Annotated in this window: 52 protein-coding genes, 2 pseudogenes and 1 riboswitch (1 of these 55 running past the window's edge); of the genes and pseudogenes, 29 read left to right on the forward strand and 25 right to left on the reverse strand. The window is 62.5% G+C overall.

Features of this window, described 5'->3' with window-relative positions; translation table 11 throughout:
* Both WA145_RS13910 and ligB read left to right on the forward strand, forming a co-directional pair.
* The coding region (locus WA145_RS13910; protein ID WP_422582147.1) for a methionine adenosyltransferase domain-containing protein at positions 1-361 on the forward strand (361 nt) is incomplete at its 5' end.
* A 117-nt stretch (positions 362-478) separates the two neighbouring features.
* Entirely contained in the window at positions 479-2146 is a 1668-nt protein-coding gene (gene ligB, locus WA145_RS13915; protein ID WP_422582148.1) for an NAD-dependent DNA ligase LigB, read from the forward strand.
* Between the two features lie 7 nt (positions 2147-2153).
* On the opposite strand, the gene WA145_RS13920 is transcribed toward ligB, so the two are convergent.
* From WA145_RS13920 to WA145_RS13935, 4 genes and pseudogenes are all read right to left on the reverse strand, one after another.
* Complete coding sequence (locus WA145_RS13920; protein ID WP_422582149.1) at positions 2154-2603, reverse strand: c-type cytochrome; 450 nt, start codon at positions 2601-2603, stop codon at positions 2154-2156.
* Positions 2604-2726: 123 nt separating this feature from the next.
* Positions 2727-3848, reverse strand: a complete 1122-nt coding sequence (locus WA145_RS13925) for a methyl-accepting chemotaxis protein (RefSeq protein WP_422582224.1) — start codon at positions 3846-3848, stop codon at positions 2727-2729.
* A 51-nt stretch (positions 3849-3899) separates the two neighbouring features.
* Positions 3900-4316 (reverse strand): annotated as a pseudogene (locus WA145_RS13930) (type IV pili methyl-accepting chemotaxis transducer N-terminal domain-containing protein); the annotation flags it as partial.
* Positions 4317-4487: 171 nt separating this feature from the next.
* Positions 4488-4874, reverse strand: coding sequence for an MAPEG family protein (locus tag WA145_RS13935; RefSeq protein ID WP_422582150.1), 387 nt, complete (start codon positions 4872-4874; stop codon positions 4488-4490).
* Positions 4875-5065: 191 nt separating this feature from the next.
* Positions 5066-5159: riboswitch (S-adenosyl-L-homocysteine riboswitch) on the forward strand.
* A gap of 23 nt (positions 5160-5182) precedes the next feature.
* Here WA145_RS13935 and ahcY point away from each other — a divergent pair.
* From ahcY to WA145_RS13955, 4 genes are all read left to right on the forward strand, one after another.
* On the forward strand, positions 5183-6592 hold the full coding sequence (ahcY, locus tag WA145_RS13940; protein WP_422582151.1) for an adenosylhomocysteinase: 1410 nt from the start codon (positions 5183-5185) through the stop codon (positions 6590-6592).
* Positions 6593-6786: 194 nt separating this feature from the next.
* Positions 6787-7632, forward strand: a complete 846-nt coding sequence (gene metF, locus WA145_RS13945; RefSeq protein ID WP_422582152.1) for a methylenetetrahydrofolate reductase [NAD(P)H] — start codon at positions 6787-6789, stop codon at positions 7630-7632.
* A 207-nt stretch (positions 7633-7839) separates the two neighbouring features.
* Positions 7840-9213 carry a nucleotide 5'-monophosphate nucleosidase PpnN gene (gene ppnN, locus WA145_RS13950; protein ID WP_422582153.1) on the forward strand — a complete coding sequence of 458 codons (1374 nt, stop codon included), beginning with the start codon at positions 7840-7842 and terminating at the stop codon, positions 9211-9213.
* Between the two features lie 229 nt (positions 9214-9442).
* A complete protein-coding gene (locus WA145_RS13955; protein ID WP_422582154.1) occupies positions 9443-11341 on the forward strand; it encodes a DEAD/DEAH box helicase in 1899 nt (632 codons plus the stop codon).
* Between the two features lie 256 nt (positions 11342-11597).
* On the opposite strand, the gene WA145_RS13960 is transcribed toward WA145_RS13955, so the two are convergent.
* A complete protein-coding gene (locus tag WA145_RS13960; RefSeq protein WP_422582155.1) occupies positions 11598-12176 on the reverse strand; it encodes a YceI family protein in 579 nt (192 codons plus the stop codon).
* 59 nt (positions 12177-12235) lie between these two features.
* Positions 12236-12781, reverse strand: coding sequence for a cytochrome b (locus tag WA145_RS13965; RefSeq protein WP_422582156.1), 546 nt, complete (start codon positions 12779-12781; stop codon positions 12236-12238).
* 303 nt (positions 12782-13084) lie between these two features.
* Here WA145_RS13965 and WA145_RS13970 point away from each other — a divergent pair, with 303 nt between their 5' ends.
* Positions 13085-14491, forward strand: coding sequence for an adenosylmethionine--8-amino-7-oxononanoate transaminase (locus WA145_RS13970; RefSeq protein WP_422582157.1), 1407 nt, complete (start codon positions 13085-13087; stop codon positions 14489-14491).
* Between the two features lie 83 nt (positions 14492-14574).
* Positions 14575-15294: a 16S rRNA (uracil(1498)-N(3))-methyltransferase gene (locus WA145_RS13975; protein ID WP_422582158.1), complete on the forward strand. Its 720-nt coding sequence runs from the start codon at positions 14575-14577 to the stop codon at positions 15292-15294.
* A 56-nt stretch (positions 15295-15350) separates the two neighbouring features.
* Here the strand turns inward: WA145_RS13975 and WA145_RS13980 are convergent, their stop codons facing one another.
* From WA145_RS13980 to pilG, 8 genes are all read right to left on the reverse strand, one after another.
* Positions 15351-15821, reverse strand: coding sequence for a chemotaxis protein CheW (locus WA145_RS13980; RefSeq protein WP_422582159.1), 471 nt, complete (start codon positions 15819-15821; stop codon positions 15351-15353).
* Between the two features lie 31 nt (positions 15822-15852).
* Positions 15853-16872, reverse strand: coding sequence for a chemotaxis protein CheB (locus tag WA145_RS13985; RefSeq protein WP_422582160.1), 1020 nt, complete (start codon positions 16870-16872; stop codon positions 15853-15855).
* Entirely contained in the window at positions 16865-24223 is a 7359-nt protein-coding gene (locus WA145_RS13990) for an Hpt domain-containing protein (RefSeq protein ID WP_422582161.1), read from the reverse strand. Before WA145_RS13990 ends, WA145_RS13985 begins: the two co-directional genes overlap by 8 nt.
* A 30-nt stretch (positions 24224-24253) precedes the next feature.
* Positions 24254-25111, reverse strand: coding sequence for a protein-glutamate O-methyltransferase (locus WA145_RS13995; RefSeq protein ID WP_422582225.1), 858 nt, complete (start codon positions 25109-25111; stop codon positions 24254-24256).
* 68 nt (positions 25112-25179) lie between these two features.
* Positions 25180-27225, reverse strand: a complete 2046-nt coding sequence (locus WA145_RS14000; RefSeq protein ID WP_422582162.1) for a methyl-accepting chemotaxis protein — start codon at positions 27223-27225, stop codon at positions 25180-25182.
* 84 nt (positions 27226-27309) lie between these two features.
* The gene (locus WA145_RS14005) at positions 27310-27846 is read right to left on the reverse strand and encodes a chemotaxis protein CheW (RefSeq protein WP_422582163.1); all 537 of its coding nucleotides are present in this window, start codon (positions 27844-27846) and stop codon (positions 27310-27312) included.
* Between the two features lie 45 nt (positions 27847-27891).
* Entirely contained in the window at positions 27892-28257 is a 366-nt protein-coding gene (gene pilH, locus WA145_RS14010; RefSeq protein WP_422582164.1) for a twitching motility response regulator PilH, read from the reverse strand.
* Between the two features lie 47 nt (positions 28258-28304).
* A complete protein-coding gene (gene pilG, locus WA145_RS14015; protein ID WP_160012893.1) occupies positions 28305-28712 on the reverse strand; it encodes a twitching motility response regulator PilG in 408 nt (135 codons plus the stop codon).
* A 240-nt stretch (positions 28713-28952) separates the two neighbouring features.
* On the opposite strand from pilG, the gene gshB reads away from it, so the two are divergent.
* From gshB to WA145_RS14050, 7 genes are all read left to right on the forward strand, one after another.
* Positions 28953-29915, forward strand: a complete 963-nt coding sequence (gene gshB, locus WA145_RS14020) for a glutathione synthase (protein ID WP_422582165.1) — start codon at positions 28953-28955, stop codon at positions 29913-29915.
* A gap of 56 nt (positions 29916-29971) precedes the next feature.
* Positions 29972-30868 carry a TonB family protein gene (locus WA145_RS14025; protein ID WP_422582166.1) on the forward strand — a complete coding sequence of 299 codons (897 nt, stop codon included), beginning with the start codon at positions 29972-29974 and terminating at the stop codon, positions 30866-30868.
* 72 nt (positions 30869-30940) lie between these two features.
* Positions 30941-31510 carry a YqgE/AlgH family protein gene (locus tag WA145_RS14030; RefSeq protein ID WP_422582167.1) on the forward strand — a complete coding sequence of 190 codons (570 nt, stop codon included), beginning with the start codon at positions 30941-30943 and terminating at the stop codon, positions 31508-31510.
* Complete coding sequence (ruvX, locus tag WA145_RS14035) at positions 31510-31953, forward strand: Holliday junction resolvase RuvX (protein ID WP_422582168.1); 444 nt, start codon at positions 31510-31512, stop codon at positions 31951-31953. Before WA145_RS14030 ends, ruvX begins: the two co-directional genes overlap by 1 nt.
* 31 nt (positions 31954-31984) lie before the next feature.
* Complete coding sequence (gene pyrR / locus WA145_RS14040) at positions 31985-32491, forward strand: bifunctional pyr operon transcriptional regulator/uracil phosphoribosyltransferase PyrR (RefSeq protein WP_422582169.1); 507 nt, start codon at positions 31985-31987, stop codon at positions 32489-32491.
* A 10-nt stretch (positions 32492-32501) separates the two neighbouring features.
* Positions 32502-33512 (forward strand): aspartate carbamoyltransferase catalytic subunit, encoded by a 1011-nt coding sequence (locus WA145_RS14045; RefSeq protein WP_422582170.1) that lies wholly within the window; start codon positions 32502-32504, stop codon positions 33510-33512.
* Complete coding sequence (locus WA145_RS14050) at positions 33512-34783, forward strand: dihydroorotase (RefSeq protein ID WP_422582171.1); 1272 nt, start codon at positions 33512-33514, stop codon at positions 34781-34783. The genes WA145_RS14045 and WA145_RS14050 overlap by 1 nt, the downstream gene beginning before the upstream one ends.
* A 224-nt stretch (positions 34784-35007) precedes the next feature.
* Here the strand turns inward: WA145_RS14050 and WA145_RS14055 are convergent, their stop codons facing one another.
* Positions 35008-35406 (reverse strand): NINE protein, encoded by a 399-nt coding sequence (locus WA145_RS14055; RefSeq protein WP_422582172.1) that lies wholly within the window; start codon positions 35404-35406, stop codon positions 35008-35010.
* 158 nt (positions 35407-35564) lie between these two features.
* On the opposite strand from WA145_RS14055, the gene WA145_RS14060 reads away from it, so the two are divergent.
* Together WA145_RS14060 and WA145_RS14065 are read left to right on the forward strand one after the other, a co-directional pair.
* Positions 35565-36776, forward strand: a complete 1212-nt coding sequence (locus WA145_RS14060; RefSeq protein WP_422582173.1) for a putative DNA modification/repair radical SAM protein — start codon at positions 35565-35567, stop codon at positions 36774-36776.
* Complete coding sequence (locus WA145_RS14065; protein WP_422582174.1) at positions 36776-37654, forward strand: TIGR03915 family putative DNA repair protein; 879 nt, start codon at positions 36776-36778, stop codon at positions 37652-37654. The genes WA145_RS14060 and WA145_RS14065 overlap by 1 nt, the downstream gene beginning before the upstream one ends.
* On the opposite strand, the gene WA145_RS14070 is transcribed toward WA145_RS14065, so the two are convergent.
* A complete protein-coding gene (locus WA145_RS14070; RefSeq protein WP_422582175.1) occupies positions 37620-38765 on the reverse strand; it encodes a PilT/PilU family type 4a pilus ATPase in 1146 nt (381 codons plus the stop codon). The genes WA145_RS14065 and WA145_RS14070 overlap by 35 nt on opposite strands.
* A gap of 102 nt (positions 38766-38867) precedes the next feature.
* Positions 38868-39902, reverse strand: a complete 1035-nt coding sequence (pilT, locus tag WA145_RS14075) for a type IV pilus twitching motility protein PilT (RefSeq protein ID WP_422582176.1) — start codon at positions 39900-39902, stop codon at positions 38868-38870.
* A gap of 63 nt (positions 39903-39965) precedes the next feature.
* Between pilT and WA145_RS14080 the strand changes: the two genes are divergently transcribed.
* From WA145_RS14080 to WA145_RS14130, 11 genes and pseudogenes are all read left to right on the forward strand, one after another.
* Complete coding sequence (locus tag WA145_RS14080) at positions 39966-40652, forward strand: YggS family pyridoxal phosphate-dependent enzyme (RefSeq protein ID WP_422582177.1); 687 nt, start codon at positions 39966-39968, stop codon at positions 40650-40652.
* Between the two features lie 36 nt (positions 40653-40688).
* Positions 40689-41507, forward strand: coding sequence for a pyrroline-5-carboxylate reductase (gene proC, locus WA145_RS14085; protein ID WP_422582178.1), 819 nt, complete (start codon positions 40689-40691; stop codon positions 41505-41507).
* 9 nt (positions 41508-41516) lie between these two features.
* A complete protein-coding gene (locus tag WA145_RS14090) occupies positions 41517-42107 on the forward strand; it encodes a YggT family protein (protein WP_422582179.1) in 591 nt (196 codons plus the stop codon).
* 13 nt (positions 42108-42120) lie between these two features.
* Positions 42121-42331, forward strand: a pseudogene (locus WA145_RS14095) (hypothetical protein).
* Positions 42332-42568: 237 nt separating this feature from the next.
* Positions 42569-44551 carry a dynamin family protein gene (locus tag WA145_RS14100; protein WP_422582180.1) on the forward strand — a complete coding sequence of 661 codons (1983 nt, stop codon included), beginning with the start codon at positions 42569-42571 and terminating at the stop codon, positions 44549-44551.
* A 439-nt stretch (positions 44552-44990) separates the two neighbouring features.
* The gene (metX, locus tag WA145_RS14105) at positions 44991-46130 is read left to right on the forward strand and encodes a homoserine O-succinyltransferase MetX (RefSeq protein WP_422582181.1); all 1140 of its coding nucleotides are present in this window, start codon (positions 44991-44993) and stop codon (positions 46128-46130) included.
* Between the two features lie 2 nt (positions 46131-46132).
* Positions 46133-46744 carry a methionine biosynthesis protein MetW gene (metW, locus tag WA145_RS14110; protein ID WP_422582182.1) on the forward strand — a complete coding sequence of 204 codons (612 nt, stop codon included), beginning with the start codon at positions 46133-46135 and terminating at the stop codon, positions 46742-46744.
* Between the two features lie 41 nt (positions 46745-46785).
* Positions 46786-47205 (forward strand): DUF4426 domain-containing protein, encoded by a 420-nt coding sequence (locus tag WA145_RS14115; RefSeq protein ID WP_422582183.1) that lies wholly within the window; start codon positions 46786-46788, stop codon positions 47203-47205.
* On the forward strand, positions 47202-47798 hold the full coding sequence (gene rdgB, locus WA145_RS14120) for an RdgB/HAM1 family non-canonical purine NTP pyrophosphatase (protein ID WP_422582184.1): 597 nt from the start codon (positions 47202-47204) through the stop codon (positions 47796-47798). Before WA145_RS14115 ends, rdgB begins: the two co-directional genes overlap by 4 nt.
* Complete coding sequence (gene hemW / locus WA145_RS14125) at positions 47795-48991, forward strand: radical SAM family heme chaperone HemW (protein WP_422582185.1); 1197 nt, start codon at positions 47795-47797, stop codon at positions 48989-48991. The genes rdgB and hemW overlap by 4 nt, the downstream gene beginning before the upstream one ends.
* A 30-nt stretch (positions 48992-49021) precedes the next feature.
* Complete coding sequence (locus tag WA145_RS14130) at positions 49022-49345, forward strand: DUF3392 domain-containing protein (protein WP_422582186.1); 324 nt, start codon at positions 49022-49024, stop codon at positions 49343-49345.
* A gap of 125 nt (positions 49346-49470) precedes the next feature.
* On the opposite strand, the gene WA145_RS14135 is transcribed toward WA145_RS14130, so the two are convergent.
* From WA145_RS14135 to WA145_RS14155, 5 genes are all read right to left on the reverse strand, one after another.
* Entirely contained in the window at positions 49471-50814 is a 1344-nt protein-coding gene (locus WA145_RS14135; protein WP_422582187.1) for a DUF1329 domain-containing protein, read from the reverse strand.
* Positions 50815-50997: 183 nt separating this feature from the next.
* The gene (gene trmB, locus WA145_RS14140) at positions 50998-51717 is read right to left on the reverse strand and encodes a tRNA (guanosine(46)-N7)-methyltransferase TrmB (RefSeq protein WP_422582188.1); all 720 of its coding nucleotides are present in this window, start codon (positions 51715-51717) and stop codon (positions 50998-51000) included.
* A gap of 20 nt (positions 51718-51737) precedes the next feature.
* Positions 51738-52532, reverse strand: coding sequence for a thiazole synthase (locus WA145_RS14145; RefSeq protein WP_422582189.1), 795 nt, complete (start codon positions 52530-52532; stop codon positions 51738-51740).
* A gap of 56 nt (positions 52533-52588) precedes the next feature.
* Positions 52589-52789 (reverse strand): sulfur carrier protein ThiS, encoded by a 201-nt coding sequence (gene thiS, locus WA145_RS14150; RefSeq protein WP_422582190.1) that lies wholly within the window; start codon positions 52787-52789, stop codon positions 52589-52591.
* 102 nt (positions 52790-52891) lie between these two features.
* Entirely contained in the window at positions 52892-53278 is a 387-nt protein-coding gene (locus WA145_RS14155) for a DUF423 domain-containing protein (protein WP_422582191.1), read from the reverse strand.
* Between the two features lie 67 nt (positions 53279-53345).
* Here WA145_RS14155 and mtgA point away from each other — a divergent pair, with 67 nt between their 5' ends.
* Positions 53346-54083 carry a monofunctional biosynthetic peptidoglycan transglycosylase gene (gene mtgA / locus WA145_RS14160; protein WP_422582192.1) on the forward strand — a complete coding sequence of 246 codons (738 nt, stop codon included), beginning with the start codon at positions 53346-53348 and terminating at the stop codon, positions 54081-54083.
* Positions 54084-54464: 381 nt separating this feature from the next.
* Here the strand turns inward: mtgA and WA145_RS14165 are convergent, their stop codons facing one another.
* From WA145_RS14165 to WA145_RS14175, 3 genes are all read right to left on the reverse strand, one after another.
* Positions 54465-55961 (reverse strand): CoA-acylating methylmalonate-semialdehyde dehydrogenase, encoded by a 1497-nt coding sequence (locus tag WA145_RS14165; protein ID WP_422582193.1) that lies wholly within the window; start codon positions 55959-55961, stop codon positions 54465-54467.
* Between the two features lie 62 nt (positions 55962-56023).
* Entirely contained in the window at positions 56024-57181 is a 1158-nt protein-coding gene (locus WA145_RS14170; RefSeq protein WP_422582194.1) for an iron-containing alcohol dehydrogenase, read from the reverse strand.
* A gap of 118 nt (positions 57182-57299) precedes the next feature.
* Positions 57300-57671 carry the 3' end of a BCCT family transporter gene (locus tag WA145_RS14175; protein WP_422582195.1) on the reverse strand. It continues 1272 nt past the right edge of the window, so 372 of the gene's 1644 nt are visible here — the last part of the coding sequence; its start codon lies beyond the right edge, outside the window; its stop codon occupies positions 57300-57302.

Raw genomic sequence — 57671 nt, forward strand, 5'->3', positions numbered from 1 at the left:
CTATGCCGGTCGTTATGTGGCGAAGAACATCGTCGCCGCCGGCCTCGCCGAGCGCTGCGAGATTCAGGTGTCCTACGCCATCGGCGTGGCCCAGCCGACCTCGATCTCGATCAACACCTTCGGCACCCACAAGATCGCCGAGGACAAGATCATCAAACTGGTGCGCGAGGTGTTCGACCTGCGCCCCTACGCCATCACCAAGATGCTCGACCTGCTGCACCCGATGTACCAGGAAACTGCGGCCTACGGCCACTTCGGCCGCACCCCGGTGCAGAAGACTGTCGGCGACGACAGCTTCACCACCTTCACCTGGGAAAAGACCGACAAGGTCGCCGACCTGCGCGCCGCCGCTGGCCTGTAAGCCCAAAGCAACACAGCAAGCCCCGCCACGCGCGGGGCTTTTTATTGTGCGCAACTCAGTCCGTCCGGGAAAAGTGACTAGGCTCAATGGGTCATCTGCCGAGCAAGGACGCTCACCATGAAAGCCATACTGACCTGCCTCCTGCTGTTCAGTAGCCACCTCTGGGCCGCCTGCCCCGACTGGCCCACACCTCGCGCCGAGCGCGAACTCAGCGCCCTGGCGCGGCAGCTGGCCGAGTGGGACGACGCCTACCACCGCCAGGGACAGAGCCCGATCGCCGATGAGCTGTATGACCAGGCCAGCGCCAACCTGCAGCGCTGGCGCACCTGCTTCCCCGAAGCAACAGTCACCCCAAGCGATCCGCTGAGCACCAGCAACGGTCCTCATCACCACCCAACCGCGCATACCGGGCTGCGCAAGCTGGCCGACAGCCGCGCGGCAGAGGACTGGATCGCCAGTCGCGAGGACTTGTGGGTTCAGCCCAAGGTCGATGGGGTTGCCATCAGCCTGGTTTATCGCGACGGCCAGTTGCAGCAGCTGATCAGCCGTGGCGATGGCCGCACAGGGCAGGACTGGAGCGTCCACGCTCGCCAGCTGCCGGCCATTCCCGCACAACTGCCCAGGCCGCTTAGCCTGGTGCTGCAAGGCGAGCTGTACTGGCGTCTGCCCGGGCATATCCAGCACAAGTCCGGCAGCCTGGGCGCGCGCAGCAAGGTCGCCGGATTGATGAACCGGCAAACGCTAACAACAGAGGAAGCCGCCGGCATCGGCCTGTTTGTCTGGGACTGGCCCGATGGCCCGGCACTGATGCCCCAGCGCCTGCAGCAGCTGGCAGAACTGGGGTTTGCCGACAGCCAGCAGCTCAGCCAGCCGATCCGCAGCCTGGAACAGGCCGCCCACTGGCGCGAACGCTGGTACCGCAGCGCCCTGCCCTTCGCCACCGATGGTGTGGTGCTGCGCCAAGGGCAGCGACCGGCGGCCGCGCGCTGGCAAGCCGAACCACCGCACTGGGCGGTGGCCTGGAAATACCCGGTGAGCCAGGCCTTGGCCGTGGTGCAGGCGGTGGATTTTCGCATCGGCCGCAGCGGGCGCATCACCCCGGTGCTGCGCGTACAGCCGGTAAAATTGGATGACCGGCGCATCGAATATGTCAGCACCGGCTCGCTGCAGCGCTGGCAGGCCCTGGATATCCGCCCCGGCGATCAGGTGGTGATCCGCCTGTCCGGGCTGACCATTCCTGCGCTGCACAGCGTGCTCTGGCGTACCCAGCAACGCGCCGCACTGGCGGTACCTGACCCTGCGGCCTATCACCCACTGAGCTGCTGGCGTGCCACACCGGCCTGCGCCAGCCAATTCCGCGCACGCCTGGCCTGGCTCAGCAGCAAACAGGGCCTGGCGTTAGCGGGTGTGGGCCCCGGCACCTGGGAAAAACTGCTGCACGCGCAACAACTCGACAGCCTGCTCGACTGGCTGCACCTCTCCACCGAACAACTGCAGAGCATTCCGGGCCTCGGCCCACGCAGCGCCAGGGCCCTGCAACAGAGTTTCAGCCTGGCCCGCGAGCGCCCCATGCGCGACTGGCTACGCGCCCTCGGCCTGCCCGGCAATGGCGATCTGCCGTTGGACGCCGACTGGGACAGCCTGGCGCAACGTAGCGTAGCCGACTGGCAACGCCAACCCGGCATCGGCCCGCAACGCGCAATGCAGTTACACGCGTTCTTTCAACACCCGGAAGTGCGTGCCCTGCGTAAACAACTGCGCGAGGCGCAGATAGCAGGTTTTTGAGCAATCGTCAGAAGGCGCGAAACTCTTCATGGCAGGCCTTGCAGCTGTCCTCGACACGCTGCATCGGCGCTATTAACGCCTCAGGCTTTAACGGCTGCACGGCAGTGGCGGCGACCAGCGCGGCGGTGCTCGCCTCCATCGCGCGGGCCAGCGCCTGAAAACGCGCCTGACGCTGCCAGACGTCATCCTTGGCGCGACTTTCCTCAGCGTTGTCGCGCACCTGCGGAAAGTGCTGCCAGGGCGTGCGGGTCAGTTGATCGAGCTTGTCTGCGCCCTCAATAAATGCCTGTTCCTTGAACGCCAGCCGCCCGCGCAGCATGCCGCCGAGGTCTTCACTGACCTTGAGCATCTGCTTGAAGATGGCTTGGCGCTGGCCCTGCGGCGAGTTGGGATCGACGCCGCCACAGGCGGTCAGGGTCAGGGCGAGGAGGGGCAACAGCAGGTAGCGGATTTTCATCAACGGGGATCGCGGTTGGCTCAAATGGGCCGGCAGTATCGCAGATGGACAAGGCATTACAGAACTGCAATCAGACCGCGGCCATGGCGCTGCGACGGGGAGCGCAGCGCCATGGGCCTGCCCTCAGGTCTGAAAACGGCTGAGCTGGCCGGTCAGGCGCTGCACCTCATCCTGGATCTGTGAGCTGACCTGCATCACGCTCTGCGCATCGTCATGGCTGCGTTCGGCCAGGTCCGACACTTCTGCTACCCGCTGATCGATATCATGGGCGACCTGGCTCTGCTCCTCCGCCGCCGTGGCGATCTGCGCATTCATCGCGCTGATGCTATCCACCGCGCCAACTATGGTGTCGAGTACCTGATTGGTCTCCTGAATATGTGCAAGGTTGTTGCGCACCAGCTCGGTGCTGCTCTGAATAGTGGTTACGGCCTGCTGCGCACCGGTTTGCAGGCGCTGGATAATCGCCTGGATCTCCCCGGTGGACTGCTGGGTACGACTGGCCAGGGTGCGCACCTCGTCGGCGACCACGGCAAAGCCACGCCCGGCCTCGCCGGCACGGGCTGCTTCGATGGCCGCATTGAGCGCCAGCAGGTTGGTCTGTTCGGCGATGGCGGTGATTACCTCCAGTACCTTGCCGACCCCGGCGGTTTCCTCGCGCAGGGCCACCAGGCCCTCGGCATTGCGCTCCATCTGCCCGGCCAGTTCGGCCAACAACTCGGTGCTGCGCTGCACCGCGCGCTGCCCGGCTTGGGCGCATTCATCGGCGTTGCGCGCCGACTCGGCGGCCAGGCTGGCATGACGCGCCACCTCGGCCACCGTGGCGCTCATTTCGGTCATGGCGGTGGCCACCTGATCGAGATTCTCATGCTGGCGCCGCGCGCCCTCACCCGCCGCCTGCGCCACCGTCACCGCCTGCTGGACATGGGCATGGGTATGCCCGCCCGAAGCCTTGACCTCGCCTAGCAGGGTGCGCACTGCCCCCTGCATGCGGTTGTAACCGGCAATGATGCGACCGATCTCGTTGTCACGCTGCTCGCCGTCCAGGCTACGAGTGAAATCGCCACCGCCGACGCGGGTCAGACCATGTTCCACCATGCCCAGGTTGGCCATCAGCGGACGCAGACCAAACTGCCGCCCCAGCACCACCAGCAACAGAATGCCCAGCAGGCAGCCGAAGGCCAGCCACATCAGGCTGCGCTGACGGCTCTCGACATGCGCCGCCATCAGCCCAACGGCCTTGTTCATTTCCCGCAGCAGGCTGGTCGAGGCCCCTTCCAGGGCGGCCAGGTCGACCGTCTGCGTACCGCCTGCGAGGGTTTCCAACTGGCTGCGGAAGTCCTGCCAGAGCTTGCCGACCAGGGCCATCTGCGTCTGGATCGGCGGCGACTCGATCACACTGATCTTGCGCTCGGCGCTGCCCTTGAGCAGGGCCTCGTGGGCCTGGGCGAACTGCTTGATGGTGGCCTCCAGCGCCGCCCGCTCGATGGCGCCCTCACGCAACAACAGCGCTTCCTTGGTCATCTTCTGGCTCAGCATGCGCTGGGCGCCGGCGACGTTGATGGTCTCCGGCGACACCGCCATATTCAGGTACAGCGCCACCGAGGCGACCAGCGCCAGGAGGAACATCAGTACGTAGGAAAACAGGAACTGCTGATTCAGGGTGCGCAGACCTATGGCGCACAGCATGCGATCGAAAAATAGCGTGGCTGACATGACGCATCCCTCATAAGACTAGTTACGGCGAGTCCACTACCGTCGAATCAACACTAGTCTACCCAGACCAACCCGCAAGACGCTGTGCGCCTTTAGCCGTGGGCCTCTGCGCGCAGATAAGGTGCGTCAAGGCGCCGCACATTGGGGCGCCTATGCCGGATCAATGCAGGCTTAGGTCGCAACCACAAACAGGCTGACGATCAGCGCCATGCCAGCGAACCACACCAGCGAGCGGATCGGCCCCCAGTCGGCCAGGTAGCAGAGGAAATACAGCACCCGGCTGAGCACGAAGGCAATCGCCAGCTGATCCAGCAGCCCCTGCTCGGCGCCGCCGGCCTGGTGAGCGATGATCACCGCTGCGGCAAACGCCGGGGTCACCTCGAAGCCGTTGAGCTGGGCATTGTTGGCCCGTTTGCGCCAGCCTTCCAACCCCGCGAGAAACGCACGTGGGTCACTGTTGGCGTGCGGCCCGTAACCGGCGCCGAGGAACTTGGCGCTGGTGGTAGCCAGGTAAGGCAGGACAATAGCGATCAGCACGCACCAGTAAGCAATCGTCATGGTAGCTCCAGAGGCAGGGACAGTAAGGCTCGCAGCCTGCCTCAGACACACCCCAAAGACCATGACTGAACTGGCCAGAACGCATGGCGCAACAGCCAATTAGCCCGACAGAAAGCCTTGGGCTTATGCGTCAGGCTGGCTATACTTCGCCAGCTTCACGCAACCGGCACAGCTCCGGTTGCTCCCGCCACCTGTCCGAGGGGCGCTGCAGCAAACCCTGCCGAGCAGGGATTTGTCAGGCTCGGACAGGGCGTTAACCATACGCATCAACGGCGCCCATTCGACACAAACGAATGGAGATCTCATTTATGAGCGCTGTACTAACGCCTGCCGATTTCAACGACTACAAGGTCGCCGACATTTCCCTGGCTGCCTGGGGCCGTCGCGAAACCATCATTGCCGAATCGGAAATGCCCGCCCTGATGGGCCTGCGCCGCAAATACGCCGGCGAGCAGCCGCTCAAGGGCGCGAAGATCATCGGCTGCATCCACATGACCATCCAGACCGCCGTGCTGATCGAAACCCTCACCGCATTGGGCGCCGAAGTACGCTGGTCGTCGTGCAATATCTTCTCCACCCAGGATCAGGCCGCTGCGGCCATCGCTGCCGCCGGTATCCCGGTATTCGCTTGGAAGGGCGAGACCGAAGCAGAGTACGAGTGGTGCATCGAGCAGACCATCCTCAAGGACGGTAAGCCATGGGATGCCAACATGATCCTCGACGACGGCGGCGACCTGACCGAGATCCTGCACAAGAAGTATCCGCAGATGCTGGAACGCATCCACGGCGTCACCGAAGAGACCACCACCGGCGTCCACCGCCTGCTGGACATGCTGGCCAAGGGCGAGCTGAAAATCCCGGCGATCAACGTCAACGACTCGGTGACCAAGAGCAAGAACGACAACAAGTACGGCTGCCGTCACAGCCTGAGCGACGCCATCAAGCGCGGCACCGACCACCTGCTGTCCGGCAAGCAGGCGCTGGTGATCGGCTACGGCGACGTGGGCAAGGGCTCGGCGCAGTCGCTGCGCCAGGAAGGCATGATCGTGCGCGTGACCGAGGTCGACCCGATCTGCGCCATGCAGGCGTGCATGGACGGCTATGAAGTGGTTTCGCCGTTTATCGACGGGATCAACGACGGCAGCGCCGCCAGCATCGACACCGCCCTGCTGGGCAAGATCGACCTGCTGGTGACCACCACCGGCAACGTCAATGTCTGCGACGCCAACATGCTCAAGGCCCTGAAAAAGCGCGCTGTGGTGTGCAACATCGGGCACTTCGATAACGAGATCGACACCGCCTTTATGCGCAAGCACTGGGCCTGGGAAGAGGTCAAGCCACAGGTGCACAAGATCCACCGCACCGGCGCCGGCAGCTTCGACCCGCACAACGACGACTACCTGATCCTGCTGGCCGAAGGCCGTCTGGTCAACCTGGGCAACGCCACGGGCCACCCGAGCCGGATCATGGACGGCTCGTTCGCCAACCAGGTGCTGGCGCAGATCTTCCTGTTCGGCCAGAAGTACGCCGACCTGAGCCCCGCGCAGAAAGCCGAGCGCCTGACCGTGGAAGTGCTGCCCAAGAAGCTCGACGAAGAAGTGGCCCTGGAAATGGTCAAGGGCTTCGGCGGCGTGGTGACTCAGCTGACCAGCAAGCAAGCCGAGTACATCGGCGTGCCGCAGGAAGGCCCGTTCAAGCCACACGCTTACCGCTACTAAGCACAGCCCGTAGGGTGGGTTAGCCGCGCAGCGGTGTAACCCACCATCGCTGTCGGCAGGTACTCTCAGCGTCGATCTGACCACCGCTTGGTGGCTTACGCGCCGCGCAGAAACCGTAGCGAGCCCCTGTACAAGTGGTCTGCGGCCTAACCCACCCTACATCCAAGCCTGGCTTGTTTTAACTGGAACGTCTTATGTCTCAAGAACGCCGTTACAGCTTCGAGTTCTTCCCCACCAAGACCGAAGCCGGGCACGAAAAACTGATGAACGTAGCGCGCCAGCTGGCGACCTACAACCCCGATTTCTTCTCCTGCACCTACGGTGCCGGTGGTTCCACCCGCGACCGCACGCTGAACACCGTGCTGCAACTGGACGGCGAAGTGGGCGTGAGCACCGCACCACACCTGTCCTGCGTGGGTGACAGCAAGGGCGAACTGCGCGACCTGCTGAACCTTTACAAAAATGCCGGAATCAAGCGCATTGTCGCCCTGCGCGGCGACCTGCCGTCCGGCATGGGCATGGCCAGCGGCGAACTGCGTTACGCCAACGAACTGGTCAGCTTTATCCGTGAAGAAACCGCTGATCACTTCCATATCGAAGTAGCCGCCTACCCGGAAATGCATCCGCAGGCACGTAACTTCGAAGACGACATCGCCAACTTCGTGCGCAAGGCCAAGGCCGGCGCCGACAGTGCGATTACCCAGTATTTCTTCAACGCCGACTGCTACTTCTACTTCGTCGAGCGCGTGCAGAAGCTGGGTGTGGATATCCCCGTGGTACCGGGCATCATGCCGATCACCAACTACAGCAAGCTGGCGCGCTTCTCCGACGCCTGCGGTGCGGAAATCCCGCGCTGGGTACGCAAGCAACTGGAAGCTTACGGGGACGATACCGACAGCATCCAGGCGTATGGCGAGCAGGTCATCACTGAAATGTGCGAGCGTCTGCTGCAGGGTGGCGCCCCGGGTTTGCACTTCTACAGCATGAACCAGGCTGAGCCGAGCCTGGCGATCTGGAACAACCTCAAGCTGCCACGCTAACGGCAGCAGCCGTCGGCACACCACGCCCGGCAGGTGTCGACGGCTCTTTACCCGGCTCTGCGCCGCTGCCTTTTAGCCACGCGCCCGGCAAACCACGGTAGCCTTTTGCAACGCACGGCCCGGTCAGCGCAGTCAGTCACGACCATACTTTCAGCAAGCGTCTAGCCATGCAGGGCTTACGCGGTATCACAACCATGGAGCGCCGCAATGGCCGCACGAAAAAAGACCAACGCCTCAGTCACGCCCAAAGGCAGCCTGGAAACCCTCTCGCAGCGTGAAGTGCAGCAGCTGCGCGAAACCGGTTCCGGCAGCGTCTATGCGCTGTTCCGCCAGTGCGCCCTGGCGATCCTCAATACCGGCTCGCACAGCGACAACGCCAAGACCATTCTGGAAGCCTACCCGGACTTCGAAATCCGCATCCTGCAGCAGGATCGCGGCATCCGCCTGGAGCTGTTCAACGCCCCGGCCGACGCCTTCGTCGATGGCGAAATGATCGCCAGCACCCGCGAGATGCTGTTCAGCGCCCTGCGCGATATCGTCTACACCCAGAGCGAGCTGGAAAACCAGCGCATCGACTTCGGCAGCTCCCAGGGCATCACCGACTACGTCTTCCACCTGCTGCGCAACGCCCGCACCCTGCGCGCCGGCGTCGAACCAAGGATAGTGGTGTGCTGGGGCGGTCACTCGATCAGCACCGAGGAATACAAGTACACCAAGAAAGTCGGTCACGAACTGGGCCTGCGCGGCCTGGATATCTGCACCGGCTGCGGCCCCGGGGTGATGAAGGGGCCGATGAAAGGCGCGACCATTTCCCATGCCAAGCAGCGCAACGTACACGGCCGCTACCTGGGCCTGACCGAGCCGGGGATCATCGCCGCCGAGGCGCCCAACCCGATCGTCAATGAGCTGGTGATCCTGCCGGATATCGAGAAACGCCTGGAAGCCTTCGTCCGGGTTGGCCACGGCATCATCATCTTCCCCGGCGGCGCCGGTACGGCCGAGGAGCTGCTGTATTTTCTCGGCATCCTCATGCACCCGGACAACCAGAACCTCCCCTTCCCACTGATTATGACCGGGCCACGCAGCGCCGCCGCCTACTTCGAGCAGTTGCATGAGTTTATCGGCGCGACCCTGGGTGAAGCCGCGCAGCAGCGCTACCGTATCATTATCAACGACCCCGAGCAGGTCGCCCGGGAAATGGCCGAAGGAGTCAAGGCAGTCAAACAGTTCCGCCGCGAACATAACGACGCCTTCCACTTCAACTGGCTGCTGAAGATCGACGAAAGTTTCCAGCACCCGTTCGAGCCGACCCACGCCAACATGGCCAGCCTCAAGCTGACCCGCGAGCAGCCGGTGCATGAACTGGCGGCCAACCTGCGCCGGGCGTTTTCCGGGATTGTCGCCGGCAACGTCAAGGACAAGGGCATCCGTCTGATCGAACAATACGGCCCCTACGAGATCACCGGTGAGCGCGCCATCATGCGCCAGCTCGACCAGTTGCTGCAGGCCTTCGTCGATCAGCACCGGATGAAACTACCCGGCGGCAGCGCTTACACGCCCTGCTACAAACTGACCAGCTGAACCAGTGAAACCCGCGTCGTTGCTGGTACGGCAACGACGCGCGACCACCGAGCAGGCGGAGGCTCGCACAGACCGGCGGCTCTGTTATACTCGGGCCTTCCCGCCAGGCTTGCGCCCGGATGCTAGCCCCCAGAGGTCAGCAGTACCGGACGGGATTACGCCCCCCAAGCGTGATTCAAGCCAGGCAATACACCCCATAGGGCTGCGCCCTCACTAGACAGGATTACACATGTCCTTTGCCTCCCTCGGTCTCTCCGAGGCTTTAGTCCGTGCGGTCGAATCCGCCGGCTACACCCAACCCACTCCGGTGCAACAGCGGGCCATCCCCGCCGCGTTGCAAGGTCGCGACCTGATGGTGGCGGCCCAGACGGGTACAGGTAAGACAGGCGGTTTTGCCCTGCCGATCCTCGAGCGACTGTTCCCCAACGGTCACCCGGATCGCGAACAGCGTCACGGCCCGAAACAGCCGCGCGTATTGGTTCTGACACCGACCCGCGAACTGGCCGCCCAGGTGCATGACAGCTTCAAGCTGTATGCCCGCGATTTGAAATTCGTCAGCGCCTGCATCTTCGGCGGCGTTGGCATGAACCCGCAGGTCCAGGCCCTGGCCAAGGGCGTCGACGTGCTGGTGGCCTGCCCCGGCCGCCTGCTCGACCTGGCCAACCAGCGCGCCATCGACCTGTCGCACGTGGAAATCCTCGTCCTCGACGAGGCCGACCGCATGCTCGACATGGGTTTTATCCATGACGTGAAGAAGGTCCTCGCCAAGCTGCCGGCCAAACGCCAGAACCTGCTGTTCTCGGCGACCTTCTCGAAAGACATCACCGATCTCGCCGGCAAGCTGCTGCATAACCCGGAACGCATCGAAGTGACGCCGCCGAACACCACGGTCGAGCGCATCGAACAGCGCGTGTTCCGTGTTCAGGCCAGCCACAAGCGCGCCCTGCTCGCCCACCTGATCAGCGCTGGCGCCTGGGAACAGGTGTTGGTGTTCACCCGTACCAAGCACGGCGCCAACCGCCTGGCCGAGTACCTCGACAAGCACAACCTGCCGGCTGTGGCGATCCACGGCAACAAGAGCCAAAACGCCCGCACCAAAGCCCTGGCTGACTTCAAGGCGGGCAATGTGCGCATCCTGGTGGCCACCGATATCGCCGCCCGCGGTCTGGATATCGACCAGCTGCCGCATGTGGTCAACTTCGAGCTGCCGAATATCGAAGAAGACTACGTGCACCGCATCGGCCGTACCGGCCGTGCCGGCCGCAGCGGTGAGGCGATCTCCCTGGTGGCTCCGGATGAAGAGAAGCTGCTCAAGGGCATCGAGCGCATGACCAAGCAGAAGATCGGCGACGGCGATCTGCTCGGCTTCGATGCCAGCACCGTCGAAGCCGAGCGCCCGGAAGTGCGTGAGCCGCAGAAGCCACGTCAGCCGCGCGGCGCCAAGCCGGAAGGCGAACGCCATGGCGGCGGACGCAAGGACAAAGGCAAGGACAGCGGCAAGGAACACAGTCGCGCCGCCAAGCCCCAGGGCGGTCGCAGCCAACAGCCGCGTAACGCGTCCTCGGGGCGCGCTGCCGCGCCGGCCGCGCCGGCCGTGCCTGCGCTGCCTCCGGACCGTGCGCCGGATGAGTTCCGCGACGATGAAATCGATAATTTCGGCAACCGTGCCGACTATATAAGCCCGAACCAGAACAAGCAGCAGAACCGTGGCCGCCGGCCCGGTGCGCCTGCAGTGCCAAGCGGCCCGAGCGCCAGCAACGGCGTCGGTCTGGGTGCTCGTCCAGCCAAGCAGCCCCGCAGCAATGGCGGTGGTGCAAATACCGGCGCCGGCGCGGGTGCACAGGGTCGTCGCCAGGGCGCAGGTTCTGGCGGCCAAGGCGGTCAGGGGCGCAATGGCTCCGGCCGTGCACGTCCGCCGCGTGACACCCGCACCACCTCGCTGAACCGTGACGAGCTGCCGCGCCGCGAAGGTGCCGCGAAGGCCCCCAGCGACAAGCAGCCGGTGATCGTGCACAAGGGCTCGCGCCTGGACCGTTTCCCGACACCGGAGCAGCTCGACGAACTGGCGAGCGCACGTCCGCGCGGCGAAAAACCGGCCCTGCTGACGCGCAACCGCGAAGAGTCATAGTCCGCGAAGCAGGCCGTTGAAAAACGTTGGCGAGGCAGCCAGCGCAAGGCAAAAACAGGCGAGAAAGCGGAGTTTACGAGTTGTAAATGAGCATTTTGAGCCTGTTTTTAACGCCGCGATGGCAACGCAGGTAGTTTTTCAACAGCCTGCTAGCCGCACACGAAAACGCCGCCCATTGGGCGGCGTTTTTGTTTGAGCCTGAGCATTGCCACGCGAGTTAAATCCTCAGTATGGCTAGCGCTGCGCTCAACCCATCCTACTGGCGTACGCCTTCGACCGAGATGATCAGCTCAACGTCTTGGGAAGTTGGGCCGAGGTCCTTCTGGATGTCGAAATCTTTCAGTTTCAGCGTGGTGCTGCCCTCAAAGCCGGCGCGGTAGCCACCCCATGGGTCCTTGCCTTCACCGATAAACTTGGCGGCAATTACCACCGGCTTGGTCACGCCATTAAGGGTCAGGTCGCCGGTGATATCGGCAGTGCCTTCGCCAGTGGATTTGACCGAGGTGGAGGCGAAAGTCGCGGTGGGGTGCTTGTCCACGTTGAGGAAGTCATCACTGCGCAGGTGCTTGTCGCGCTCGGCATGGTTGGTGTCGACGCTGGTGGTGTTCAGGGTGACATTGACCTTGCTGTCCTGCGGCTTGGCGGCATCGAAGCTGAAGCTGCCGTCGAAATCCTTGAAGGTGCCGTACAGCCAGCTGTAGCCCAGGTGGCTGATCTTGAAATTGACGAAGGCGTGCTGGCCTTGCTTGTCGATGGCGTAATCGGCCGCCATCGCCTGACCGGCGCCGATCAGTGCGCCAGCCAGTGCCAGGGCTACGAGGGGTTTTTTCAACATGGGCATACTCCTTGTGAGTGTGGGATGGGGCCTATCCAGCCCCGGAAACAGCAAGCCTGCTAGCGACCAAACATCCGCGTAAGCGTTCGGTCGCGATCAATAAAGTGGTGTTTCAACGCCGCCAGGGCATGCACACCGGCGAAGATCACCAGCGCCCACGCCAGGTATTCATGCACCAGCCCGGCAACGTCTTCCTGATCGGGAATGCTGGTCAGGCTGGCCGGTACTTCAAACAGCCCGAATACTGGGATGCCGCGACCGTCTGCCGTGGAAATCAGGTAGCCGGAAATCATCAAGACAAACAGCCCCAGATAGAGCAAGCCATGGCCCAGCATGCTGGCCAGGCGCGTCATCCGCCCGTGGTTGGGCAAACTTGCCGGTGGTGGGCTAAACCAGCGCCATGACAGCCGGGCCAGCATCACGACAAACAGCAGCAGACCGATGCTCTTGTGCAAATCCGGGGCGCTCTTGTACCAGCCGCTGTAGTAGTCCAGGCCGACCATCCAGTAACCCAGACCAAACAAAGCGAAGATCACCACAGCCACCAACCAGTGCATAACAATACTGACCAGGCCGTAGTGAGAAGAACTGTTGCGCCATTGCATTGCAAACTTTCCGCAGAGAAGGACAGGGGTCGCGAGTGGAGCAAGACTAGCAACAAACCTATCGACTAAAAGCGGAAATTTTCGCTTTGAAATATCGAGAAATACGATGCGTCGTTCGATGCTTTAACTCAGCCGAATTAGGCTGGTGGCATTCGACAAAGTTCAGCAGCTCGGCCATAGACCTCAGGATAGAGCGGCTCAGTGGACGTTCTGGGTAACCGTACCGGGTTGTGCCGTCCATCCCCCGCAGTGCTTCTGATAGGCTTGGCGCAGATGATTGCGAACCGAGGAATGAATCGAGCGATGAGCCTGAACGACCAGTGGATGCAGCGTGACCTGAAAGTGCTCTGGCACCCCTGCACGCAAATGAAGGACCACGAGCACTTGCCCCTGGTGCCAATCAAACGCGGCGAAGGGGTGTGGCTGGAAGACTTCGACGGCAAACGCTATCTGGATGCCGTCAGCTCCTGGTGGGTCAATGTGTTCGGCCACGCCAACCCGCGGATCAACCAGCGCATCAAGGATCAGGTTGATCAGCTCGAGCACGTGATCCTCGCCGGTTTCAGCCATCAACCGGTGATCGAGTTGTCCGAGCGCCTGGTCAAGCTGACGCCCGCAGGCCTGGACCGGGTGTTCTACGCCGACAACGGCTCATCCTGCATCGAAGTCGCGCTGAAGATGAGCTTTCACTACTGGCTCAACGTCGGCCAGCCGACGAAAAAGCGCTTCGTCACCCTGTCCAACAGCTACCACGGTGAAACCATCGCGGCCATGTCGGTGGGCGATGTGGCGCTGTTTACCGATACCTACAGGGCGCTGCTGCTCGATACCCTCAAGGTGCCCAGCCCAGATTGCTACCACCGCCCCGAGGGCATCAGCTGGGAAGACCATTCACGCGCCATGTTCGCCCATATGGAGCAGTGCCTGGCCGAGCACAGCCATGAAGTCGCGGCGGTCATCGTCGAGCCGCTGATCCAGGGCGCCGGCGGCATGCGCATGTATCACCCGATCTACCTCAGACTGCTGCGCGAAGCCTGCGACCGCTATGGCGTGCACCTGATCCATGACGAGATCGCCGTCGGCTTTGGCCGCACCGGGACGATGTTCGCTTGCGAGCAGGCCGGCATCCGCCCGGACTTTCTCTGCCTGTCGAAAGCCCTGACCGGCGGCTATCTACCGCTGGCGGCGTGCCTGACCACCAACGAGGTGTACCAGGCGTTCTATGACGACTACTCGACCCTGCGCGCCTTCCTCCATTCGCACAGCTACACCGGTAACCCGCTGGCCTGCGCGGCGGCCCTGGCGACCCTGGATATCTTCGAACAGGACAATGTGATCGAAGCCAACAAGGCCCTGGCCACGCGGATGGCCAGCGCCACCGCGCACCTGGCCGAGCACCCGCATGTCGCCGAAGTGCGCCAGACCGGCATGGCCCTGGCCATCGAGATGGTGCAGGACAAGGCCAGTAAAACCGCCTACCCCTGGCAGGAGCGTCGCGGCCTCAAGGTGTTCCAGCACGCCCTGGAACGCGGCGCGCTGCTGCGGCCACTGGGTAGCGTGGTGTATTTCCTGCCGCCTTATGTGATCAGCCCCGAGCAGATCGACTTCCTCGCCGAGGTGGCCAGCGAAGGCATCGATATCGCCACCCGCACCTCGGTCAGTGTGGCGCAAGGCAATGCCAACTACCCGGGCTTTCGCGATCCGGGCTAAGCGTTCCGAGCTTGCCGGCTGTATGCGGCACGCCTGAGGCGTTAAGCTTGCCGCCTCAACTGTGCCGCTGCAGCGATCAATCCATGCGCCTTTCTCGTTTCTTTATCGATGCCCCACTCGCCCTCGGCCAGCATGAGCTGCCGGAAGCCCAGGCCCACTATATCGGCCGCGTGCTGCGGCATACCGTGGGCGATGCGGTGCAATTGTTCGACGGCAGCGGCCAGGAGTTTCTTGGTGAGCTGATCGAGGTGGGCAAGAAGAACGTGCGCGTTGAACTGCGCGAAACCTTTGCCGGTCAGGCAGAGTCACCGCTGCATATTCACCTGGGCCAGGGCCTGTCACGCGGCGAGCGGATGGACTGGGCGATTCAGAAAGCCAGCGAACTGGGCGCCAACGAGATCAGCCTGATCGTCAGCGAGCGCTGCGAAGTGCGCCTCAAGGATGAACGCGCCGACAAGCGCATGGCGCACTGGCGGCAAGTGGCGATCAGCGCCTGCGAGCAATGCGGCCGCTCGGTGCTGCCGATCATTCACCCGCCCATCAGCCTGAACGAATGGCTGGGGCAGGTTACCGCCGAGCTGAAGCTGGTGCTGCACCCGGTCGCAGAGCCCTGGGCCAGTCACCCACCGCCTAAATCCCTGGCCTTTCTGATCGGCCCTGAAGGCGGCTTGAGCGACAACGAAGTCGCCCAGGCCAAGACCCAAGGTTTCCACGCCGCCCGCCTCGGCCCGCGCGTGCTGCGCACGGAGACCGCACCGGTGGTGGCGCTGAGCGTGGCGCAACAGTTGTGGGGCGATTTCTAAATAAGTTTCCGCACAAGAAAAAGCCCGCAAACGCGGGCTTTTTCGTACGGTAGCGGTCAGATCAATCCGGCATCCGCCAGCTTCTGCTCCAAGCCGATCAGGTCCGGAATCTTCAGCACCGCCTCACCAAACTGCACCGCATCCAGCTCCAGCGGCGACAGGGCGACATCGGCGCGTACCAGCTCGGCACCGACCTTGATCGAGCGTGGGATACCCTGTAGCAGCACGGCAATAAACTTCACCGCCGGGCGACCACCGAGAGCGTTGATCACCGCCACGCGAGCGCCCGGGCTGACGCTGGCCTGGCCATCCGAAGCGGCCTCGAACGACAACAGCGGCAAGCGCAAATCACGCCAGGCAATCTGCCCGAGGAACCAGCTGGGCATGCCTGCGCTGAGTTGCGGCACGCGGTAAGGGATCAATTCGGCAACCGCCACGTTAGGCAGCAGCAGCGTGCGGTCAGTCAGCGGCACCAGCAGGCCGGTCAGGCTGTTGACGCTGCTCTGCGGGACGACGGCTTGGCTCATAAAAATTTCCTGTACAGGGCACGAGCCCGGATTAACGGCACTGCTCGGCCAGATGATTGACCAAGGCTTCGGCCAGCTGGCGCGGATCTCCGCTATGGCTGCTATAGCCAGCTTCACGCAGGCTGTCCGGCATACTCGGGCAGATGCAGCTGTCGCCACGCTGGGTCCAGATCAGACCACCCTGACGGCGCACGTAGGCGGCCGCGGCACTGCCGTCACTGCCCATGCCACTGAAGGCAATTACACCGCTCAACGCACCGAAATGCTGGGCCAGATTAAGCATCATCTGGTCGATCGATGGGCTGTAGGGCTCCGGCCAGCCGCGCTCGGCTATCTGCATCTGACCGTCATCGCTGAAGCCTAGCTCATGACTGATCGGTACCACCACCACTTCACCGCAGCGTACCGGATCGCCGTGACGAGCCGGATTGACATGCCACTGGCTGTGGCGGCCGACTGCTTGCGGCAGTGCACTCTCGAAACTCGCATCGATATGCTGGGCATACACAAACCCTACCGGTAGGCCGCCCGGCAAGGCATCGAGAAAGGTTTTTACCGCCGCAGGACCGCCCAGGGAGGCTGCCAGCAACCACACCTGACGCGCCGGCTCACCGGCTACCAGTGGGGTATCCGCCAGCGCTGCCGGCAGATCCAGACGCGATGGGCGCTGCGCTTCCGCCAGCAACGCTTCCAGACTCGGGCCGACCGCCTGCGAGGGATCGCCGACCAGCTTCTTCAGCTTGCCAAATAGGCGGCGCTCCCAGCGCGGGTAGTTTTCCGAATGACGCTCGGGGGCGTGACCTTCGCCAAACAGCACCGGCGCTGAGGCACTTTCCATCAGGCTGTCGACCAGCGGCAGGTCTTCCGACTGGGCCAGGTCAACCAGCCACAGGTCGGTTTCGCAGGCGTTCAGGGTTTCCTGATCGAGGCGCGCCGGGTCGCTGTTCATCACCACCTGGTAGCCGCTACCGGTCAACGCCTGCTGCAGCACATGGCGCTGCAGCGAGGTATCGGCAATCACCGCGATGCGGGCTGCAGTTTTCTCAGTCATTGCGATTTACCGGGTGGCGACCCACCAGTTGCTGAATGGTTTCGAGCAACAAGGACTCCTGGTAAGGCTTACCCAGGTACTCGTTGACGCCGATGCTCATGGCCCGCTCACGGTGTTTTTCACCGGTACGCGAGGTGATCATGATGATCGGCAGGTCTTTCAGGCCTTCATCGTGGCGCACCAGGGTGGCCACTTCGAAGCCGTCCATGCGGGGCATTTCGATGTCCAGCAGCATGATGTCGGGCTTGCGCTCTTGCAGCTGCGAGATCGCATCGACACCGTCCTTGGCGGTCAGCACGTTCATGCCGTTACGCTCGAGCAGGCGACTGGTGACCTTGCGCACGGTGACCGAATCGTCGACCACCATGACCAGGGTCGGCCGGTCGGCTTCGATCTCTGCCGCCGTCGCCGATTGTTTGAGCAGGCGCGGCGTCAGCTGGGTAAGCAGATGCGCGTGCAGCACGCGGATGGTCGCCAGCAGGTCGAGAATCACCACCACGCGACCGTCACCGAGAATGGTCGCACCGGAAATCCCGTGCACCCCGGCGAACTGCGGGCCGAGGCTCTTCACCACGATTTCCCGCGAACCCGCCAGGCTATCGACTTGTACGGCCACGGCGTGTTCCTTGGAGCGCACCAGAATTACCGGCAGCGGCAGGCTCTGACCGACCAGCTTGGGTTGCTGGCCGTTATTCAACAGGTCGCCCAGGTAGCGCAGCTCATAGCTCTGCCCGGCGTACTCGAAGCGCGGCGCATCGGGCGCGTAGTAGGCTTCCAGTTCGTACGGGGAGACCCGCACGATACCTTCGATGGTGTTCAGCGGGATGGCGTACAGGTCTTCCCCCGACAGCACCATCAGCGCGCGGTTGACCGATACGGTAAACGGCAGACGAATGGTAAAGGTGGTGCCGGTGCCGGGGATCGACTCGATGCTCATCGAGCCGCCGAGCTGCTTGACCTCGGAGTGGACCACGTCCATACCCACGCCACGCCCGGAAATTTGCGTCACCTTCTCGGCGGTGGAGAAACCGGCCTCGAGAATAAATTGCAGCACTTCGTAGTCAGTCAGGTCCGAGTCGGCGTCCATCAAGCCGCGCTCAATGGCCTTGCGCTTGACCGCTTCCAGACGAATGCCGCCGCCGTCATCGGCCAGGGTCAGGACGATATCACCACCCTCGCGGCCCAGTGCCAGACGAATGGTGCCCTGCGCAGGCTTGCCGGCCGCGCGGCGTACCTCGGCAGCCTCGATGCCGTGGTCGACGGCGTTGCGCAACATATGCTCCAGCGGCGCGACGATACGTTCGAGTACGGTACGGTCCATCTCGCCATCGGCATTACCGACGACGAACTCGACCTGCTTGCCCAGCTCACCGGAAATCTGCCGCACAATGCGGCGCAGACGCGGCACCAGCCGGTCGAATGGCACCATGCGCGTACGCATCAGGCCTTCCTGCAGCTCGGAGTTGACCCGCGCCTGTTGCAGCAACAGGGTTTCCGCATCGCGGTTACGCGCAGCCAGGGTTTCCTTCAGGTCGAGCAAGTCGGACGCGGACTCGAACAGTGCCCGCGAGAGCTGCTGCAACTGCGAGTGACGGTCCATTTCCAGCGGATCGAAATCTTCATAGCCCATACGCTCGGCTTCAGCCTCAATACGGCTGAGGATCTGTGCCTGAGTTTCGGTATCGAGGCGGCGCAACTGGTCGCGCACGCGGTCGATGGTGGCTTCCATTTCACTCAGGGTGAAACCGAAGTCACTCACCTGCTGTTCAACACGACCACGGAAAATCGAGGTTTCACCGGCCAGGTTGACCAGACCTTCGAGCAATTCGGCCGGCACCTTGACCAGTTCCTGCGGCGCACGACGGGAGGCGGCTTCCTGCGCAGCTTCCTCGGCACGCCGCACGAACGGCAGCACCTTGGCCACCAGTGCCTTGGCCGGCATGGCACTGGCCGCAATAATCGGTGCACTCAGCTCCGGCAGGCGTGGAGCGGCCTCGACCACAGGCGCCGGCGCTTGGGGACTCGCCGTATCGGCCATCAGGCTGTCATTCAGGCGCTGACGCAGCGCGTCGAGCTCCTGCTGCAAACCTTCGAAACCCGACTGCACATCGACAAACAGACTCTGCGTCCACGGCGCGCCCTGGGCTTGCGCTTCGGTCAGGTGCTGTTCGAGGCTGTGGGTCAGATCACCCAGGCGCTTCTGTCCGGCCAGGCGCGCACCACCTTTGAGGGTGTGCAGGATGCGCAGCATATCGTCGATGGCGGCACCGTCTTCACGGTCAGCCTCCCAACGGCCGAGCGCCACCTCCATGGCTTCCAGCAGGTCGTCACCTTCCTCGAGGAAGATATCGAGGATGTCCGACTCTGCATCGTCATCCTGCTCGGCGGCGGCAGCCTTGAGGGCCACCGCAAAGGGTATGCTCAGTTGCTCATCCGGGTTGGCGCGAAAGCGCTTGATGGTTTCGATCAGTGCATCGCCGCTCGGTACGCCGCGTCTGTCGCGTACCGCTTCAAGCATCTCGGCCAGGCTGTCGTGACAGGCCTGGAGCAGGGTGAACAGGTTCTGGCTGGCGCGCAAACGCCCTTGACCAAGGCCTTCGTAGAGGAATTCCAGCTCGTGGGCCAGGTCACCGATTTCGCGGATCTCGGCCATGCGTGCGCCACCTTTGAGGGTGTGCAGGTCGCGCTGCAGCGACTCCAGCTCCAGGCTGTTATTGACGTCGCCCATCCAGCGTTGCAACGCCGCACCGGCGCTGTCGATGATGTCGAAACCTTCCTCAAGGAAGATTTCCACCAGTTCTGGATCGCGATCGTCGTCAAGTACGGCAGGTGCCGCAACAGTCAACGGTGCGGGCTCGGGCTCAATATCGGGGACTGGCGAAAATTCGACTTCGTTTTCAGCAGCAGACTCGAGCAGTGCTGGCTCGTCGAACTCCAGCGCGGGTAATTCGAACTCGTCGCCCACCAGTGCTTCAGGTGCCAGTGGTTCCTGCGGCGTATCGACCAGGCTGCCAAAGTCGATCTCTTCTTCAATCTCCGGCAGTTCAGCAGGCTCAGGCTCTGCCAGCTCCAGCGACTCGATCAGCGGCAAGGCTTCGGCTTCGGCTTCGGCTTCGGCTTCGGCTTCGGCTTCGGCTTCGGCAACAGGCTCGGAGAGAGCTGGAGCCACTGGCAAGCTTTGTCCACCACTCTGACGGAAGCTGCGAATGGCTTCGATCAGTTGCAGCGGCGAATGCATGGCGGCGCGCGCCTGCAGCTGTTCCAGCAGTTGCGCCAGGGCGTCATGGCTTTGTTGCAGCAGGCTCGCCAGTGGGTGCGAGAAGCTGTAACGCCGATCGACCAGGCCTTCGTACAAGGATTCGAGCTCATGGGCGAGATCGCCAATCGGACGAATCTCGGCCATGCGTGCGCCACCCTTGAGGGTGTGTAGATCACGTTGCAGCGACGACAGCGCGGCTTTGTTGTCCGTGTCGGCCAACCAGCGCTCCAGCGCCTGACCGGCACTTTCCAGAATATCGACCGCCTCTTCGAGGAAGATCGACACCATTTCTTCATCGAGGGATTCATACAGCGAAGCAGCAGGTGCCTCGACCAACGGCTCGCTGACGGCCTCAACAATAAGCGCAGGCAGCTCTTCAACATCCGGCACGTCGAGTTCAAGCGCCTCGATCAGCTCATCCGACTCGCTCAGGCTGACTTCTTCCAGTGCGGCAGTGGCGTCGGCCAGCTCGACAATCTCGATACCGGCGGCACCGTTGTTGGACAGCAGAGCCAGGGTGTTGGGGTCCAGCGCCTCGTCCAGCAGCTTGCGCAGCGCGCTCACTCGCTGCGGCGCGCCACTGACCTGCAGGCCGGCGGCGACCTGATCCATCATGCCGATCAGCGCTTCGTGGGCCTGCTCGGCTTCGCTGAAGAAGCGCTCGCTGACCGCCAGGCGGCCTTCTTCGACCGCACCATAGAGGTCGAGCAGGGCTTCGCAGAGTTCATCGATCTGCGGTAGCTCGGCCATCTCGGCGCCACGGCCAAGGGTGGTCAACTCATCCAGCAGGGAGCTCAGTTCCTGGCGCTCGGACGGGTGCTCGCGCCACTTGCGCAGCAGGTCTTCGGCATCCAGCAGGATATCCATGCCTTCGGCGAGGAAAATGCTGAGCATCTGCGGATCGCGTTTCTCGCCCTGATCGCTCTGCCGGCTGTTTTCGGCGTGCTCGAGGCGGTCACTGTGCAGCTTCTGCACGCGCTCAAGGAACTCGGCAGCCCCCGGTAGAACCGCCAGTGGCTGGCTTTCCAGCTGCTCAAGGCCCAGGCGGAAGAGTTTCTCGGCGCGGCTCAGCAGCTCCGCTTCGGCCAGGTCCATGGGGATCAGGTTGGCTTTGAATTCCTTGACCAGCTTCTCCAGTGGCGAAGCAATCTCGGCCACCGGCTGAATACCGGCCATCGAGGCGCTGCCCTTGAGGGTGTGCAGGGCCCGTTGCAGGTCATCAGTCACCGGCTGCGGCAGTTCCTGGGCACAGTCCGCCAGGAAGCCAACCAGGGTATCGAGGTGCATCTCGGCTTCGTTGCGAAAAATCTCCAGCAACTGCGGGTCTAGCCCGTCGTCAACCTCAACCCCTACGGCGGTAGCGACTGGGCTGCCCTCGGGCTCCGCTACCAGCTCAACCGGGGCTTGCGGTTTTGCGAGGCTTCGACCTTTGGCCAGGGCGTGCGCCGTCGCGGCCAGATGGTCCACATCGTCACGCTGACGTTGCGCTTTACTGGCGAATTCATCGACCAGGGCCGGCATCAGCGCAACCACATCGGTGATCACCTGCTGCACCTCGGCACCCGGCTGAATGCTACGATCCAGCACGCGGTTGAGCAGGTTTTCAATTGACCAGCCCAGCTCACCGATAATCAAGGCGCGCACCATGCGGCCACTGCCCTTGAGGGTGTGGAAGGCCCGCCGGATTTCGCTTAAGGCATCCTTGTTGTCGGTGTCGGCGCACCACTGCGGGAAGTACTCGCCAATGGTTTCCAGTACTTCACCGACTTCTTCGATAAAGACTTCCAGCAGCTCTTCATCGATGGGCTCTTCATCCGCCGGTGGTGGCAGCAGGCTTGGCGGTACATCGTGAGCGGGCGGGTTGATCGCCTGCACCGGAGCGGCCATCACGTCGGCCATCGACAGGGCTTTCTCGGCGGCAGGTTGCGCGGGCTCTTCGCTCAGCGGCGCGCTGGGCAGTTCAACCTCGGGCAACTCGAGCGCAGCCAGCTCGGCCTCGTTCCAGTTGGCCGGGCTGTCGCTTTCGTCCAGCTCAAAGCTGTCGAGTTGCAGCTCTTCGCCAGCAAACGGCTGTTCTTGTTGAGCTTCAGCCAGCGGCAGGGGCTCGGCGTCGGCCAGGTCGATACTGAAATCGATCAGTTCAAGATCAGCAGCCGGTGCTTCAGTCACCCACTCAGCTTCGCTGGATGGCGATTCAATCGCCGTCGAATCCAGATCGGCAAACTCGGCACTGAAGTCGTCCGCCAGATCCAGGCTCAAGGGTTCTTCGACAATCGGCTCCAGGCTCGGCTCGATCTCGGCCGGTTGCTCCGGTTCTACGCTGAGCACGTCCATATCGTCCAGCGGATCGGCCAGCGGCGCGAAGGATTCTACCGGCGGCTCGCCGCGGTCGAGAATCGATGGTTTTTCTTTCAGCGGATAGCCCAGGCTTTCCAGGCTTTCCTCGGCCACGTCGAGAATCAGGTCGCCCTGGGTCGCATGGTCTTCAGCCAAACGTTCGAGGTAGTACTCGACGCTGGTGATGGCGTCCGCCAGGGTGTCGAGATTTTGCCAGTTGGGCACGGCCTTGCGCGCCAGCAGCTGTTCCTGGATATAACGATTGCAGGCATTCAGCAGGTCAGCTGCGCGTTGCAGCGGAATCATCGCCAGGCCGCCACGCACCTGCGTCAGCAACTCGGGCACGCGGGCCAGGTGTTCGTGGTTCCACTGCGAGGCGATAAATTCGATGATCGCGTCTTTGGCCTGCTCCAGGCCGTTGCGCGCTTCCTTGATCACCAACTGATGAATCTGCGCCACATCGGTGGTCGGCAGATGACTTTCTTCACGCCCGCCATCCTGCGCAGGGCCGACCATGCCGGCCAGGGTAGCTTCGACGTACAACAGCGCGCCGGCAACATCCATCAGCACCGCATCGCTCGGCTCGCCCTGGCCCTTGGCCAGACCGTTGACTACATCGAGCTGGTCGGCAATGACTTTGCGCGGCTGACCGAACCCCAGCACCGCGAGGGTGTCGGCAATCTGCTTGAGCGGTGCGGCGAGCGCATCCAGATCGGCGACCTGGGTACGGTCGCTGCGCACGAACAGATCGAGGCTGTCCTTGACCCGCACCAGCTCTTCACACAGCGCAGCGACCACCGAACGCATGGCGTCGCGGTCCGGGCCGGCCAGGCGGGCGCGCTCTTCGTCGACCACGTCGTTGTCTGGCAGTGCGTCGTCGAGGCGGTATTGCTCCTTCAGTCCGCGCACACGCGGTGACTGCGCCGACGACTTGGCCACATAGAACAGCAGGTTCTTGCTCAGCTCGTCGGGGGCGGCCTGGTTAAGACCATCGGCGCCTTGTTCGAGCAGGCGCTTGAGCTCCTTATCAACCTGACGCAGCAACGTCCGCACCGACGAGCCGTTGGCGACGCTGCCGTTGGCCAGCCCTTCGACCACGCCCGAGGCGATCTGCCACAGCGGGCCGAGCGGTGAATCCTTGCAGAGGTTTTCCAGCCGCGCGAACACCCGCGCCATATAGCCCAGGTTGGTCGGCAAGTCCTGGTTGCGGATTACCCCGACCAGGGCCATTTGCAGCATCTGCCGCAGTTTGCGCAGCAACACCGGCAGCTCGGCGGTGCGTAGTTGGTCAATGCTTTCATGGGACAGCGCGGGCGTGCGGCCGGACATATCCGGGGCAAACAGGCTGGTTTCCGACAGTAATTTTTCGCCACGCGCAGCGCGCAGGTCATTGAGCAGGGGCAACACGACCATCGGCAGGTCGCGGCGGGCGGTCTGGATGCGATCAAGGTAGACCGGCAGCTGCAGAATCGACTGCATCAGCACTTCCAGGGCTTCACCCTGGTTGGTCACCCGGCCGTCGATCATGGCGCCGGCCAGCTGTTCCATTTCCTCAGCCAGCAGCGCCGCACCGAAAAACTCGACCATCTGCAAGGTGCCGAGGACCTGATGCACATAGGTCTGGCAGAAACGCATGCGCGTAGCGTCCTGGGGGTTCTCGACGAACGCCTCCAGCGCCTGACGCGCCTGTTTCAGGGTTTCCGCGATCTCGCCCTTAACCCATTCCAGGGCGACATAATCGTGCCGATCACCCATAGCCACTCCACTCATAAACTTGGCTCTGCCTTATCCCTTGCGGGTAAACGCCAGCACTCGCTCGTCGGCTACCGGGATCAACTCCGGATGCTGCCAACCCGCCACCTCGCCCACTCCCACCACCAGCAGACCACCCGGTGCCAGGCGCTCGGCCAGGCGGTTGAGGATCTCGCGGCGACGCCAGCGACGAAAATAGATCAACAAGTTCTGACAAAAAATAACGTCCATACCGGACATCGGTGCCTTGGCCAGCTCCAGCACATTGAGCCGGGCGCAACACACGCGCGCGGCCAGATTCGGCACCACTTTGAAACGTCCATCGTCCTGGGCCAAGAAGTAACGCTGGCACAGATCGGCATCTATCTGCTCAAGACGTCGAGCACCATACTGGCCATCGCGCGCCTTGCTTAGGGCATTCAGGCTGATATCGGTGCCGGTTACCCCGAAATGATCCGGATGCTCACTGTCACGCAGGACCTCGGCCGCGCTGATCGCCATTGAGTACGGCTCTTCACCGCTGGCACAGCCCACGCTCCACAGCTCCCATGGCTGCGTCAGGCCCCGTTGCAGGCGTTCACGCAAATAGCTTTCCAGCACCTCAAAAGACGGGCGATGACGAAAGAAACGGGTTTCCTGCACGGTCAGCCGATCCAGCAGGGTCGACCACTCCACCGCACCGCGGGGACCATCGGTGACCTGCCGGTAATACGTGGCGTAATCCATTACGCCCAGCTCGCGCATCCGCGCACTCAGATTGGTTTGCAGAAACGCCCGCCGCCGTTCATTGAGAACGACCCCGGTACGCTCCTCAAGCAGCGTCTGCCAGTCACGAAACTCTGTGGCTGTCATATCTGCCAGGGGTTGCAAGGCCCAGACGCCTGACTGCATGTCGTGCCCCTCGCTCACGGCCATAGTCCTTATGCAACGGGCCTTTCAGCCCGCCGCACAGCGACGTTTTAAGCCTGTTCCCCACCCGGCAAGGTAAAGCCGGATACCGACTTACGCATCTCACTGGCCATCTTGGCCAGGTTACCAATGCTCTTGGCAGTAGCGGTGGTACCGGAGGAGGTTTGCGAGGTGATTTCCTGGATCACGTTCATCGTGTTGGAAATATGGCCCGCCGACGAAGCCTGTTGGCGCGCAGCGTTGGAGATGTTCTGGATCAAGGCCGCAAGGGTCTTGGATACCTTCTCGATCTCTTCCAGTGCCACCCCGGCGTCCTGCGCCAGACGAGCACCGCGCACCACTTCGGAAGTCGTTTGCTCCATCGAGATAACGGCTTCGTTGGTGTCGGTCTGAATCGTCTTAACCAGCGCCTCAATCTGCTTGGTTGCCGCAGAAGAACGCTCTGCGAGGCGTTGTACTTCGTCCGCTACCACGGCGAAGCCGCGGCCCGCATCACCAGCCATGGAGGCCTGGATCGCGGCGTTCAGGGCGAGGATGTTGGTCTGGTCAGCAATGTCGTTAATCAGACTAACGATGTCACCGATCTCCTGGGACGATTCACCGAGGCGTTTAATCCGCTTCGAGGTGTCCTGGATCTGCTCTCGGATGTTATCCATGCCGGTGATGGTGTTGTGCACCACCTCATTACCCTTGTTGGCGATGGCTACCGAGCGCTCCGCTACCGCGGAGGACTCCGAGGCGTTCGCCGATACCTGGTCAATCGACACGGCCATTTCGTTGATCGCCGCAGAAGCACCGGCAATTTCCTGGGCCTGGTGCTCGGAGGCCTCGGCCAGGTGCATCGCCGTGGCCTGGGTTTCCTGGGCCGCACCGGCTACCTGAACGGCGGTCAGGTTGATGGTGGCTACCAGGTCGCGCAGCTGGTCGATGGAGTAGTTGATGGAGTCAGCGATGGCACCGGTGAAATCCTCGGTTACCGTCGCAGCTACGGTCAAGTCACCGTCGGCGAGGTCGGCGATTTCGTCGAGCAGTCGCAGAATCGCCGCCTGGTTACGTTCGTTTTTCTCGGCGGTGGACGCCAGACGACGGTTGGTCTCGCGCACCATCACCAGGCCGATGAGAATGATCGAACCCAGTGCCAGAGCACCGAGCACATAGCCGATCAGGGTGTTGATGGCGCGGCCAGTGGCCAGGTCATCAAAACCGACCGCCAGCTCAGAAGCCTTGTCCAACAGGGTCTGTGAAACACTGAAGATCGCATTAGCCGATTCACGCACCTGGAACAGTTCAGGCGAAGTTTCGAGAATCTCGTCCACCGAACCGGAGACGAATTCGAACAGTTCGGAAATTTCCGCCAGACGCTCGAGAGCTTCTTCGTCGCTTACCTGGGCGATTTCCATGGCGGCGTTGCCTTCGAGCATCGCACTCAATACACGACCGAACAGGCTGGCGTCGCGGCCGAACATGTCCGCAGCCTGCACCGAGTCCTGGTCACCGGCCAGTACCTTGTTGACCGAACCGAGGATACGTTCTGCCAGCAAGGATTGCCGCTGGGCAACCGAGACCTGAGCCGCCGGCGCGCCGCTTTCCAGCAGAATGTCGACCACTTCTTCGTACTCGACCTGCAGCTGCGGGATGGTTTCCGCCAAGGTCGCGGCTACTTGGTGCAGCGACAGTACGGTCTGTTCGTTGGCCAGGATGGCGTCGGTGTTCTGTCGTAGGGTATCCCAGTCCTGCTGCACCACAGCGATCTGTGACTGCAGGGATTCCGGCGCTGCGGGCAGCCCGGTCTCCTCGTTGCCGTCGGTCAGATAACCCCAGCGCGCCTGGAAGTCGTTGCGCGCATCGCGCAGCAAGCCGAAGGCCTCGGCCGTACCGGCCGCCGCTTCGGTGGAGTTTTTCGCGATACGCTGGGACAGTACGCGCAGTTCACCGGCGTGGCCGATGTACTCCGTGTCATAGTTGGATTGGGTGTTGATGTAGGCGAAGTTGGCGAACAACAGCACGATCGAAACGATCAGGACAATAAACAGCCCTGCGATCAATGTGCTACTGCGCGCACCTGCTAACAAATTACCTGCATTTAGTTTTTTCATTTACTGGCCCCCGCCTGGACCGACCGCACTACGGTTCCCATGTAACGCCAAAAGGCCGGCAATGCCGACCCCACCGATAAACTGTTAATACGCCACGTCGAGAAAACCCGGGTTCTGGGCCAGCGCGTGTGGGCTGAACACCAACCAGGGCTGTTCACGTTGAAAGACTCCGTGGATAAAGGGTGCTATGGACGCCTCAAGCGGCGGCAGCTGCTCGGAGAAGGTGTCCACAGGAAAATGCTGCATGCCGAAGACTTCATCGACCGTCAGGCCGGCAAAGACTTCTTGGTGATCAACCACCAACACCCGGCGTTTCTTGCGCAATGGCGACAGCTCATTGCCGAAGAAACCGCACAGATCCATTACCGGCAGCAAGCGGCCACGCACGTTGGCCACGCCCTTGACCCAGGTCTTCACGCCGGGCAACAAGGTATGGCGCGGCTCATGCAGCACCTCGCCCACCTCGCCCATGGGCGCGACGAAGAAACGCTCACCCATACGGAAACCGATACCGCTCCAGGTCTGCACGACCGCTTGCTGCGAAGGCAAGCCAGCCGCCAGCGCACGACAGAGCCGGTCGATATCCAGAAGGGTTTGAAAAGGTGTTTGCGCGTCCGGCATGCCAGCTGTGGCCTTATTCTTTTTTAATTGCGGACTAACTCGGTATTAGCCAGCCAATACCGCATTCAAGGTTTTAATCAGGGTGTCTTCATCTACCGGCTTGGTCAGGTAATCCTTGGCCCCCTGACGCTTACCCCAGACCTTATCGGTCTCCTGATCCTTGGTGGTGACGATGATCACCGGGATATGGCTGGTGTCCGCATCCTTGGTCAATTGACGGGTGGCTTGAAAGCCATTCAGGCCCGGCATGACGATATCCATCAGCACTGCATCCGGTTTTTCCTGGCGAGCCAGGGCGACGCCGTCGGCACCATTTTCCGCTTTGAGTACCTGATGGCCGTGCTTTTCCAGCATGGCGGTCAGTTTGTACATTTCAGTCGGCGAGTCATCAACAATCAGAATTCGAGCCATGCTGTTTCCTAATACTTTTAAAAGGCGCTCAGCTGTTCAGCCGTGCGTCAGGACGCTTGTTCCACCGGTACAAAGTCAGGCACATGAGCCTTGATCGCCCCGAGCAGCTCTTCTTTGCTGAAGGGCTTGGTCAGGTATTGATCAGAGCCGACAATGCGGCCCTTGGCCTTATCGAACAGACCGTCTTTGGAAGACAGCATGATCACCGGGGTGGATTTAAAAGCGCTGTTGTTCTTGATCAAGGCACAGGTCTGATAGCCATCGAGCCGCGGCATCATAATGTCGACAAAGATGATGTTCGGATGGGTATCGGCGATCTTTGCCAAAGCATCGAAGCCGTCAACTGCGGTAATTACCTCGCAGCCCACCTTTTTCAGCAGGGTTTCCGCGGTACGACGAATCGTTTTCGAATCGTCGATCACCATCACCCTCAAACCCTCGGAATGCTGTTCCATGTTTGCCCTACCATCGCCTCGGTGAGTCGTTATTTTTGCGTTATATCAGTGCGCCTGAGGCCCTGTCACCGATGGGCTACAAGCCAATCGTCGGGCCTTTTTAGCACACTCTCCAGATGCAATCTATAAGCCGCAGGGGGTCAAGGTTTTTCCTTGACCCCCTGGCTTGTCAGCGCCACCCTGACGCCACATCACGTCTTAGCACACTTTAATCGCTGCCTTTTTACGGAGAACACCGCCATGAGCGTCCGCCTCGGCATTGTCATGGACCCCATTGCCCAGATCGCCTTCAAGAAGGACAGCTCGCTGGCCATGTTGCTGGCCGCCCAAGCGCGTGGCTGGACGCTCTTCTATATGGAGCAGAAAGACCTTTACCAAGCCAAGGGCGAAGCCCGCGCTCGGCTGTCAGAGCTTAGCGTATACAACGACCCACAGCGCTGGTTCGAGCTGGGTAGCGAGCAGGATATTGCGCTAAGTGAGCTGGACGTGATCCTGATGCGCAAGGATCCGCCCTTCGATAACGAGTTTGTCTACTCCACCTACCTGCTGGAGCAAGCCGAGCAAGCGGGTGTTCTGCTGGTCAACCGCCCGCAAAGCCTGCGCGACTGTAATGAAAAGTACTTTGCCACCCAGTTCAGCCAATACACGCCGCCGACTGTGGTGAGCCGTAGGGCGGACATTCTGCGCGAGTTTGCCAAAGAGCAGCGTGACATCATTCTCAAACCCCTCGATGGCATGGGCGGATCGATGATATTTCGTCATCGCGAAGGCGATCCCAACCTTTCCGTGATTCTCGAGACCCTGACCAACCATGGCCAGCAGCAGATCATGGCCCAGGGTTACCTGCCGGCGATCAAGGATGGCGACAAGCGCATCCTGATGATCGACGGCGAACCCGTGCCGTACTGCCTGGCGCGTATCCCGGCAGCCGGGGAGACCCGTGGCAACCTGGCCGCCGGCGGTCGCGGCGAAGCCCGCCCGCTGAGCGAACGTGATCGCGAGATCGCCGCCGCCGTTGGCCCGACCCTGCGCGAAAAAGGCCTGCTATTCGTCGGCCTGGACGTGATCGGCGAGCACCTGACCGAGATCAACGTCACCAGCCCGACCTGCATCCGCGAGATCGACGCGGCCTTCGATACGCGTATTGGCGAACGCCTGATGGACAAGATTGCCGAGAAGCTCAATGCGCGCAGTGCTTCATAGACTTTTCTATGCGCCCTCGGCAGACTGCGCGGCAACCTGAGCAGACCCGAAATGCGATGAACGCAGCCGCCCACCCCCCTGAACTTTCCAGCGCCGGCGTACAGCCGGCGGACCGCCTGGGCTTTACCCTGTTCCTCGCCGCCGTGTTGCATGCCGCATTGATCCTCGGCCTGGGCTTTACCCTGGCCGAGCCGAGCCAAATCAGCAAAACCCTGGAAATCACCCTCTCCACCTTTAAAAGCCAAGAAAAGCCTAAAGAGGCCGATTTTCTCGCCCAAGACAACCAGCAAGGCAGCGGCACTCTAGAACACAAGGCCGCGCCGAAAACCACCGAGCAAGCGCTGTTTCAGGACAGCGAAGTCAAGCGCATCACCCCGCCCGCCTCGCCGCAACAGCCCGCCGTGCGCCAGCAAGCGCCCAAGGCCGCCGTCGCCACCCGCACCCCGCAACAGCAGAAAACCCCAGTCAAACGCGAAGAAGCCAAGCCGACGGCGCAAGCCCGGCCAGCACCAGTGTTCGACAGTGCACAGCTATCCTCGGAAATTGCCAGCCTGGAGGCCGAACTGGCCTTGGAAGTACAGCAATACGCCAAACGACCGAAGATCCACCGCCTCAACGCCGCCTCGACCATGCGCGACAAAGGTGCCTGGTATAAGGATGAATGGCGCAAGAAGGTCGAGCGCATTGGCAACCTCAACTATCCGGATGAAGCGCGCCGCCAGGGCATCTACGGCAGCCTGCGCCTGCTGGTATCGATCAACCGCGACGGCACCCTGTATGAAGTGCAGGTGCTGGAGTCCTCTGGTCAGCGCACGCTCGACCAGGCCGCCCTGCGCATCGTGCGCCTGGCCGCGCCGTTTGCACCCTTTACCGGCGACCTGGCCGATGTCGACCGTCTGGAAATCATCCGCACCTGGCGCTTCGAGCGTGGCGACCGCCTGTCGAGCAACTGATCAGACCGACTTTTACCCGGCGATGGCGCGTCGCGCTTGAAGCCAATGGCCTGAAGCCTGAAACTAACGCCCATGAAAGACGCCAGCCCCAGCTACCTCAAGCACCACTTCCTGATTGCCATGCCGCACATGGCCGATCCGCATTTCGCGCAGACCGTCACCTACCTGATCGACCATAACGAGTTCGGCGCCATGGGCCTGGTGATCAACAAGCCCAACGGCCTCAGCCTGGCGGACGTACTCGAACAGCTGCGCCCGGATGAAGAACCGCCCGCGCTGTGCCAGAGCCTGCCGATCTTTAGCGGCGGCCCGGTGCAGACCGATCGCGGTTTTGTCCTGCACCCCAGCGGCCCGCAGTTTCAGGCCACCCTGGAACTGGGCGAGCTGGGCCTGTCGACCTCCCAGGACGTGCTGTTCGCCATTGCCGATGGCAGCGGCCCGGAGAAATACCTGATCACCCTCGGTTACGCCGGCTGGGAAGCCGGGCAGCTGGAAGCCGAGCTGGCCGACAACGCCTGGCTGACCTGCCCGGCCGATAACGCCATTCTCTTCGATTTGCCCTTCGACCAACGCCTGAACGCCGCCGCCGCGCGCCTGGGGGTCAATCTCAGCCTGCTCACCTCGCAAGCCGGGCACGCCTGATGACCGAGGCGAAGGCAAAACCGCTGCGCCTGCTGCTGGGCTTCGATTACGGCAGCAAACAGATCGGCGTGGCGGTCGGCCAAGTGATCACCGGCCAGGCCCGCGAGCTGTGCATCCTTAAGGCGCAGAACGGGGTGCCGGATTGGCAGAAAGTCGAAGCGCTGATCAAGGAATGGCAGCCGGACGCCATCGTTGTCGGCCTGCCGCTGAACATGGACGGCACAAAAAGCGAGATGAGCGACCGCGCCGAGAAATTCGCCCGCCGCCTTAACGGCCGCTTCAACTTGCCCGTGCACACCCACGACGAACGCCTGACCACCTATGAAGCCAAGGGCCAGCGCCTGCAGCTGGGACAGAACAGCGGCTACCGCGAGCGTCCGGTCGACGCCCTCGCCGCAGCTTTGCTGTTGCAAGGCTGGCTTGAAGAAAATTGCCTGGGCTGAGGCCCGCTTAGCTTGCATCTGGAGTGTTGCCATGAGTTTACCCAACCCGGCCGAACTGCTGCCGCAGATGGCCGCCGCCCTGACCGGCCACCTGAACCAGCGGCAGATCGGCGAACCGCGCTTTATCGGCATCCGCACCGGCGGCGTCTGGGTCGCCCAGGCCCTGCTCGAAGCCCTGGGCCGCGACGATGCGCTGGGTATTCTCGATGTGTCCTTTTACCGTGACGACTTCACCCAGAACGGCCTGCACCCACAGGTGCAACCGTCCGAGCTGCCGTTCGAGATCGAAGGCCAGCACCTGGTGCTGATCGACGACGTGCTGATGAGCGGCCGCACCATCCGCGCCGCCCTCAACGAGCTGTTCGATTACGGCCGCCCGGCCAGCGTGACCCTGGTCAGCCTGCTCGACCTGAACGCCCGTGAGCTGCCGATCCGCCCGGACGTGGTCGGTGCGACCCTGTCGCTGGGCGGCGAGCAGCGGGTAAAATTGTCCGGCCCCACGCCGCTGACCCTCGAACTCCAGACGCTTGCCCACTGAGACTCGCCAGATGACGACCATAGCCGCCAAGCGCCCGCTGCAGCTGAATGACCAAGGCCAACTGCGCCACTTCCTGTCCCTCGACGGCCTGCCGCGCGAGCTGCTGACGGAAATCCTCGACACTGCCGACTCCTTCCTCGAAGTCGGTGCGCGTGCGGTGAAGAAAGTCCCGCTGCTGCGCGGCAAGACCGTGTGCAACGTGTTCTTCGAGAACTCCACCCGCACCCGCACCACCTTCGAGCTGGCGGCCCAGCGGCTGTCCGCCGACGTCATCACCCTCAACGTGTCGACCAGCTCCACCAGCAAGGGCGAAACCCTGTTCGACACCCTGCGCAACCTGGAGGCCATGGCCGCCGATATCTTCGTCGTACGGCATGCCGACTCCGGCGCCGCGCACTTTATTGCCGAGCACGTGTGCCCGAACCTGGCGATCATCAACGGCGGCGACGGCCGCCACGCCCACCCGACCCAGGGCATGCTCGACATGCTGACTATCCGCCGGCACAAGGGCAGCTTCGAGAACCTCTCGGTGGCCATCGTCGGCGACATCCTGCATTCGCGGGTGGCACGCTCGAACATGCTCGCGCTGAAAACCCTCGGTTGCCCGGATATCCGCGTAATTGCGCCGAAAACCCTGCTGCCGGTCGGCATCGAGCAATACGGCGTAACGGTTTACAGCGACCTGGCCGCCGGTCTCAAGGACGTCGACGTGGTGATCATGCTGCGCTTGCAGCGTGAGCGCATGACCGGCGGCCTGCTGCCCAGCGAAGGTGAGTTCTACCGCCTGTTCGGCCTCACCGAAGAACGCCTGAAACTGGCCAAGCCGGATGCCCTGGTGATGCACCCGGGGCCGATCAACCGCGGCGTGGAGATCGAATCGGCGGTGGCCGATGGTCCGCAGTCGGTGATTCTCAACCAGGTCACCTACGGCATCGCCGTGCGTATGGCCGTACTGTCCATGGCCATGAGCGGGCAGAACGCCCAACGTCAACTTAATCAAGATGCCGAGGAGCAAAACTGATGCGTACCCGTATCCTCGGTGCCCGGGTTATCGACCCCAGCAGCGGCTTCGATCAGCAGGCAGATATCTATATCGAAAGCGGCAAAATTGTCGCCATCGGTCAGGCCCCGGCCGGCTTCGTCACCGAGCAGAGCATCGACGCCCAGGGTCTGGTCGCCGCCCCCGGCCTGGTCGACCTCAACGTCGCCCTGCGCGAGCCGGGTTATAGCCGCAAGGGCAGCATCGCCACGGAAACCCTGGCGGCAGCCGCTGGCGGCGTCACCAGCCTGTGCTGCCCACCCTTTACCAAACCGGTGCTGGACACCCCAGCTGTGGCCGAGCTGATCCTCGACCGCGCCCGCGAAGCCGGACACACCAAGGTGTTCCCGATTGGCGCCCTGAGCAAAGGCCTGGAAGGCGAACAGCTGGCCGAGCTGGTTGCGTTGCGTGACGCCGGCTGTGTGGCCTTCGGCAACGGCCTGGACAGCTTTCGCAATAACCGCACCCTGCGCCGCGCCCTGGAATATGCTGCCACCTTCGACCTGACGGTGATCTTCCACTCCCAGGACCATGACCTGGCCGAAGGCGGCCTGGCCCATGAGGGCGCGACCGCCAGCTTCCTCGGCCTGCCGGGCATTCCGGAAAGCGCGGAAACCGTGGCCCTGGCCCGCGACCTGCTGCTGGTCGAACAGACCGGCGTGCGTGCGCACTTCAGCCAGCTGACCAGCGCTCGCGGCGCCCAGCTGATCGCCGATGCTCAGGCCCGTGGCCTGCCGGTCAGCGCAGACGTTGCTTTATATCAGCTGATCCTTACCGATGAGGCGCTTAGCGATTTCTCCAGCCTGTACCACGTGCAACCGCCGCTGCGCACCGCCTTTGATCGTGATGGCCTGCGCGTCGCGGTAAAAAGCGGCGTGATCTCGGCCATCGCCAGCCACCATCAACCGCATGAGCGCGATGCCAAACTGGCACCCTTTGGCGCCACCGAGCCCGGCATCAGCAGCGTGCAACTGTTGCTGCCGCTGGCCATGAGCCTGGTGCAGGATGGCCTGCTCGACCTACCCAGCCTGCTCGCCCGCCTCAGCAGTGGCCCAGCCGCCGCGCTGCGCCTACCCGCTGGCAGCCTGCGCGTGGGCGCGCCCGCCGACCTGCTGCTGTTCGACCCGCAGGCCTCGACCCTGGCCGGTGAAAGCTGGTATTCGAAAGGCGCCAACTGCCCCTTTATCGGCCATTGCCTGCCCAGCGCCGTGCGTTACACCCTGATGGATGGGCATATCAGCTACCAGGCCTGAGCCACACACGTAACGAAGAAGCCCGCCATTTTCGGGCTTCTGCTTGTGTAGGGTGGGTTAGCGGCGCTGAGCACCGACCTATGCAGACGAAGCGGTATTTGCGCGCCGCGTAACCCACCATTGCGGTGGACCGGATGGCGCGTGGTGGGTTGCGCCGCGCGCGCAAATCGCGTTGCCCGCTGGGCCATAATCAGCGCGGCTAACCCACCCTAAGAAACCGCCCCCTACGAGCGTTCGGCGTTCTTGATCGACACCTGGCTATTCAGCGTCCAGAAGTCATACAGCACACCGAGCAGGAACAGGCCGCCGGTAAACAGGTAGATGATCCCGGTGATCCACTTACCCTGGTACATGCGGTGCACGCCGAAAATGCCGAGGAAGGTCAGCAGAATCCAGGCCACGTTGTAATCGGTATCGCCGGCAGTAAAGCGCAGGTCGGCCTCGCGATCCATCGCCGGAATCAGAAACAAGTCGATGATCCAGCCGACAAATAACAAGCCGAGGGTAAAGAACCAGATAGTCCCGGTCACCGGCTTGCCGTAGTAAAAACGGTGCGCGCCGAGAAAGCCGAAAATCCACAACAGATAACCGATAAGTTTGCTGTGCGTGTCCTGTCGCAGCATGTGTATGCCTCCTAAATGGCTTGATAGCGCTTTGACGCCACACTCTACGCAAGGTTCGCCGCCCGGGGAAATCCGCGACGCGATCAGCCATATCAACGCTTGATGCCTGCCGGTGATTGCTAAATACTGTATGCACAACCAGTTATGCAGGCAATATCATGCAGCTGATCGAAAAACTCACGGTGCTCGCCGACGCCGCCAAATACGACGCCTCCTGCGCCAGCAGCGGCGCCCCTAAACGCAGCTCCAAGGGCAAAAGCGGAATCGGCTCGACCAACGGCATGGGCATCTGCCACAGCTTCACCCCGGATGGGCGATGCGTGGCGCTGCTGAAGATTCTGCTGACCAACTTCTGCCTGTATGACTGCCAGTACTGCGTCAACCGCCGCTCCAGCGACGTACCGCGTGCGCGCTTTACCCCGGAAGAAGTGGTGACCCTGACCCTCGACTTCTACAAGCGCAACTGCATCAGCGGGCTGTTTCTCAGCTCTGGAATCATCCGCTCGGCCGACTACACCATGGAGCAGCTGATTCGCGTGGCCAAACTGCTGCGCGAAGAGCACGAGTTTCGCGGCTATATCCACATCAAGACCATTCCCGACGCCGACCCGCTGCTGATCGCCGAAGCCGGGCGCTACGCCGACCGCCTCAGCGTGAATATCGAGCTGCCCACCGAGAGCAGCCTGATCCGCCTGGCTCCGGAGAAGAAGGTACTCACCATCAAGCAGGCCATGCACTCGATCCATCAGGGCGAAAGCGAAGCCCGCGCGGAAAAGCGCGCACCGCGTTTCGCCCCGGCCGGGCAGAGCACGCAGATGATCATTGGCGCCGACGCCACCGACGACAGCACCATTTTGCACACCGCCGCCTCGCTGTACGGCGATTACCGCCTGCGCCGGGTCTATTACTCCGCGTTCAGTCCGATCCCACAAAGCCCGAATACCGTGCCCTTCGAAGCGCCGCCCTTGTTACGCGAGCACCGCCTGTATCAGGCCGACTTCCTGCTGCGCGGCTACGGTTTCGCGGTGGGTGAGCTGCTCAGTGGCCCCGGCAACCTGGCCCTGGATATCGACCCGAAACTGGCCTGGGCGCTGAACAATCGCGAGCATTTCCCGGTCGATCTGAACCGCGCCGAAGTGGCGATGATTGCCCGCGTACCGGGCATCGGCGTGCTCAGCGCGAAACGCCTGGTGGCCCTGCGCCGGCAGAAACGCATCCGCTTCGAGGACCTCACGCGCCTGCGCTGCGCCCTGGAAAAGGCCAAGCCGTTTATCGTCACCCAGGACTATCGCCCCCTGCAGGCCAGCCGCGAATCGCTGCTGTTGCGCCAGCAGCTCAGCGAGACGCCCGCACAGATGGCGCTGTGGTGATGCACAGCGCGCAGTTCGACGGCAGCTTTGCCGGCTGGCGTCAGGCCGCCCGGGCGCTATTGCAGCAAGGCGTACCGCCGCACCAGATCAACTGGCTGGGTGAGGGTGACAACGGCGGGCTGTTCAACCAGACACCTGTGCTCAGCAGCAACCAAACGGCGCCCCCCGCGCCACGCATTCCCAAACAGTTGCTGGAATTGCTGCAGGGCGCTGCACGCTTTCGCGTCGAGGATCGCTGGAGCCTGCTCTATCGGATTCTCTGGCGCATCGCCCAGGGTGATCGCGCCGCCATGCTGGCGGGGGACATCGACGGCAGCCAGCTGCATAAACGGCTCAAGGCAGTGCGCCGCGAAGCCCACCACCTGCATGCCTTTCTACGCTTTCATCCGCGCCCGGAACATGCCGAGGGCCCACAGCTGGTGGCCTGGCATGAACCCGCCCACGACATTCTGCTCAGCGCCAGCGGACACTTCGCCAAGCGTCTGGGGCGCACGACCTGGTTGATTGCCACACCGGATGACGGCGTGTACTGGGATGGCCAGCACCTGCATTACCAGCGCCCCTGCCCGAGTGCATGGCAACGGCTGGCGCAAACGCCTGAAGATAAGGGTGAAGCCTTATGGCTGGCCTATTACGGCAGCACCTTCAATCCGGCTCGACTGAATCGCAGCGCCCTGGAAACCAGCATGCCGGTACGCTTCTGGAAAAACCTGCCGGAAGGCCCGCTGATTCCACAGCTGATGAGCCAGGCCCGCGCTGGCGCGCAACGCGATGGCCAGGCCGAAGCAGTCGCGCGCCAGAGCGGTAAACGCATTCGTAACGGCGCTGCGCAGGAGGCTGTCGTCAACGAAAACGCTTGCCCGGATTTTCCTCGCTGACCTCCAGCGACAAGCCCTGGGCCATGCTGCTCAGGTGGTCGCCATCGGTTTCCGAACCGAGCTTGATCATCAGGCGCAGGTCGTTGGCTGAGTCCGCATACAGCAGTGCGTCTTCGTAGGTAATTTCGCCCTGGCTATAGAGGTTGTACAGCGCCTGATCGAAGGTCTGCATGCCCAACTCGGTGGAGCGTTTCATCAGCGCCTTGAGCTCGTGCACCTCACCCTTGCGGATCAGGTCGGCGGCCAGCGGGGTGTTGATCAATACTTCGATCACCGCACGGCGGCCCTTGCCATCCGGGGTCGGGATCAGTTGCTGGGCGACGATGGCCTTGAGGTTGAGCGACAAGTCCATCCACACCTGGTTCTGCCGGTCGGCGGGGAAGAAGTTGATGATGCGGTCCAGGGCCTGGTTGGCGTTGTTGGCGTGCAACGTAGCCAGACACAGGTGACCGGTTTCGGCGAAGGCCACGGCGTGGTCCATGGTCTCGCGGGTGCGCACCTCACCGATCAGGATCACGTCCGGCGCCTGGCGCAGGGTGTTCTTCAGCGCGACTTCGAAGGACTCGGTGTCGATGCCCACCTCGCGCTGGGTGACGATGCAGCTCTGGTGCTGGTGAATATATTCGATCGGGTCTTCGATGGAGATGATGTGGCCGCTGCTGTTCTTGTTGCGGTAGCCGATCATCGCCGCCAGAGAGGTCGACTTGCCGGTGCCGGTAGCGCCGACAAACAGCACCAGACCGCGCTTGGTCAGGGCCAGCTTCTTTAGCACTTCCGGCAGTTTGAGTTCATCCAGGGTCGGAATATTGGTCTCGATACGCCGCAGCACCATGCCAGCCAGGTTGCGCTGGTAAAAGGCGCTGACGCGGAAACGGCCAACCCCACGGGCACTGATGGCGAAGTTGCATTCGTGGTTCTCGGCAAAATCGCGGCGCTGCTGCTCGTTCATGACCGAGTGCACGGTTTCGCGCGTCTGCTCCGGCGACATAGGCGTCTTGGTGATCGGCATGATCTTGCCGTTGACCTTCATCGACGGCGGCACACCAGCGGTAATAAACAAGTCAGAGCCGCCCTTTTCCACCATCAGGCGCAGCAGTTTTTCGAATTCCATCGTTGTTCGCCCATGTGCATCACGCGGTTATGCAAAGCCAGCGGCAGGCGCGTGAATTGCCGCTGGACGGAACCCGACAGGTGATGACCGGCCGGATACTGTTTAGAAATTTTCCGGCGTCTTGGCTTTTTCCCGCGCGTTTTCACGGGTCACAATCCCTTTAGCGACAAGACCTTTTAGGCAGGAGTCCAGGGTCTGCATGCCCAGCGAGCCGCCGGTCTGGATCGCCGAGTACATCTGCGCCACCTTGTCCTCGCGGATCAGGTTACGGATGGCCGGGGTGCCGATCATGATTTCGTGGGCTGCCACTCGGCCACCGCCAATCTTCTTCAGCAGGGTCTGCGAGATCACCGATTGCAGCGACTCGGAGAGCATGGAGCGGACCATGGATTTCTCTTCGGCCGGGAACACGTCAACCACGCGGTCGATGGTCTTGGCCGCCGAGGTGGTGTGCAGGGTGCCGAACACCAGGTGACCGGTTTCCGCGGCGGTCAGGGCCAGGCGGATGGTTTCCAGGTCACGCATCTCGCCGACCAGGATGATGTCCGGGTCTTCGCGCAGCGCCGAGCGCAGGGCTTCGGAGAAGCCGAGGGTATCGCGGTGCACTTCGCGCTGGTTGATCAGGCATTTTTTCGATTCGTGCACGAATTCGATCGGGTCTTCCACGGTGAGGATGTGGTGGTACTTGTTGCTGTTGATGTAGTCGAGCATCGCCGCCAGGGTGGTCGACTTGCCCGAGCCGGTCGGCCCGGTCACCAGCACCAGGCCGCGCGGCACATCGGAGATCTTGCGAAAGATCTCGCCCATGCCGAGGTCTTCCATGCTCAGCACTTTCGACGGAATGGTACGAAATACCGCACCAGCACCGCGGTTCTGGTTGAAGGCGTTGACCCGGAAACGCGCCACGCCAGGTACTTCGAAGGAGAAGTCGGTCTCGAGGAACTCCTCGAAATCCTTGCGCTGCTTGTCGTTCATGATGTCGTAGATCAGCGCGTGCACCTGTTTATGGTCCAGCGCCGGCAGATTGATCCGGCGCACATCACCGTCGACCCGAATCATCGGCGGCAGGCCAGCGGAGAGGTGCAGGTCCGATGCACCTTGCTTGGCGCTGAAGGCCAGCAATTCAGTGATATCCATGGGACTCCCTAATGACAGACAAGCAGGTAGAATGCCGCGAAACCCAGGCGGCGGGCGCAAGTAATGTCCACGATAGCAGAGAATATTGCAAAGGTCGGAGTGCGCATCCGTGAGGCGGCGCAAGCCTCGCAGCGAGATTGTGCGACTGTTGGCCTGCTCGCGGTGAGCAAAACCAAACCCGCCGCAGCGATCCGCCAGGCGTTTGCCGCCGGCGCCACCGATTTTGGTGAGAACTACCTGCAGGAAGCCCTGGAAAAACAGCTGGAACTGAGCGATCTGCCGCTGACCTGGCACTTCATCGGTCCCATTCAGTCGAACAAGACCAAGCCCATTGCCGAGCACTTTGCCTGGGTGCATTCGGTGGACCGCCTGAAAATCGCCCAGCGCCTGTCTGACCAGCGCCCGGCGCATCTACCTCCGTTGAATATCTGCCTGCAGGTGAATGTCAGCGGTGAGGCCAGCAAGTCTGGCTGTAACCCGGATGAACTGCCGGCATTGGCACACGCGGTTACACAACTGCCCAACCTGCGCCTGCGCGGATTGATGACAATCCCCGAGCCCACCGATGATCCCAGCGAGCAACGCGCCGCCTTCGCCCGCTTGCGTGAGCTGCAGCAAGACCTGAACCTGGGCCTCGACACCTTATCCATGGGCATGAGCCATGACCTGGAAGCGGCTATTGCCGAAGGCGCGACCTGGGTGCGTATCGGCACCGCCTTGTTCGGCGCACGCGACTACAGCAACCACTGATTGAGTTTGCCTTCAGCCTTATTAAGGAAGCCCGTTATGACCACTCCCCGCATTGCCTTTATCGGCGCCGGCAATATGGCCGCCAGCCTGATCGGCGGCCTGCGTGCCCAAGGCATCGACGCCAGCGCCATTCGCGCCAGTGACCGCGGCGCCGAACAGCGCAGCAAGATCAGCGCCGAACATGGCATCGAAACCTTTGCCAGCAACGCCGAGGCGATTCAGGGCGCGGACGTGATCGTGCTGTCAGTCAAACCGCAGGTGATGAAAGAAGTCTGCCTGGACCTCGCCGCGCATCTTGGCGAGCAGCAGCTGGTGGTGTCGATTGCCGCCGGCATCAGCTGCGCCAGCCTGGAAAGCTGGCTCGGCCCGCGTGCCATTGTGCGCTGCATGCCCAACACCCCGGCGCTGCTGCGCCAGGGCGTCAGCGGCCTGTATGCCAATGCTCGGGTTTCGCCAGCCCAGCGCCAGCAGGCTGAACAGCTGCTCAGCGCCGTCGGCCTGGCGCTGTGGCTGGATCAGGAAGCGCAGATCGATGCGGTGACTGCCGTGTCCGGCAGCGGCCCGGCGTATTTCTTCCTGCTGATCGAAGCCATGACCGCCGCTGGCGAAAAACTCGGCCTGCCGCGTGAAACCGCCGCCCAGCTGACCCTGCACACCGCCCTTGGCGCCGCCCGCATGGCCGTGGCCAGCGATGTCGATGCCAGCGAACTGCGCCGCCGGGTTACCTCACCTGCCGGCACCACTGAAGCCGCGATCAAGACTTTCCAGGCCGAAGGCTTCGAAGCCCTGGTCGAGAAAGCCCTGAACGCCGCCGCCCACCGCTCTGCCGAGCTGGCCGAACAACTCGGCCAATAAGGAACGAAGATGATCGGACTCAATACCGCTGCTGTTTATATCCTGCAAACCATTGGCAGCCTGTACCTGCTGATCGTGCTGCTGCGCTTTATCCTGCAACTGGTGCGGGCTGACTTCTACAACCCGGTCAGCCAGTTCATCGTGCGCGCCACCCACCCGCTGCTGAAACCGCTGCGCAAGGTCATCCCGAGCCTGGCCGGGCTCGACCTGGCCTCGCTGGTGCTGGCGATTCTGCTGCAGCTGCTGCTGATGGCACTGACCCTGATGCTGCTCGGTTATGGCCTGGACAGCCCGCTGCAGCTGCTGGTGTGGTCGATCATTGGCGTCACCGCGCTGTTCCTCAAGGTGTTCTTCTTCGCCCTGATCATCAGCGTGATCCTGTCCTGGGTCGCCCAGGGCAGCCACAACCCCACCGCCATGCTGATCAACCAGATTTGCGAACCGCTGCTGGCGCCGATCCGCCGCATCCTGCCGAGCATGGGTGGGCTGGACCTGTCGCCCATCGTCGCATTCCTGCTGCTCAACCTGATCGACATGCTGGTGATCCGCAACCTGGCGATCATGACCGGCATGTACAAAGGCCTGAGCCTGGCGATCTGACCGCGAGCACCACCTGCAGCCCACCGCGAGCAAGGATGAATTCGCCGGGTTGCACGGTGAGCGAGTGAAAATCCGCCTTACCGCGCCCCCCCTTGGTGGGCAAGGTTCAGCTGCTGGCCTTTCTCACCCGCGTACTTGCCGTCAGCAGAGCCGGCACAAGCGCGCGACTCATACAGCCGCAACGGTTGCCAGACGCACGCGCACTGACCGCCCGGCCACCCTGACCGACCATAAGGCGGGCGTGCGACGACATGCAATTGACGCCATAGCTGCGACCCGCATAATGCCAAGCAGGTCAAGCCACGAACGTCGTGGATCTGGCGTAATTCCACAGGCTTTAAAGCGTTATCTGCCGCGTCAGTCACTCACGCGGCATTGTTCAGTGTGTGCCCGACTTAGCCTGGGCGCCGTGTAGCCCCAGTCGCCCCACAATGGATACGTCAACCGGAGGAAAGCCCAGGATGAGCATGGAACGTCTCAGTCAGCAGGTCGATGCCTACGTCACCTGGAAGCGCGAGCTGATGCGCGAAATCACCCGCTATCGCAGCTGGCTGGTGACCAATCGGCTGAACTCCGAGGCCGTGGAAGCCAAGCTTGAGCGCGCACTTAAGCTACTGCGCACCGACCACATCACCCTGGCCTTTGTCGGCGAGTTCTCGCGCGGCAAGACCGAGCTGATCAACAGCCTGTTCTTCTCCTCCTACGGCCAGCGCATGCTGCCGTCCCAGGCCGGGCGCACCACCATGTGCCCCACCGAGCTGTTCTTCGACCCGCGCTCGGAGCGCTCCTATATCCGCCTGCTACCCATCGAGACCCGCGTGTCCGAAGCCAGCGTGGCGCAGTTCAAGCGCATTCCCCGGCATTGGGTGAATATCCCCCTGGACCTCAGCGACCCGGACAATATGGTTCAGGCCTTTGTCCAGGTCGCGCGCACCAAACCCATGCCGGTCGAACAGGCGATTGCCCTGGGCTTTCACCCGGACATGCTGGAAAGCACCCATAAACCCGGCGAAGTGCTGGTGCCGGCCTGGCGTCACGCCATGGTCAACTTCGACCACCCGCTGCTGCGTCAGGGCTTGCGCATTCTCGACACCCCCGGCCTGAACGCCCTCGGCAGCGAGCCGGAGCTGACCCTGTCGATGCTGCCCAGCGCCCAGGCGATTATCTTCCTGCTGTCCGCCGATACCGGGGTGACCGCCAGCGACATGGCCGTGTGGCAACAGCATATCCGCCAGCTCGACGAAGACACCCAGACCAGCCTGTTCGCCGTGCTGAACAAGATCGACGTGCTGTGGGATGACCTGGCCGGCGAGGCCTTTGTGCAGAACGCCATTCGCCAGATCCAGACCAGCACCGCACGCCAGCTCGGTATCCGCGTAGAAGACGTGCTGCCGCTGTCGGCCAAGCAAGCGATGCTGGCCAAGGTGCGCAAGGACTCGGAACTGCTGGCCCGCAGCCAGATGAGCAACCTGGAAAACCTGCTCTGCGAGCGCATCATCGCGCAGAAGGAGCGCCTGCTCGAAGACCGCGTAGTCAATCAGGTGCTGGCCCTGCTGCAGAACAGCCAGCACGTGCTCAACCTGCGCTTGGAGAAGGTCAACGAACAGCAAGGCCTGCTGAGCAACCATCAACACGACAACGGCCAGATGCTGTTCGAGCTGACCGCCAAGACCAAGGAAGACCACAGCCAGCACCACAAACGCCTGCTTGGTCTGAAAACCAACCAGCGCCTGCTCAAGCGTCAGGGTGATCTGCTGCGTCACGCCTCGCGCAGCGAACGCCTGGACGAACACCTGAACAAGGTGCGCAAGAACCTCACCGGCAGCTGGACCACCCTGGGCATCAACCAGGCCATCCTGCATTTCTTCCGCAGCGTGGAGCAGGACCTGCACAACCTGACGCAGGAAGCCGAAATGGCCAACAAGATGGTCGCCGCCATCTACCGTCGGCACAACGAAGAGAACCCGCTGCACGGCGTCGACGCGCCGCAGTTCAACGTCAACCGCTACCTGCGTGAACTCAAGCAGCAGCAGAGCAAAGCCGACCAGTTCCGCCTGCAGCTGAAAACCCTGCTGACCGAACAGCGCAGCCTGACCAAACGCTTCTTCGCCACCCTGGTACAGGAAGTGATCGGCCTGCACCAGCGCATGCGCCAGGAAGCCGAGCAGTGGGCCAGCGATGCGCTGATGCCGCTGATGCAACACACCCTGGAGCACAAGCAACTGCTGGAAACCCATATGCTACGGCTCAAGGCCCTGGCCCAGGAAACCCAGCAGGCGCGCCAGCGTGGCCAGCAACTGGCGCGTTACAGCGGCGAACTGGAGCAGCAACTGGCGCAGGCCAACGACATGCTGCGCATCCTGCGTCGCCCTGCCCCCGTGCAGCGCCAGGGCAAAGTGGTCAACCTGCCAGGAGCTGCGCGCCCGCACAGCATCGGCGAATAGCCCCGGCTCAGCTCTGCCATATCCGCCGTACCCCAGCCGCCCCATGCGCTTGCCGCCTGGGGCGGCGCTTTTAGGGTCTGTTCCCGTTTCGTGCGCGGCCGCGCCGGAGCCAGTTTTTACGCGAGACAAGGCACGAGACACGAAGTTTGTTCAGCACATCCATGTGCTTCACCCCTTCGGGGCTTGCGCGCAAAAACGCTCCCGGCGCTTTTGTGGTTGTTCCAAATGAGTGTCGAGAAACGCTGCATCGCGTAAAAACTGGCCCGGCCCTGCGGGTTGCGCGAAAAATTTCGCCATGCGGTGTTGGAGGACTTGCCAAGGGAACAACCATTACCTGCGCCCTCCGCCTAGCCTGGCGAAATTTTGCGCAGCAACGCGGCTTGCGACGAAATGGGAACAGACCCTAGACTGCGGCCTTCTTTTATTGCGAGCAGGGTCGATGTCGACTGCCTTTCCTCAAGACTCTGTTGGCCTGGTTACGCCCCAAGTGATGCACTTCGCCGAGCCGTTGGCGCTCGCCTGTGGACGCAGCCTGGCCGACTACCAACTGATCTTCGAAACCTATGGCCAGCTGAATGCCACGGCCAGCAACGCCGTGCTGATCTGCCACGCCCTGTCCGGCCACCACCATGCCGCCGGTTATCACAGCGCGGACGAGCGCAAACCCGGCTGGTGGGACAGCTGCATCGGCCCCGGCAAACCCATCGACACCAGCAAATTTTTTGTGGTCAGCCTGAATAACCTCGGCGGCTGCAACGGCTCCACCGGCCCCAGCAGCCTCAACCCGGCGACCGGCAAACCCTTCGGCGCCGACTTCCCGGTGATGACCGTGGAAGACTGGGTACACAGCCAGGCGCGGCTGGCCGACACCCTCGGCATCCGCCAGTGGGCCGCGGTGATCGGCGGCAGCCTGGGCGGCATGCAGGCGATGCAATGGACCATCAGCTACCCCGAGCGCGTGCGTCACTGCCTGGCGATTGCCTCGGCGCCCAAGCTGTCGGCGCAGAACATCGCCTTCAACGAGGTGGCGCGCCAGGCGATCCTCACCGACCCGCAGTTCCACGGCGGGCACTTCCAGGAGCAGGGCGTGATCCCCAAGCGCGGGCTGATGCTGGCGCGCATGGTCGGCCATATCACCTACCTGTCGGATGACGCCATGGGCGAGAAATTCGGCCGTGGCCTAAAGAGCGAAAAACTCAACTACGACTTCCACAGCGTCGAATTTCAGGTGGAAAGCTACCTGCGTTACCAGGGCGAGGAGTTCTCCGGGCGTTTCGACGCCAACACCTACCTGCTGATGACCAAAGCACTGGACTACTTCGACCCGGCGGCGGCCTTCGACGGCGACCTGGCCAAGACCCTGGCCCATGTCAGCGCCGATTTCTGCGTAATGTCCTTCACCACCGACTGGCGCTTCTCGCCGGCGCGCTCGCGAGAAATTGTCGATGCGCTGACCGCCGCGCGGAAAAACGTCTGTTACCTGGAAATCGATGCGCCGCAGGGCCACGACGCCTTCCTCATGCCGATCCCGCGTTACCTGCAGGCGTTCGACAGCTATATGAAACGGATTAAGGTGTAGCCATGCGCGCGGATCTCGACATCATCCAAGAGTGGATTCCCGCGGGCAGCCGGGTACTCGACCTGGGTTGCGGCAATGGCGAGCTACTCGCCTGGCTGGCCGAACACAAGCAGGTGTCCGGCTACGGCCTGGAAATCGATGCGGAGAACATCGCCCAATGCGTGAGCAAGGGCGTCAACGTGATCGAGCAGAACCTCGACAAGGGCCTCGGCAACTTCGCCAGCAACAGCTTCGACGTGGTGGTCATGACCCAGTCGCTGCAGGCCCTGCACTACCCGGACAAGGTGCTGGCCGAGATGCTGCGCGTCGGCAAAACCTGCATCATCACCTTCCCCAACTTTGGCCACTGGCATTGCCGCTGGTACCTCACCACCAAGGGCCGCATGCCGGTGTCGGACTTTCTGCCCTACACCTGGTACAACACACCGAACATCCACTTCTGCACCTTCGCAGACTTCGAAAACCTGTGCCACGACCAGGGTGCGAAAGTCATGGACCGCCTGGCCGTGGACCGCGACCATCGGCACGGTTGGGCCAGTCGAATCTGGCCTAATCTGTTAGGTGAGATCGGCATTTACCGAATCAGCGGGCCTACTGCCCAGGATGCCAAATAAGCGGCCTTGTCACAGGCCGCGGTTTATCTGGAGAAACCATCATGCGTCGCATCGCACTTCTGTTTATCGCCCTGTGCCTGAGTCTGCCGGCGCTTGCTGAACGCAAGCAGAGCTTCGGCGACCTCGACGTGCACTACATCGCCTTCAACTCCGGTTTTCTGCAGCCGGACATCGCCGCCGCTAACGGCCTGGTGCGCAGCAAGACCCAGGGCGTGGTGAACATCTCCGTGCTCAAGGCCGGTACCGCCAGCAGCGCCAGCGTCAGCGGCGAGGTCAAGGATCTGGTCGGCCGTAGCCAGCCGCTGACCTTCAAGCAGGTCAACGAAGGCGAGGCCATCTATTACCTGGCGCAATTCAACTTCAGCCAGCGCGAGATGCTGCGCTTCACCATCACTGTGCGTGCGGCCGATGGCGTGGCGCACAGCGTCGAGTTCAACCAGGAATTCTTCCCAGACGAATGATGCATTTCAACGAGCTTGTACTCGCAAGTCATAACGCCGGCAAACTCAAGGAGCTGCAGGCCATGCTCGGCAGCAGCGTACGTGTGCGCTCAGTCGGCGAGTTCTCCAGGGTCGAGCCGGAAGAAACCGGCCTGTCGTTTATCGAGAATGCCATCCTCAAGGCGCGCAATGCCGCGCGGCTGTCCGGCCTGCCGGCACTGGCCGACGATTCCGGCTTGGCGGTGGATTTTCTCGGCGGTGCACCGGGCATCTACTCGGCGCGCTACGCCGATGGCCAGGGCGATGCGGCGAATAACGCCAAGCTGCTCGACGCGCTGAAGGATGTTGCGGATGCCGAGCGCGGCGCGCAGTTCGTCTGCTGCCTGGCCCTAGTGCGGCATGCCGACGATCCGCTGCCGATCATCTGCGAAGGCCTCTGGCATGGGCGCATCCTGCATGCTGCGCAAGGTGTGCAAGGCTTTGGCTATGACCCGCTGTTCTGGGTGCCCGAGCGCGACTGCTCCAGCGCCGAGCTGCCGGCGGCCGAGAAAAACCAGATCAGCCACCGCGCCCGCGCCATGGCCCTGCTGAAACAGCGGCTGGGCTTGGCGTGAGCCACTATCCCTCTCCCTCAGCCCCTCTCCCCGGGGGCGAGGGGAGCAACGGCCGCTTTCAACTCCCGCCGCTGGCGCTGTATATCCACATCCCCTGGTGCGTGAAGAAGTGCCCGTATTGCGACTTCAACTCCCACGCCGCCGGGCCAACGCTGCCGGAAGAAGAGTATGTCGACGCCCTGCTGGCCGATCTGGATGCCGACCTGGCGCAGGTCTATGGCCGGCCACTGAGTTCGATCTTCTTCGGCGGCGGTACACCCAGCCTGTTCTCGGCCAAGGCCCTCGGCCGCCTGCTCGAAGGGGTGGAGCGGCGCGTGGCGTTTGCAGCGGATATCGAAATTACCCTGGAAGCCAACCCCGGTACCTTCGAGCAGGCCAAGTTCCGCGACTACCGCCGCCTCGGCATCAATCGCCTGTCGATTGGCGTGCAGAGTTTCCAGGGGCCCAAGCTGATCGCCCTGGGGCGCATTCATGATGGCGATGAAGCCGTGCACGCGGCCGATATGGCCCGCGCCGCCGGCTTCGATAACTTCAACCTCGACCTGATGCACGGCCTGCCGGATCAATCCATCGACGATGCCTTGAGCGACCTGCGCATCGCCATCGCCCAGGGGCCGACGCACCTGTCCTGGTATCAGCTGACGGTGGAGCCGAACACGGTGTTCTGGAACCAGCCGCCGGTGATGCCCGAGGACGATATTCTCTGGGACATTCAGGAAGCCGGGCAGGCCCTGTTGGCTGCCGAAGGCTACGCGCAGTACGAAGTCTCGGCCTACGCTCAGGCCGGCAAGGCCGCGCGGCATAACCTGAATTACTGGACCTTTGGCGATTTTCTCGGCATCGGTGCCGGTGCCCACGCCAAACTCAGCGCTCCGAACGGCAGCATCAGCCGCAGCTGGAAAACCCGCCTGCCCAAGGACTACCTGGACAGCAGCAAAGCCTTCAGCGCCGGCGAGCGCGCCCTCAGCGCCGATGAATTGCCCTTCGAATTTCTAATGAATGTGCTGCGCCTCACGGACGGCGTCGCCAGCGAGCTGTTCACTCAGCGCACCGGTCTGCCGCTCAGCCAGCTCGCCGCGGCGCGCGCCGAGGCCGAGCAACGCGGCCTGCTGCACCGCAACCCGACACGCCTGAGCGCCACCCGCGAAGGCCAGTTGTTCCTCAATGACCTGCTGCAACACTTTCTACCCTGACCTACACGCCGCCACAGCTAAGGAAACCGGATGGACCTGCTACTCGACCTGATCGTCACCCTGTCGCGCTGGAGCCGCAGCCACCTCTACGAAATTTCCCTGGCGATCATGGCCACCCTGCTGGTGCTGTTCGGCCCCGGCATCAACGCCTGGGTGCAACGGCACACCGCCAGCATGAACTTCCTTCTGCGCACCCTGATCTTTATCCTCCTGTGCGCAGTGGGCTACGGCCTGCTGATCGTCTTCGCCACACCCTATATGGCCAAGGGCCTGGGTTACTTCAACAACTTCACCCTGGCCCCGGTGCTGATCCTGGTGTTTGTGGTGATCGGCATACTGGCCGACCGTAATTAGGGCCCACCCTGAACGGACTCCGCCACGCCTGGATAGGCCAGCAAGGTGCCCTCGGCGAACCTTGGCGATAGTTGCCCAGACATAAAAACCGCCTGCAAAGAGGCGGTTTTTTGTTCAGTCGAGGTTCAGTTGCCTTCGCGGCGCAGCGCCTGCGGGGTGAAGTCGCGTGGCGTCAGCTTGGCGTTGAAGTTGTACATCGGCTCGTTGTTATCCAGACCATCGACAAAGTAGCGCTTGCCCTTGAAGTCATAGATGGTTTCCAGGGTGCTGCCGAACATCGGCACGTCGTAATAGCTGATCGAATGGCTTTCCTGCACGCCACTCAGCTCGCCGCTCTTGTCGTAAAGGTCGGCGGCGAGGATCTGCCAGCTGTCCTCGTCGATATAGAAACGGCGTTTGCTATACGGATGACTGAAGCCCTTGCGCAGATCGGCCTCCACCACCCACACGCGGTGCAGCTCATAACGCAGCAACTCGGGGTTGACGGTGTTATGGCGCAGGATGCTGTCGTAGGGAATGCCCTTCTGGTGCACGGCGTAGCTGTTGTACGGCACCAACATTTCCTGCTTGCCCACCAGCGTCCATTCGTAGCGATCCGGCGCACCGTTGTAGGAGTCGACCTGATCGGCAGTGGCCATGCCGTAGGTATCGGGCTGTGCCGAGTCGTAGGCCAGCATCGGCAGACGACGTACGCGACGCTCGCCACGGCTGAAGCGCCAGGCCTTGCGGATCGCCAGTATCTGGTCGAGGGTTTCCTGCACCACCAGCGCCGAACCGGCGAGCTTGGACGGCGCGACTACCGTGTACTTGTAGTAGAACAGGGTGTTATCCAGGTCCTGCGGGCTGACGCCTTCACGACCGTAGAGGAAGTAGATATCGCGCTCCAGTTTGAGCAGGTTGTAGGTACCGCTGGACAGCACCGCGGCCTGGTTGGTGACGAAACTGATCTGGTCACCGCGGTAGCGCATGATGTGATTCCAGATCACTTCCTGGCCGGTTTTCGGCAGCGGAAAGGGAATACCAGCTGCCACGCCATCGACACCATTACCGCCGGAAATCAACTCAGCCGCCTGCGCATTGAAGCGCGTGGCGTCATAGATGCGCTGCGGCGCAGCCGCGCTGCGACGAGTCGGGAACACCCGCAGGGCGTAATCTGGATTCTTCTCCAGCAGCACTTGCAGGCCCGCCGGCAGCTGCGCCTGATACTGCGCCAGGTTCAGGCTGTTGACCTGATACAACGGTGCATCGGCGCTGTAGGGATCTGGGTGGTGCATGCCCGGCTGGTAGTTGGCCGGCGGTTGCGCCAGGCCACCGTCCCAGGCTGGAATGGTGCCGGCGGCATTGCCCGCGCGCTCACCGCCCAGCGGCGTCAGGTCCTGGCCCAGACGCGCAGCCTGGGTACTGTCGACTTTGGCCTGTGCCTGTAGCGCGCACGAAGCCAGCAGCAGAATTGAAAGTGTTCTCAACACAGCGATCTCCTCGCAGCCTGGCCTTAAGCGGGGCTGCTGTTTTTATGACCGGGGCAGTGCTGCCCGGGTTTATATGCCGTCTTGGTGAGGAGCCGTCCTGGCGGGCGTCGGATTATCCCGATCTTGTGCAATCGTCCCTGTGCTTAGGGTCTTGCTGCGCCGATAGCTCGGCGCGTGAATCCATCAGTCGATGCGCTGGAACTTCAGATCCCATACACCGTGCCCCAGACGCTCGCCACGACGCTCGAACTTGGTGGTCGGGCGCTCCGTCGGGCGCGGCACATACTGACCATCGGCGGCCAGGTTCTGGTAGCCAGGGGCCGGGTTCATGACTTCGAGCATGTACTCGGCGTAAGGCTGCCAATCGGTGGCCATATGCAGCACACCGCCAACCTTGAGTTTCTGCCGCACCAGCGCGGCAAAGGACGCCTGAACAATGCGGCGCTTATGATGACGGGATTTGTGCCAGGGGTCCGGGAAGAATAGCAGCACCCGGTCCAGACTGGCGTCGGCCACACAATTGCGCAGCACTTCCAGCGCATCACAGCTGTAGACGCGCATATTGCTGAGGTTCTGGGTCATCAGGCCGTTAAGCAGCGCGCCAACCCCCGGGCGGTGCACCTCCACCCCGATAAAGTCCTGCTCGGGCGAGGCGGCGGCCATTTCCAGGGTGGAATGGCCCATGCCGAAACCGATTTCGAAGGTACGCGGCGCAGTGCGGCCGAATACCTGGTCGAAATCGCGCAGGCCATCCTCCAGCTGCAGGCCGAACTTCGCCCAGCCCTGATCGAGGCCACGCTGCTGGCCTTCGGTCATGCGCCCGGCACGCATCACGAAGCTCTTGATCGCGCGGTGCTTGGAAGTGTCTTCAGCCGGCTCGGGCTGTTGTGGCAAATCAGTCATGCTGTGCTCTTAGAGTGCTCTTACTTGATCAGGCCATCCAGCGGCGACGAGGCGCTGGCATAAAGTTTTTTCGGCATGCGCCCGGCCAGGTAGGCCATGCGCCCGGCGATGATCGCGTGCTTCATCGCCTCGCCCATCAGAATCGGGTTCTGCGCATGGGCAATCGCGCTGTTCATCAGCACCGCCTCGCAGCCCAGTTCCATGGCGATGGTGGCATCGGACGCGGTACCCACGCCGGCATCGACCAATACCGGAACGGTCGCTTCTTCGAGGATGATGCGCAGGTTATACGGGTTGCAGATGCCCAGACCGGTGCCGATCAAACCGGCCAGCGGCATCACCGCGATGCAGCCCATGGCCGCCAGTTCGCGGGCGATGATCGGGTCATCGCTGGTGTACACCATCACGTCGAAACCGTCCTTGACCAGCACTTCGGCGGCCTTGAGGGTTTCGATCACATTGGGGAACAGGGTCTTCTGGTCGGCCAGCACTTCCAGCTTGACCAGCGTGTGACCGTCGAGCAGCTCGCGGGCCAGGCGACAGGTGCGCACCGCCTCAACCGCGTCGTAGCAACCGGCGGTGTTGGGCAGGATGGTGTAGCGCTCGGGGCTGATTACATCCAGCAGGTTCGGCTCACCCGGGTTCTGCCCGATATTGGTCCGCCGCACCGCCACGGTCACGATCTCGGCGCCCGAGGCCTCAATGGCCAGGCGGGTTTCTTCGAGGTCCTTGTACTTGCCGGTGCCCACCAGCAGACGCGACTGGTAGGTACGGCCAGCCAGGGTAAAGGGCTTGTCGCTGGGAACGTGGCTCATGGGTAATCCTCGTGAAGGTGGGCGGCAGTCAGGACGCGATAAACCGATGAACGGGATCAACCACCGCCAATGGCGTGGACCACTTCCACCTGGTCACCCTCGCGCAAGGCGGTGGTGGCGTGCTGGCTACGCGGCACAATATCCAGATTGAGTTCAACCGCCACGCGGCGTCCGGCCAGATCGAGACGCTCGATCAACCCGGCGACGGTGGCGCCGTCGGGCAATTCGAATGCTTCACCGTTTAACTGAATACGCATGACGGGTCGGTCACAACTGGGGAAAGGGCCGGCATTCTAGCCTGATCAAGGGCGTTGACCAAGGCTGCAGGCTGCCGCTCGTCCTGCTTTCTGACTTACGGGTCAGGCGATATCCCGCGCGCTCAGCTGCCAGGCCGCCACACCTAGGCACAGCCAGCCGGCGAGAAACGCCAGGCCACCGAAGGGCGTGACCATGCCCAGCGCACTGATGCCGCTCAATGTCAGGGCATACAGGCTGCCGGAGAACAGCGCGATGCCCAGGGCAAACAGTGCGCCGGCGCAATTGACCAGCGGCGCCGGGCGCAACACGGCCAGCAGGCCGACGCCAAACAGCGCCAGGGCGTGAATCAGCTGGTAGTGAGTAGCGGTCTGGAATACCGCGAGATAAGCCGGTGTCAGCAGATTTTTCAGGCCATGCGCGGCAAAGGCACCGAGGGCAACACCGCTAAAACCGGCACAGGCGGACAGCAATAACCACAGACGCGCCATGTATCACTCCAGCTATATAAGTATGGCTGGCTATAATGGCCGGCAAAATCAGCCTGGCCAAGCACGCATGTTTCGATCCCTCTTCCGTCGCCTGCTCAAACTCCTGCTCTGGCTGGTCATCGGCTCGCTTCTGCTGGTCTTGCTGCTGCGCTGGGTGCCGCCACCCGGCACGGCGCTGATGGTCGAGCGCAAGGTCGAATCCTGGCTCGACGGCCAACCCATCGACCTGCAACGCAGCTGGCGCCCCTGGCGTGAACTGCCGGACGACCTGAAGATGGCGGTGATCGCCGGCGAAGACCAGAAGTTCGCCGAACACTGGGGCTTTGATGTCGCGGCCATCCAGGCGGCCCTGGCGCACAACCAGCAAGGCGGCTCGCTGCGCGGCGCCAGCACCCTCAGCCAGCAGGTGGCGAAGAACCTGTTTCTCTGGTCCGGCCGCAGCTGGCTGCGCAAGGGTTTCGAAGTATGGTTTACCGGCCTGATCGAACTGCTCTGGCCCAAGCAGCGGATTCTTGAGGTGTACCTCAACAGCGTCGAGTGGGGCGATGGCGTGTTCGGCGCCGAAGCAGCGGCGCGGCATCATTTCAAGGTCGGCGCACCCTACCTGTCGCGCCAGCAGAGCAGCCTGCTGGCCGCCGTGCTGCCCAACCCGCGCGAGTGGAGCGCCAGCCGCCCCAGCGCACGTGTCAGCCGCCGGGCCAACTGGATTCGCCAGCAGATGTGGCAACTGGGCAGCAGTCACTACCTCAACCGCCTGTCACCCAGCCGCCCCGAGTGGTGGCCGAGCTGGCTAAAGGGCGTATAGCTGACCCTGGCGGATAGCCGCATTGGGCAGCCTCCGCTTGACTCAGAATGGGTGGTGCGCAGAGTGCGGCACTCTGCGCCTGCGCACGTTGTGAAGATTACAGTTGGAGGCTGCTAGGTGATCAATCTCGCAAGGGCTGCCCCCTATCAGTCAATGCCTGTTAAGTGAAGGCTCTGTCCCAGCCATCTGTTGCATGGGGCTGGCGCGCCTGGACTACCCCGTTTTGCGCGGCTGCAGTGCGCATGCCCAGGTAGGTGGGCGTTGAGCGCAGCGAAACCCAGCGACCTGGGCAGGATCGTTGGGCTTCGTCGCACGGCGCCGCAACCCAACGACTTGTCGCCCTTGCAACAGGCTATTGGGACAGAGCCTCAGTGAGCCTAATCACTTCATGGTCGGCATTGAGAACTCAGCACCTTCGCGCACGCCTGCAGAGGGCCAGCGCTGGGTGACGGTCTTGCGCTTGGTGTAGAAACGCACGGCGTCGGGACCGTAGGCATGCAGGTCACCGAACAACGAACGCTTCCAACCGCCGAAGCTGTGATAGGCCACTGGCACCGGCAGTGGCACGTTGATCCCGACCATGCCGACCTTGATGTTGTCAGAGAAGTACCGCGCGGCCTCACCATCGCGAGTGAAGATGCAGGTGCCGTTGCCATATTCGTGGGCATCGATCAGGTCCATGGCTTCCTGCATGCTGTTTACCCGCACCACTTGCAGCACAGGGCCAAAAATCTCTTCCTTGTAACTGACCATCTCAGGGCTGACGTTATCGATCAGCGTACCGCCGACGAAGAAGCCGTTCTCATAACCGGCCACCTTGGGGTTGCGACCATCGACCACGATCTTGGCACCCTGCGCCTCGGCGCTGTCGATATAGCCGACGACCTTCTGCTGGTGTGCTCGGGTGATCACCGGGCCGAAGTCGTTGCTCTTCTCCGAATAGGCGCCGACCTTGAGCGATTGCATCGCCGCCTGCATCTTCTCGACCAGCGCATCGGCAGCGGCATCGCCTACCGCCACGGCGACCGATAGCGCCATGCAGCGCTCGCCGGAGGAGCCGAACGCGGCACCGAGCAGCTGGTTCACCGCATTGTCCATATCCGCGTCGGGCATCACGATGGCGTGGTTCTTCGCACCACCCAAGGCCTGGCAGCGCTTGCCATTGGCATTGGCGGTTTTGTAGATGTACTCGGCAATCGGGGTTGAGCCGACAAAGCTGACGGCCTGAATACGCTCATCGTTGAGCAGCGTATCCACCGCCACCTTGTCGCCGTTAACCACGTTCATCACGCCATTGGGCAGCCCTGCCTCCTGCAACAGTTGGGCAATAAACAGGGTTGCGCTCGGGTCACGCTCGGACGGCTTGAGGATAAAGCAGTTGCCGCAGACGATGGCCATCGGGAACATCCACAGCGGCACCATCGCCGGGAAGTTGAACGGGGTGATACCCGCCACCACCCCCAAGGGCTGAAACTCGCTCCACGAATCGATATTGGGGCCGACGTTTTTGCTGTGCTCGCCCTTAAGCAATTCAGGCGCACCGCACGCATATTCGACGTTCTCAATGCCGCGCTGCAGCTCACCCAAAGCGTCGTGACTGATCTTGCCGTGCTCCTCACCGATCAACTGCGCAATACGCTCGGCGTGCTGTTCGAGCAGCTCCTTGAAGCGGAACATTACCCGCGCGCGCTTGATCGGCGGCGTATTGCGCCACGCCGGGAATGCGGCCTCGGCGGCGGCAATCGCCTGCTCGACGGTGGCCTTGGACGCGAGGGCAACTTGTTTGTCGCTTTCACCGGTGGATGGGTTGAATACATCCTGAAGGCGCTCGGCAGCGCTGATGAGCTGGCCGTTAATCAGATGACCTACGATATTCATGTGCTTACTCCTGAGGTGTTGATAACACGGCAATGGGCCGCTAAAGGCTTAGGGAAAATCGGTTACCAGAGCCTGCGGTAGATTTCGACCATCTGCTCCACCGTGGGCACGCGCGGGTTGTTGCCCGGCGAACCGGATGCCAGCGCTTGCTGCGCCATGGTTGGCATCAACTCGAAGAACCGCGCGCGGTCGATGCCGAACTGTTCTGGCGTTGGTACTTGCAACTCGTCATTGAGCGCCTGCAGCTCAGCCAGCAACTTGGCGTTGGCGGCCTCGGTGCTGTCTTGCGTGGTCGCGATGCCCATGGCGCGCGCGCAGTCGGCGTAACGCTCGGCGGCTGAAGGAATCGAGAACGCCGTCACGCTGGGGAGCAACATGGCGTTGGACAGCCCGTGCGGCACATGGAAGAACGCACCGATCGGACGACTCATGCCGTGTACCAGGGCTACCGAGGCGCTGGAAAAAGCCACGCCGGCGAGGGTCGAGCCGAGCATCAGCGCTTCGCGGGCAGCAGTGTCCTGGCCGTGGTGAAAGACCCGGCGCAGGTTTGGCCCGATCAGGCGCATGGCCGCCAGGGCTTGGCTATCGCTGTAAAGATTGGCTTTCTGGCTGACGTAGGCTTCGATGGCGTGGGTCAGCGCGTCAATACCGGTATCGGCGGTAACCCGCGCCGGCAGGCTCAGGGTCAGGCTGTAGTCGACCAATGCCGCCACCGGCATAAAGCCGATACCCACGCAGAGCATTTTTTCGTCATTCTGCTCGTCGGTGATGATGGTGAAACGCGTTACCTCAGAGCCGGTACCGGCCGTGGTCGGCACCGCAATAATTGGTAAACCCGCCTCGGTGACGTTGCGCGGAAACTTGTAGTCGCGCATTTCGCCGCCCAGTTTGGCCAGGATGCCAATGGCCTTGGCACTGTCGATCGGGCTGCCGCCGCCCAGGGCGATGATGCTGTCGTAATTGCCGGCACGGGCCTTGGCTACACCGGCCTGGATCGAACCGACCGTGGGCTCGGGAACGGTGTCAGCGAAGACCTCCACCGTTATTGCGCTTGCTGCCAGGGTCTCCTGGATGCGTGCGGCATAACCCAGTTGCACCATCATTTTATCGGTGATCAGCAATGGACGAGAGCAGCCAAGGCTGGCGAGTACACTGGGTATTGCCTCGCTGGCATTAGCGCCGAGCTGCATGATCCGGGGCAAAATCACTTGATTGGTCATAGGTACTCCACGATTTTTAGGCATGAGAAGGCCGTTGGGGTTACCAGGCCATCTTATGCGTCATCTTTAAAAGGCGGGCACCGCGCAGGCATTGCGGGGTACCCGTGAGGGGCTAGCGCTACGAATCCAGTGGCGTAGCGGGGTTAGGTGTGGCCCCGAATGGCTGCATGCCGAGGCCTTGGGCAGCGCCGCCCGGCACAGTCGTCGGTGCCGGGGCATCGACAATCAGCACCGGTGAATCCAGGCGCGTGCCGAAGTCCTGCTTGAGCATGCGCAGCAGCGACCACGCCAGAATCGCCAGGACGGGAATCAGCGGCAAGGCAACAATAATGGTCGAGGTTTGCACCGCCTTGAGTCCGCCGACCTTGATCAGGCCAATGCCGACCACGGCCAGCAACAAGGCCCAGGTAATGCGAATCCAGCGGCGCGGCTCCTCATAACCGGACAATTTGTACGACGTGACCGAGGCCAGCACATAAGCCGCCGAGTC

Origin of the sequence: Pseudomonas sp., assembly GCF_049301935.1 — a bacterium.
Lineage (GTDB): Bacteria > Pseudomonadota > Gammaproteobacteria > Pseudomonadales > Pseudomonadaceae > Aquipseudomonas.

Excerpts from the sequence above, each read along its gene's own strand:
- WA145_RS14025 (WP_422582166.1), top strand. The coding sequence starts at position 29,972 with ATGAACGCAGCCGCCCACCCCCCTGAACTTTCCAGCGCCGGCGTACAG.
- metX (WP_422582181.1), top strand. The coding sequence starts at position 44,991 with ATGTCGACTGCCTTTCCTCAAGACTCTGTTGGCCTGGTTACGCCCCAA.
- WA145_RS14080 (WP_422582177.1), top strand. The coding sequence starts at position 39,966 with ATGTCCACGATAGCAGAGAATATTGCAAAGGTCGGAGTGCGCATCCGT.
- WA145_RS14045 (WP_422582170.1), top strand. The coding sequence starts at position 32,502 with ATGACGACCATAGCCGCCAAGCGCCCGCTGCAGCTGAATGACCAAGGC.
- ahcY (WP_422582151.1), top strand. The coding sequence starts at position 5,183 with ATGAGCGCTGTACTAACGCCTGCCGATTTCAACGACTACAAGGTCGCC.
- WA145_RS14005 (WP_422582163.1), bottom strand. The coding sequence starts at position 27,846 with ATGCCGGACGCGCAAACACCTTTTCAAACCCTTCTGGATATCGACCGG.
- WA145_RS14000 (WP_422582162.1), bottom strand. The coding sequence starts at position 27,225 with ATGAAAAAACTAAATGCAGGTAATTTGTTAGCAGGTGCGCGCAGTAGC.
- WA145_RS14065 (WP_422582174.1), top strand. The coding sequence starts at position 36,776 with ATGCACAGCGCGCAGTTCGACGGCAGCTTTGCCGGCTGGCGTCAGGCC.
- metF (WP_422582152.1), top strand. The coding sequence starts at position 6,787 with ATGTCTCAAGAACGCCGTTACAGCTTCGAGTTCTTCCCCACCAAGACC.
- gshB (WP_422582165.1), top strand. The coding sequence starts at position 28,953 with ATGAGCGTCCGCCTCGGCATTGTCATGGACCCCATTGCCCAGATCGCC.
- WA145_RS14070 (WP_422582175.1), bottom strand. The coding sequence starts at position 38,765 with ATGGAATTCGAAAAACTGCTGCGCCTGATGGTGGAAAAGGGCGGCTCT.
- metW (WP_422582182.1), top strand. The coding sequence starts at position 46,133 with ATGCGCGCGGATCTCGACATCATCCAAGAGTGGATTCCCGCGGGCAGC.
- WA145_RS13985 (WP_422582160.1), bottom strand. The coding sequence starts at position 16,872 with ATGACTGAGAAAACTGCAGCCCGCATCGCGGTGATTGCCGATACCTCG.
- WA145_RS14030 (WP_422582167.1), top strand. The coding sequence starts at position 30,941 with ATGAAAGACGCCAGCCCCAGCTACCTCAAGCACCACTTCCTGATTGCC.
- ruvX (WP_422582168.1), top strand. The coding sequence starts at position 31,510 with ATGACCGAGGCGAAGGCAAAACCGCTGCGCCTGCTGCTGGGCTTCGAT.
- WA145_RS14050 (WP_422582171.1), top strand. The coding sequence starts at position 33,512 with ATGCGTACCCGTATCCTCGGTGCCCGGGTTATCGACCCCAGCAGCGGC.
- trmB (WP_422582188.1), bottom strand. The coding sequence starts at position 51,717 with ATGACTGATTTGCCACAACAGCCCGAGCCGGCTGAAGACACTTCCAAG.
- rdgB (WP_422582184.1), top strand. The coding sequence starts at position 47,202 with ATGATGCATTTCAACGAGCTTGTACTCGCAAGTCATAACGCCGGCAAA.
- thiS (WP_422582190.1), bottom strand. The coding sequence starts at position 52,789 with ATGCGTATTCAGTTAAACGGTGAAGCATTCGAATTGCCCGACGGCGCC.
- WA145_RS14090 (WP_422582179.1), top strand. The coding sequence starts at position 41,517 with ATGATCGGACTCAATACCGCTGCTGTTTATATCCTGCAAACCATTGGC.
- WA145_RS14130 (WP_422582186.1), top strand. The coding sequence starts at position 49,022 with ATGGACCTGCTACTCGACCTGATCGTCACCCTGTCGCGCTGGAGCCGC.
- WA145_RS13935 (WP_422582150.1), bottom strand. The coding sequence starts at position 4,874 with ATGACGATTGCTTACTGGTGCGTGCTGATCGCTATTGTCCTGCCTTAC.
- WA145_RS13995 (WP_422582225.1), bottom strand. The coding sequence starts at position 25,111 with ATGCAGTCAGGCGTCTGGGCCTTGCAACCCCTGGCAGATATGACAGCC.
- WA145_RS13925 (WP_422582224.1), bottom strand. The coding sequence starts at position 3,848 with ATGAACAAGGCCGTTGGGCTGATGGCGGCGCATGTCGAGAGCCGTCAG.
- pilT (WP_422582176.1), bottom strand. The coding sequence starts at position 39,902 with ATGGATATCACTGAATTGCTGGCCTTCAGCGCCAAGCAAGGTGCATCG.
- WA145_RS13920 (WP_422582149.1), bottom strand. The coding sequence starts at position 2,603 with ATGAAAATCCGCTACCTGCTGTTGCCCCTCCTCGCCCTGACCCTGACC.
- WA145_RS14055 (WP_422582172.1), bottom strand. The coding sequence starts at position 35,406 with ATGCTGCGACAGGACACGCACAGCAAACTTATCGGTTATCTGTTGTGG.
- WA145_RS14115 (WP_422582183.1), top strand. The coding sequence starts at position 46,786 with ATGCGTCGCATCGCACTTCTGTTTATCGCCCTGTGCCTGAGTCTGCCG.
- ligB (WP_422582148.1), top strand. The coding sequence starts at position 479 with ATGAAAGCCATACTGACCTGCCTCCTGCTGTTCAGTAGCCACCTCTGG.
- ppnN (WP_422582153.1), top strand. The coding sequence starts at position 7,840 with ATGGCCGCACGAAAAAAGACCAACGCCTCAGTCACGCCCAAAGGCAGC.
- WA145_RS13980 (WP_422582159.1), bottom strand. The coding sequence starts at position 15,821 with ATGAGCCAAGCCGTCGTCCCGCAGAGCAGCGTCAACAGCCTGACCGGC.
- WA145_RS14165 (WP_422582193.1), bottom strand. The coding sequence starts at position 55,961 with ATGAATATCGTAGGTCATCTGATTAACGGCCAGCTCATCAGCGCTGCC.
- WA145_RS13975 (WP_422582158.1), top strand. The coding sequence starts at position 14,575 with ATGCGCCTTTCTCGTTTCTTTATCGATGCCCCACTCGCCCTCGGCCAG.
- pilH (WP_422582164.1), bottom strand. The coding sequence starts at position 28,257 with ATGGCTCGAATTCTGATTGTTGATGACTCGCCGACTGAAATGTACAAA.
- WA145_RS13990 (WP_422582161.1), bottom strand. The coding sequence starts at position 24,223 with ATGGGTGATCGGCACGATTATGTCGCCCTGGAATGGGTTAAGGGCGAG.
- pyrR (WP_422582169.1), top strand. The coding sequence starts at position 31,985 with ATGAGTTTACCCAACCCGGCCGAACTGCTGCCGCAGATGGCCGCCGCC.
- WA145_RS13970 (WP_422582157.1), top strand. The coding sequence starts at position 13,085 with ATGAGCCTGAACGACCAGTGGATGCAGCGTGACCTGAAAGTGCTCTGG.
- WA145_RS14170 (WP_422582194.1), bottom strand. The coding sequence starts at position 57,181 with ATGACCAATCAAGTGATTTTGCCCCGGATCATGCAGCTCGGCGCTAAT.
- WA145_RS13960 (WP_422582155.1), bottom strand. The coding sequence starts at position 12,176 with ATGTTGAAAAAACCCCTCGTAGCCCTGGCACTGGCTGGCGCACTGATC.
- WA145_RS14155 (WP_422582191.1), bottom strand. The coding sequence starts at position 53,278 with ATGGCGCGTCTGTGGTTATTGCTGTCCGCCTGTGCCGGTTTTAGCGGT.
- pilG (WP_160012893.1), bottom strand. The coding sequence starts at position 28,712 with ATGGAACAGCATTCCGAGGGTTTGAGGGTGATGGTGATCGACGATTCG.
- proC (WP_422582178.1), top strand. The coding sequence starts at position 40,689 with ATGACCACTCCCCGCATTGCCTTTATCGGCGCCGGCAATATGGCCGCC.
- WA145_RS13965 (WP_422582156.1), bottom strand. The coding sequence starts at position 12,781 with ATGCAATGGCGCAACAGTTCTTCTCACTACGGCCTGGTCAGTATTGTT.
- WA145_RS14145 (WP_422582189.1), bottom strand. The coding sequence starts at position 52,532 with ATGAGCCACGTTCCCAGCGACAAGCCCTTTACCCTGGCTGGCCGTACC.
- WA145_RS13955 (WP_422582154.1), top strand. The coding sequence starts at position 9,443 with ATGTCCTTTGCCTCCCTCGGTCTCTCCGAGGCTTTAGTCCGTGCGGTC.
- WA145_RS14060 (WP_422582173.1), top strand. The coding sequence starts at position 35,565 with ATGCAGCTGATCGAAAAACTCACGGTGCTCGCCGACGCCGCCAAATAC.
- WA145_RS14100 (WP_422582180.1), top strand. The coding sequence starts at position 42,569 with ATGAGCATGGAACGTCTCAGTCAGCAGGTCGATGCCTACGTCACCTGG.
- mtgA (WP_422582192.1), top strand. The coding sequence starts at position 53,346 with ATGTTTCGATCCCTCTTCCGTCGCCTGCTCAAACTCCTGCTCTGGCTG.